A 55,616-nucleotide genomic window follows, 5' to 3' on the forward strand; every position below is an offset into this window, starting at 1 on the left:
AACCGCACGAACACCGGCACCTTTTCGCCCTTGGTCTGGAACAGCGCGGCGCGGGTCAGCTCGGGGATGGCTTCGGTGCATTCGAAATAGCCATGCGCGCCGGTGCCGCGGGCGTGGACGATCCGCTCCGGGATACGTTCATGGTCGAAATGGAAGATCTTTTCGCGCAGCACGAAATCTTCCAGCAGGGTCGGCCCGCGCGCCCCGGCCTTGAGCGAGTTCTGATTGTCGGACACCGGAACGCCGTGATTGGTGGTCAGGGCCGGACCGCCCCGTTGCTGCGTTTCGCCGCCTGATCCCTGCGGCAAGTCATCCGAGGGTTCGTGTGTCTTCTTTGCCATGAGCGCATTCCTCCGTGCTTGCCGGATAAACGCCGCCCGATGGGCTTCGTTCCAAGGCAATCCGGCACTGCGCGGGAAGGCGCTCAATGCAGGGGAGGGTCAGGCGCTATGGCGCGGGGCAGGCCGGTTCAGGCGACCTGCGCGCGCCAGACCTTCCACCATTTCAGCCAGAGGTCGGCCATTTCCTCGGGATCACCCGCGAACAGCCGGGCGCCCAGCGGAAAGGCGGTGGCCTCGATGGCCATCTGCGCGTCGCGGGCGCGGGCGGTGATCATGTCGCGGGCCTCGCTGCGGGCGACGTCCTCCGGCAAGGCGCTGATATGGCTGGACAGCACCCCCAGATCATGGTGGTCGCCCAGGGCTTCGCCCAGCCGGTCGGCTTCGGCGACGATGGGGCGCATGACCTCGGGCCAGACCGGGGTGAACAGACGCGCCTGATACCAGTGGTCCTTGGCGCGTTTGCGCCAGTCGTGCAGCACCTCGTCCTGCGGGTTTTCGCGGGCATCGCGCATGGCGCTACGGGCGCGGGCGCGGGTATCGGCCAGCCCTTCGGCCAGGATGCGGCGGTCAGATCCGGCCAGCCTCCAGCCCTCGATCCGCTGGGCTAGGGCATCGAAAAGGCTGTGCAGATCAGGCGGGGCGGCGGCGGGCATCGCGGCTTCGGCCACAAGATGCGCGCGCAGCGCCAGCAGGGCAGGGGCCGGATCGGCACCGATCAGCCGGTCATAGGTTGCCAGCCGCACGGCGGCATCGCGCCGCCCCGACAACAGCCGCGCCGCGTCGCGCAGGATCACGTTTTCGGCGGGTTGCACATCGGGCATCCCATGCCGCACAAGGCGCAGCAGGGCGCGCAGTTTTTTGACGCTTTTGCGCAGGTCATGCACGGCGTCGGCTTCAAGGGCCGGGTCCGCAAGATGGCGGCGGATGCGGGCGACATCTGCGGCTGCGATACGGTGCAGGGCCTCGGTCAACGAGGCGTCACGCAGATCAAAACGATAGGACATGGTGGCTCCGGGGGTGGGGGGCTTGCCGGGATCAAGCGCCGGGCTACACCCTGAATATAACGGTTCCATGACGGAGATATGACATGCGTATGCTGCCCGTTCTGTTCCTGAGCCTTATCCCGCTTGCCACGCCGCTGGCGGCGCAAGACCCCGGCATCGCCGCCACCATCGAAGGCCAGATGCAGGCCTTCCGGACCGGCGATGTGCCGGGCGCGTTTGCCTTTGCCTCGCCCAATATCAAGGGCATTTTCGGCACGGCTGAAAACTTTGGTCGCATGGTCGAACAGGGTTATCCGATGGTGCGCAACCCCGGCGAGATCCGCCTGCTGGAACTGCGCGAGGTGGCGGGCAATCTGTGGCAGCGGGTGCTGGTCACGGATGCTGCGGGGCGCAGCCATTTGCTCGATTATCAGATGATCGAAACCGACAGCGGCTGGCAGATCAATGCCGTGCAACTGCTGCCGGCGCCGGATGTCAGCGCCTGATGGCGCAGGCCGTTGCGGGCAAGGACCAGCGCGCGCTGCCCTGAGGCCGCGTTAACCGCGCCTTGGTAATCGTCGGTGCTTGCGGGGCAGCACATGCCCTCAGGTGCAACGAGGCGAGGGTCTGACAGATGAACAAGGCGATTACTGATGGTCTGGTGCTGATGCCGCCGCCGTTTTCAGCGGCATTGGGCCAATGGTCGCGCGAGGATGGCACGCCGGGATCGGCCAGCTATGCGGGCCAGCCCAATGCCGCCTTTGTGCCCTCGGATCAGGATTTCAGCGGCTGTCTGGAACTTCAGAAGCTCGAATCCGTGCAGCGGCTACGCTATAAAGGCGAAACGCCGATCGAGCCGGGCCTCTATCTGCGGGTGACGGCGCGGGTGAAGGCGGTGGCGGGCAATCTGCCGAATGTGCGAATTGCGGCCTATGCCGCGCGGGCCAACGGCTCTGCCGTATCCGTGCCGCTGACCGGGCCTGCCATCCCACTGACCAGCTATGGCGAGGTTGTCACCGTTCAGGCGATTGTCGGCTCTGGCAACCGGCAGGGGGTGGATATGGTCTGGGGGGTAGAGCCCGCCTATGGCCATTTCGGGCTGGATCTGACCGGGCCAAGCGGCGGGGTGGTGCGTATTGACGATCTGGTGATCGAGGATGTGACCGATGTGTTCCACCGCAAGATGCTCGATATGGTCGATGTGCGCGACTATGGCGCCATTGGCAATGGCAGCACCGATGACAGCGCGGCCTTCGCCGCCGCCGACAATGCCGCGCAGGGACGGACGGTGCTGGTGTCGACTGGCAGCTACCGCATCGCCTCGAATCTGACGTTTGACAATGCGGTGCGGTTTGAAGGCACGTTGACTATGCCTGCGGGGGCCCGGCTGACCTGCACGCGCAATTACGACCTGAACACCTATGCTGCCGCCTTTGGCAGCGAGTTGGAGGGGTTCCGGCGCGGCTTGCAGACCCTGTTCTATTTCACCGACCATGTGGTGTTTGACCTGTCGGGCCGGAAGGTCGATCTGACCGGGCCGATCAATGTGGCGCAACTGACCGGGTTGACCAGCATGTCGAGTCGCCGCGTGCTGACCAATGGCCTGCTGAACGCGGCGTCGTCGAGTAACTGGGACAGCGATACGGTGACATCGGTGGCCACCTACAGCACCAACACCCCCGACAAGCTGACCAATGTCGGCAATGTCGCCAATATCCCGATTGGCGCGCGGGTCAGCGGCACCGGGGTCGGGCGCGAGGTCTACGTCAAGGAAAAGAACATCGGCGCGGGCACGGTGACGTTGAGCCTGCCGCTGTGGGGGGCAGCGGGCACGCGGACCTATACGTTCGAGCGGTTCAAATACATGCTGGATTTTTCGGGCTTCGACAATCTGGCGCGGTTCGAGATCACCGACATCGATTTCAACTGCGCGGGCCGGTCCAGCGGGATCCTGCTGGCCACCTCGGGGCTGACCTTCCGGGTGGCGGATTGTGTGTTCACCGGGCCGAAGGATCGGGGCATCACCTCGATCGGGTCCGGCTGCCAGGGCATGATCGTCGATCAGTGCCAGTTCCTGTCGAACGAACAGCCGATGCCCGCGCAGAACCGCCGCTCCATCGCATTGAACTCCAATGCCAATGACCTGAAGCTGCGCGACAACCGCATCGTGCGCTTTGCGCATTTTGCGGTGCTGGGAGGCGGCGGCAATCTGGTGATCGGCAATCACTTCTTCCAGGGCGATGATGAAACCGATGGCTTGCGGCAAGCGGGCATCGTGTTCACCAATACCAACTGCCGGTCGATCCTGTCGGACAATTACATCGACAATTGCTGGATCGAATGGTCGAATGAACATGACCCAGAGCCGGGCTTTGACAGCGAGTTTTCGTTTGGCGGGTTGTCGCTGACCTCCAACACCTTCATGTGCACCAATACCGCGCCCTCGTTCCGCTGGATCGTGGTGCGCCCGCGCGGGCCGGGGCATTTCTTCAACGGTCTGTCGGTGACGGGCAATGTGTTCCGTGCGGTGAACGGGGCGGTGGACCGGGTGGAGAAGCTGGATACCACGCAGGCCACGCTGGATCACGCGCGGGCGCGCAATGTGGTGTTCACCGGCAATGTGTTCCACGGGGTGTCGCAAAGCTGCGTCAACCCGCTGACACTCCAGCACGATCAGAACAGCCCGGCGGCCACTTGGACGGTGGACGGGGCCGATTACCTGCCGTTTCGCGGCGAGGCGCTGACGGTGGTTTCCGTGATGCCGGAGGGGCCGCTGCGCGACAATGGCAACGCGATCACCTTTGCCGCGCCCTATGCCGAAGTGCGGCAGGGCAATGATGCCGACCGCATCGCCCTGAAATGGCCCGAGCCGCTGAAGGGCCGGGTGCAGGTGACGCTGCGCTGCGACAGGCCCACCTGACCAAGGCTGGCCGATGAAACGGGGCGCCCTGCCGGGCGCCCCTTTTTTTATGCCAGATCGTCGGGCGCCAGCCGATGCGCCCGGCCAAAGCCGCCATTCAGCAGGGCCGACAGCGGGCGCAACCGCACAAAGCTGAAATCCGGGAAATCGACATAAAGCTGCGCTTTCGGATGTGAGACGAGCCAATGGGCGCGGAGGGCGGCATGGTCGGCATGATCCCGTAGCAGCAACTCTGCCTGCACCCGGATCATCAGACGCGGATGCGTCAGCGGATCGCCCTTGTCGCCCGGATCACCGACCATCACCGCCGCTACCGGATGCGCGCTCAGCGCTGCATGATGCGCCGCCAGCCGCGAGATCAGCGTCAGCGGCAGGCCCTGCGGATCAAGGCCAAAGGCGATGCGGCTGATGCCAGGGGTGCCGGTTTCGGGATCGGTCACTGCCAGCGCTGCATGGCGCGCGGCGTGCAGCAGGCCTTGCGCAAGGGCGCGGGCCTGCGCGTCTGCCGGTTGCACTGGGTCGCGCGCCGGGCCGGGTGGTTCGGGGGAAACGGGCATCGGGGCCTCGCAGCAGTTGACAGGGCAGGGCGGGCGGGCGTTTGCTGGCCAAGCATATCGCTACAGGCGCAGCATGACCGGCACAAGCCACCCTTCCGCCCGCCCCGCCACCCCAGACGGGCCCTATCTGCCCAAGCTGATCACCGTTCTGCGCGAAGGCTATGATCTGGCCGCGTTGCGGGCGGATGCGCTGGCCGGGCTGACCGTGGCCATCGTGGCGCTGCCGCTGTCGATGGCGATTGCGATTGCCAGTGGCATCGGGCCGGAGCGCGGGCTGTTCACCGCGATTGTCGGCGGGTTTCTGGTGTCGGCCTTTGGCGGATCCCGGTTCCAGATCGGCGGCCCGGCTGGGGCCTTCATCGTGCTGGTGGCCGCCTGCGTGGCGCAGACCGGGATCGAAGGGCTGACGCTTGCCACCTTGCTGTCGGGTGTCCTGCTGATTGCGGCCGGTGCGCTGCGTCTGGGCACCTATATCCGCTTCATCCCCTATCCGGTGACGGTAGGATTTACCGCAGGCATCGCGGTGATTATCTTTGCCAGCCAGATCAAGGATCTGTTCGGCCTGTCGCTGCCGATGGCAGAGCCGGGCGCGCTGGTGCCGAAACTGGCGGCGCTCTGGGCCGCGCGCGAGACGATCAGCATGCCTGCGCTGGCGCTTGGGTTGGGCACGGCGGGCGGTATCGTCGCCTGCAAGCGGCTGGTGCCGCGCTGGCCCGGCATGTTGATCGCGGTGGGGGCGGCCAGCCTTGCCGCCGCGCTGCTGCATCTGCCGGTCGAGACGATCGGCAGCCGGTTCGGTGCCCTGCCGCGCCTGCTGCCCGCGCCGCATCTGGCCATTCCGGGCTGGGCCGAGGTGCAGGCGGCGCTGCCCTGGGCCATCAGCTTTACGCTGCTGGGCGCGATTGAATCGCTGCTGTCCGCCGTGGTGGCGGATGGCATGACGGGGCGGCAGCACCGCTCCAATGCCGAGCTGGTGGCGCAGGGTGTGGCCAATATCGGCTCGGGCCTGTTTGGCGGGTTTTGCGTGACCGGCACGATTGCGCGCACCGCCACCAATGTGCGGGCCGGATCGCGCGGGCCGGTGTCGGGCATGCTGCATGCGCTGTTCCTCTTGGGCTTCCTGTGGCTGGCCGCGCCGCTTGCGGCCTATATCCCGCTTGCGGCCCTGGCCGGGCTGCTGGCGGTGGTCGCGTGGAACATGGCTGAAAAGCATGAATTCTGGGGGCTGATCCGTGCCTCGCGCGGCGATGCGCTGGTGGTGGGGGCGACTTTCCTGCTCGTGGTGTTCCGCGACCTGACCGAAGGCATCGTGGTGGGCTTTGCGCTGGGCGGGCTGGTGTTCATCAAGCGCATGTCGGACGCGGCGCAGATGCAGCCGGTGACGGAACATCCCTATGATGCGGCGGGCGGGGATCTGGTGGTCTACCGGCTGTCGGGGCCGTTCTTCTTTGGCGCCGCCGCGCAGCTTGGCGCGGCGCTGGACCGGATCGCCGATTTCCCGCGCGCCTTCGTGGTGGATTTTACCGATGTGCCGATGATCGACAGTTCGGGCGCGCGCAGCTTTGATCTGCTGGCGCAGAAGGTGGCGCGCATGGGCGGGCATCTGTGGTTTACCGGCACAACGCCTGCGCTGCGCCATGTGCTGCTGGCGCAGGGGCTGCGCAGTCCGCGGATCAGCTATCTGCCTGATGTGGCGGCGGTGCAGTCGGCCCTGCGGGGCGAGGCCGACAAGCCCGACTGATTCGCTGTCAGCCGCCCCGCTACCTTGCCGATGTGACGTTGCGGCGGATCGCGCAAAGGTTGTGAGTCAGGCCCCGGATCGGCGGAATGTTGCCACAGATCACTGGTCTGTGAAGGCTTAGCGCATTGAAATTTAATGTCAAAGAACGGCCGTAATTTGCAAGATTTACAGCATTGACCAAAATTCAGTCAACGAATTTACATAAAAAATCAATTAATAAAAAGGGTTACGGTTTTTCTGCGCTTTGGTTTACAGTGTCGTCAGGGATGGAATGGGCCTTGCGATGACGCAGGGCAAGACGTGCCTTACGAGGAGGGGGAGAATCCGATGACCCAGCAAGCCGCCAGTATCGCACCAGAGATGCGTGCAATTCCCGCCGGTTTCGAAAATGCCCATGCCGATGCGGCAAAATACCAGTCGATGTATGCCGAATCGGTGTCAGACCCGGAGGCGTTCTGGGGGCGTGAGGGCCAGCGGCTCGACTGGATCAAACCCTACAGCCGCGTGAAGAATTCCGATTTCACCTTTGGCAAGGTGTCGATCAAATGGTTCGAGGACGGGGTGATCAACGCCTCGGTCAACTGCATCGACCGGCATCTGAAGGACCGGGCGCTGCAAACGGCGATCATCTTTGAACCCGATGATCCGACCACGCCTGCCCTGCACATCACCTACAAGACGCTGTCGGAAAAAGTGAACCGCATGGCCAATGTGCTGCTGTCGCAGGGCGTGATGCGCGGCGACCGTGTGGTGATCTATCTGCCGATGATCCCCGAGGCGGCCTATGCCATGCTGGCCTGCGCGCGGATCGGCGCCATCCATTCCATCGTCTTTGCGGGGTTTTCGCCCGATGCACTGGCCAACCGCATCAATGATTGCGGTGCCAAGCTGGTCATCACCGCCGACACCGCGCCGCGTGGCGGCAAGCGCACGCCGCTGAAATCCAATACCGATGCCGCCTTGCTGCATTGCTCCGACAAGGTGCGCTGCCTTGTGGTGAAGCACACCGGCGATCAGACCTCGTGGATCCAGGGTCGCGACGTGGATGTTCTGGCCATGATGGATATGGTCAGCCCGGAATGTCCGCCGCGCCCGATGAATGCCGAAGACCCGCTGTTCATCCTGTATACCTCGGGCTCTACCGGCAAGCCGAAGGGCGTGGTGCATACCACCGGCGGCTATCTGGTCTATGCGGCGATGACGCATCAATACACCTTCGATTATCAGGATGGCGACATCTTCTGGTGCACCGCAGATGTCGGCTGGGTCACTGGGCACAGCTACATCATCTATGGTCCGCTGGCGAATGGCGCGACGACGATCATGTTTGAAGGCGTGCCTACCTTCCCCGATGCGGGTCGGTTCTGGGCCGTCTGCGAAAAGCATGGCGTAACGCAGTTCTACACCGCGCCGACCGCAATCCGCTCGCTGATGGGCATGGGCGCGGACTGGGTGGAAAAATACGATCTGTCCAAACTGCGGGTGCTGGGGTCGGTGGGCGAGCCGATCAACCCCGAGGCCTGGGTCTGGTATGACAAACACGTCGGCAAGGGCCGCTGCCCGATCGTCGACACCTTCTGGCAAACCGAAACCGGCGGGCACATGATCACGCCGCTGCCGGGGGCCACGGCCACCAAGCCCGGCTCGGCCACCACGCCGTTCTTTGGTGTGAAACCCGTCGTGCTGGATCCGGCCACCGCCAAAGAGCAGGTGGAGACCGAAGCCGAAGGCGTGCTCTGCATCTCGGACAGCTGGCCGGGGCAGATGCGCACGCTCTGGGGCGACCATGACCGCTTCCAGGAGGCTTATTTCAGCCAGTACAAAGGCTATTACTTCACCGGCGATGGCTGCCGCCGCGATGCGGATGGCTATTACTGGATCACGGGCCGCGTGGATGACGTGATCAACGTCTCGGGGCACCGTATGGGCACGGCCGAGGTGGAAAGCGCGCTTGTCGCCCATCCGAAAGTGGCCGAGGCTGCCGTGGTCGGCTATCCGCATGACATCAAGGGGCAGGGCATCTATGCCTATGTCACGCTGATGAACGGCGAAGAGCCCTCGGACGATCTGCGCCGCGATCTGGTGAAATGGGTCCGCACCGAAATCGGCCCGATTGCCAGCCCGGATCTGATCCAATGGGCGCCGGGCCTGCCGAAAACCCGGTCGGGCAAGATCATGCGCCGCATCCTGCGCAAGATTGCCGAGAATGACTTTGGCGCGCTGGGCGACATCTCCACGCTGGCCGACCCCTCGGTGGTCGAAGAGCTGATTGAAAACCGCATGAACCGGGGCTGAATCTGATGTCCGACACGATGACGCTCACCAAACCTGCGGTTCTGATCCTGCTTGGCCCGCCCGGTGCCGGAAAAGGCACACAGGCGCGCATGCTGGAAGAGGATTTCGGTCTGGTCCAGCTGTCGACCGGCGATCTGCTGCGCGCTGCCGTGTCGCAAGGCACCGAGGCGGGCAAACAGGCCAAGGCGGTGATGGAGGCGGGGCAGCTGGTGTCGGATGACATCGTGCTGGCCATCCTGAAAGACCGCATGGCGCAACCGGATGTGTCGCGGGGCATCATTCTGGATGGCTTTCCGCGCACGGCAGGGCAGGCAGCCGCGCTCGACAGCCTGCTCGATGGGGTGGGGCAGAAGGTCACCGCCGCCATCAGCCTTGAAGTGGATGACGAGGCGATGGTGGGCCGCGTGGCGGGCCGCTACACCTGCGGCACCTGCGGCGAAGGCTACCATGACGAATTCAAGCAGCCTGCCCATGCAGGCACTTGTGACAAATGCGGCGGCACGGCGTTCAAGCGCCGCGCTGACGACAATGCCGAAACGGTGCGCGAACGGCTGAAGGCCTATCACGCCCAGACGGCGCCGCTGATCGCCTATTACGATGGCAAGGGCGTGCTGGAGAAAATTGACGCGATGGGTGCCATCGCTGCGATCCGCACCGGCCTTGCCCGTATCGTGACCCGCGTTTCGGCATAGGGGAGACCCACGTCCGGGGGAGAGGCCCGGTCGAGGGAATGAGGGGAGGCGCACCGCTCAGGCGGGACGCACATAATGACAGAAGCGACACCCCGAACAGGGGATCTGGCCCGGTCCTGCCTGGACCGGCACGGCAGACGTACGCTTGCATCATAGACCGGACGCAGTTCCGGACAAACAAGGAGGATGCCCAATGGCAATGAACACAACGGATGTGGCAGCGGTCCGCTCCCGTCCCATGACGGCGGAGGAGAAGAAGGTCATTCTCGCCTCCTCCGCTGGCACGATCTTCGAATGGTATGACTTCTACCTTTACGGCTCGCTGGCGGCGATTATCGGCGCGCAGTTCTTCACCGCCTTCCCCGAAGCCACGCGCAACGTCTTTGCGCTGCTGGCCTTTGCGGCAGGGTTCATCGTGCGCCCGTTCGGCGCGCTGGTGTTCGGTGCCATGGGCGACCTGATCGGCCGCAAATACACCTTCCTTGCGACGATCCTGATCATGGGCGCGTCGACCTTCCTCGTCGGTCTGCTGCCGGGCTACCAGTCCTGGGGTGTTGCGGCACCGATCATCCTGATCGTGCTGCGCATGGCACAGGGTCTTGCCCTGGGCGGTGAATATGGTGGTGCTGCGGTCTATGTGGCCGAACACGCGCCGGCCAACCAGCGCGGCTACTTCACGGCCTTCATCCAGACCACGGCAACGCTCGGCCTTCTGCTGTCGCTGATCGTGATCCTGATGGTGCAGGGCTATGTGAACGGCAATTACCCGGATCAGCCGATCCTGGATGCCGCAGGCCTTGCCACCTCGAACCCCGACGGCACGCCTGCCATGATGAAGGCGTTCAATGCCTGGGGCTGGCGGATCCCGTTCCTCGGCTCGATCTTCCTGCTGCTGATCTCGCTTTATATCCGCCTGCAGATGAATGAATCCCCCGCCTTCAAGAAGATGAAGGAAGAGGGTTCGCAATCCAAGGCACCGCTGCGCGAAGCCTTCGGCCAGTGGAAAAACGCCAAGATCGCCCTGATCGCCCTGCTGGGTCTGACCGCCGGTCAAGCCGTGGTGTGGTACTCGGGCCAGTTCTACGCGCTGTTCTTCATCCAGAACGTCATCAAGGTCGACAGCTTTACCGCCAACGTGCTGGTGGCCTGGTCGCTGATCCTTGGCACCGGCGGCTTCCTATTTTTCGGCGCGCTGTCCGACAAGATCGGCCGCAAGCCGATCATTCTGGCCGGCTGCCTGATTGCGGCAATCACCTACTTCCCGGTGTTTGAACTGCTGACGAAAACCGCCAACCCGATGCTGCATGCGGCACACCAGACCCCGGTGACCGTGACCGTCGATCCGGAAGACTGCTCGTTCCAGTTCAACCCGACCGGCACCTCCAAGTTCACCTCGTCCTGCGACATCGCCAAAGCCTCGCTGTCGCGTCTGTCGGTGAATTCGACCACGGTTGAAGCTGCGGCGGGCACGGTTGCCACGGTCAAGATCGGCGACACCGAGATTGCATCCTATGATGCAACCAAAGTGACCGGCGATGAAGCTGCTGCCGCGAAGAAAGCTTTCGACACCGCCGTGAACGATGCACTGAAAGGTGCGGGCTATCCGATGGTGGCCGCAGACAACACCACCGTGGCCAAGGCCGAAGGGTTCTTTGACATCTTCACCGGCCAGAAACTGACCATCGTGGCCATCCTGACCTATCTGATCATTCTGGTGACGATGGTTTACGGCCCGATTGCCGCCATGCTGGTGGAACTGTTCCCGACCCGGATCCGCTATTCCGGCCTGTCGCTGCCCTACCATATCGGCAACGGCTGGTTCGGGGGTCTGCTGCCTGCAACCGCCTTCGCCATCTCGGCCCAGGCTGGCAATATCTATGCAGGTCTGTGGTATGCCATCGTCGTGGCGCTGATGACGGTGGTGATCGGTGCGATCTTCGTGCCGGGCGGCACCCACAAGAAAGACATCTTCTCTGACGCGAACAACTGATTTCGCCTGATGTGATGGCACGGGCCGGGGCATCGCCCCCGGCCCGTGCCAGCCTCTCTAGCTCTGCTGTTGCGGTGATTGCGCACTCCATGTCAGGATCGGTCTGATGACAGCTCTGCCCCTTTCCTTCGCCAGACATCCCCTGCCTGCCTGCCTGCCGCGGAACAAGAGGGCGCGCGCCGCCCTTTTCTTCAGCCGCAGCCCTGTGCCGCCCCGCGATCCGGGGGGCGCGCCATGACGGTCTCCCCGCGCAGACATCGTGTGCTGGTGATCGAGGACGAGGACAATATCGCCCTCGCGCTGGATTATCTGATGAGCCGGGAAGGCTATGAGCCGGACCGCATCGCCAATGGCGGCGAGGCGCTGGGGCGCATCCGTGCCACCCATCCGGATCTTGTGCTGCTGGATGTGATGCTGCCCGAGGTTTCGGGCTATCAGATCTGCGCCGATGTGCGCCGCGATCCGGGGCTGGCCGATGTGCGGATCCTGATGATGACGGCGCGCGGCTCCGCGATGGAGCGGCAGAAGGGGCTGGAGCTGGGGGCCGACGGTTTCATCTCGAAACCGTTCGAGCTGACCGAGTTGCGGCGCGAGGTGCGCCGCCTGCTCGACCTGCCGCGCTGATCAGCGGCGGGCGCGCTCGATCCCCATCCAGATGCCCAGGCCGATCAGCAGCAGGACGGCATTGGCGGCAACCCCGGTTGCAACCTGCGTCCAGAATGGCGCGGCATTGCTGGTAATCGCCGTCGCCGGAATGATCACCGCCACGAACACGATCCCCGCCAGCAGCGGCACCACCATGCCGGTCGCCGCACGGGTGCGCAGCGCGGTATAGATCAGCGCGATGATCAGGCCGATGCGGAACGGGTCCGTCACCTGGGAGGCAATCAGGTCCATCATGGGGCGCGTGTCCTTTGTTCAGATCGTCTGTATTTTCATAGGCGAGCGGGCGGCTGCGGTCCAGCGCCGCATCGGTTGCCGTCAGTCGGCAAACGGATCCTGCGGATAGCCGACTCCGGTCAGATACAGCCCCTGCGGCGGGCAGACCGGGCCGCAGGCCGCGCGGCTGCGGGCCTCCAGCGCGGTTTTCACATCTTCGGGCTGCCAGCTGCCTGCGCCCACCCGCTCCAGCGTGCCGACGATGGAGCGGACCTGATTGTGCAGAAAACTGCGGGCGCGCAGGTGAAAGCGAATTTCCTGCCCGCCGGGATAGGGCAGGGTTTCAATCCGGATCTCATCCAGCGTCTTGACCGGCGAGGCCGCCTGACAGATCGACGAGCGGAAGGTGGTGAAATCGTGATGCCCCACCAGATGCGCGGCCGCTGCGCGCATCGCCTCGGCATCCAGCGGGTTCAGCACCTGCCAGACCAGCCCCTTGTCATGCGTCACCGGCGCGCGACGCTGCACCAGACGGAAGGTATAGCGCCGCTCCAGTGCGGAAAACCGGGCGTGAAACGCATCGGCCACCCGCACCGCCCGCACGATCGCCACCGGCAATGGCTTGAGGTGAAAGTTCAGCGCCTCAGACAGGCGGAACGGATCCCAGTCGCGCGGCAGATCGCAATGCGCCACCTGCCCGGTGCCATGCACCCCGGCATCGGTGCGGCCTGCGGCGGCAATGGTATGCGGCCCCGGCTCCAGCCGGGCCAGCGCCGCCTCGACCGCGCCCTGCACCGAAGGCTGGTCCTGCGACTGGCGCTGCCAGCCCGCGAACGGGCCGCCGTCATAGTCGATGATCATGGCATATCTTGGCATGGGCTTGGGGTAGCGCAGCGCGGGTCGCCTGTCCATGGCGGCCCGCGCCAAAGCGGTCAGCCCTGCATCAGCCGCGCCACATCCAGCATGCGGTTGGAAAAGCCCCATTCGTTGTCATACCAGCCGAACACCCGCAACATGCCGCCCCTGGTGACACGGGTTTCCGGGCAGGCCATCACGATGCTTTCCGGGCGGGCGCGCAGATCGGTCGACACCAGCGCCTTGTCGGTGGCCCCGATCACACCGCCCGCCGCGCGGAAGGCGGCGTTGACGCTGGCCGCATCGCAGGGGCGTTCGGTCATCACCGACAGATCCACAGCCGAGACCGAGGCGGTGGGCACCCGCACCGCCGATCCTTCCAGCCGCCCGGCCAGATCGGGCAACACCAGATCCAGCAGGCGCTGCGCCGAAGTGGTGGTGGGCACCATGCTGAGCGCTGCGGCGCGCGAGCGCGAAAAATCGGCGGCGGGCGCATCCACCGTGGGCTGACTGCCGGTGTAACAATGGATCGTGGTCATCGAGCCGGTCACGATGCCCCAATGCGCATGGATCAGCCGCGCCAGCGGCGCCAGCGCATTGGTGGTGCAGGAAGCATTGGAAACGATGCGCTGATCGCGCAGCGCCGCCTCATTCGCGCCCAGCACCAGCGTCAGATCGGCCGCAGCCGAGGGGCCCGAGATCAGCACCCGCGACGCCCCCGCGCGCAGGCCGCGTTCAGCCACCTCCTGCGCGTCGGCGCGACCGGTGCATTCCATCACCAGATCGGTGCCCTGCAAGCCGAGGGTGGAAATATCGGGGGTGCGGTGCAGCGGAATGGCGCGGCCATCCACCACCAGCGCCCCTTCAGCCAGCGTCACCGTGCCGGGCCATGGCCCGAACACCGAGTCATATTCAAACAGATAGGCGCACATTTCGGCGGCGGCGATGTCATTGATGCCGGTGATCTGCAGGCCCGGTGCCGCGCCCTTGGCCCAGGCGCGCAGCACCGACCGACCGATGCGGCCAAAACCGTTGATGAACACTCGCATGGCGAACCCTCTTGGCTTGGGGTGATTTTCCGGCAGTCTGATCACGCGGCGGGCGCAGGATCAATGATGATTTGATCAAAAGCTGCGACCGCGCGCAGTGACAGGCCACAGACATTCTACCCTGTCGCCGCGCAGGCCAACCAACCAGTCGTGCAGGTTGATGGTGGGGGCACAATGGCCGGGGATCAGCCGCATCCGGTCGCCCACCTTCAGGCGGTGATCCGGGTCGGCAAATTCGCTGTGTTCATCCGACAGGCCAAGGCAGGTCAACCCTTCGGCCAGCGGCAGCCCGCTTTCCCCGCTGAGCGATTTCAGCCCGGCATCACAGACGGCATGGCCGGGACGGGGCAGGCTCATCACCTGCGTCAAGACCTGCAACGCCGGAGGGAAGCGCGCCGACAGCGGTTGCCCTTCGGCATCGCGGACGGCAGCATAATCGGCATCCATCACCGCATAAGAGCCGCATTGCAGCTCTGTCCACAGGCCGGAGGTGCCTTCAAAGCCAAAACTGCCGCTGCCGCCGCCGGTGACGGTGGCAATCGCAAACCCGGCATCGCGCAGCAGCCCGACGGCGTGGCGTGTCAGGCTTTCGGCGCGGGCGGCCTCGGCCTGCCGGGCAGCGAAATCACGGATATGTTGCATTTTGCCATGGTAGGCCTGCACCCCTGTCAGGTTCAGGCCTGCGGAAACGATGATTTGTGCAAGCGGCACCACGGCGTCCGGCGCGATGCCGCAACGCCCGGCACCGCAGTCAATCTCGATCAGCACATCAATTTGCGTGCCATGGCGGGCACAGGCCTCGGCCAGCGGGGCAATGGCTGCGGCATCATCGACACAGACCGCCACGCGCGCCCCTAGCAGCGGCAACCGCGCCAGCCGGTCCAGCTTGGCCGGATCGCGCAATTCGTTGCTGATCAGCACATCGCGGAGGCCCGCACGCACAAAGGCCTCGGCCTCGCTGACCTTCTGGCAGCACAGACCCACCGCGCCGCCGACCGCCATTTGCAGCCGCGCCAGGTCGGCGCTGCGGTGCATCTTGCCATGGGCGCGCAGGCTGACCCCCATGTCCGCACAGGCCGCGCGCATCGTGGCAAGGTTGCGCTCCAGCGCATCAAGGTCGATCAGCAGCGCCGGGGTATGCACCTGCTGCACCGGCCAGCCGAGCAGGGCGGGAATGTCATAACCCGGCTCATATCCGGTCAGATCGGGCGAAGGATAGGGCGGTTGCATCGGGCACCTGTGCTGCTTCGGGGCAGCTTGCGGCAAGGATCAGGCCAGTGCAATCAAGTGATTGTCCCATGACAATTCGGTGCGGCGCGCCGGCGTCAACCCCTCAGCCGTCACCTGCGAGATCACGCCATTGCCATCGGTCAGCACAAAACCGCCCGGCCCCGCCGCAATGCCGCAGGCGTCCGCCCGGCGCAGGGTGGCACGGGGGCTGCCATCGCGGGCAAACACCTGCACCGCACCGCCGCGTGGCGAGGTGATGGCGATGTCATCGATGACGGGCGTATACGCGATGGATCCGGCATAGCCCTGCATCACGAAGGCATCGGCATCGTCGCGCGGGCAGAGGCGCGGCACGCCGCCCGACCACAGGCCCAACAGCGGCACCGGGTCGGCAGGGTCGCCCTCCCATTGCATCGCAAAGGCCACGGTGCCATCGGGCAACAGTGCCAGATGGCGGATGGAGTTCTGCGCCAGTGCGCCGGGCAATTCGGCCTGATCGGCAATCACGCCCTCGGCGGTCAGGCGGGTCAGGTTCGGGCGCATCGTGTCAAGGTTCAGCTTGCGACGATCCGCCGGGTCGGTGGCAATGCCGCCATTGGCGATGATCAGATCCTCCGACAGCGGCAGACGTTTGATGTCATGCGGCCCGATGCCGCCGCTCGGCCATTCGGCCAGCCGGGTATAGCTGGCACTGTCCCACAGCCCGATCCGCCCTTCAGAGGTCTCTGCCACCACTTCCGAGGTATAGAGCACCGACCCATCAGCCGAAAAACAGCCATGCCCGTTGAACTGGCGGCCTGCGGGGGGCGTCAGCCGGGCCTGTTCGGTGCCGGTGGCGCAATCAATCACCAGCGCGAAGGTGCCGGGGCGGCGGGCAAAGGCGACGGCATGGGGCCGGGTGGGATGGGCGGTGGCAGCATGGCCGCGCGCAGGCAGCGGCAGCGCGAACAGCGTCTCGCCGTCCGCCGACAGCCCTTGCAGCACATAGGCCCCGGCGTGGGTCTTGGCGGCGGCCAGAAAGGCGGGGCTGCCTGCATCGGCCCAGGTCAGGCGCGGGGTCGCGGTGGCGGCGATCAGGCTGGCAAGAAAGGCGCGGCGCTGCATCGGCTCAATCTCCGTCGGCGGCATTGAAGCCGACACCCGCGCCCAGGGCGGGGACGAGTTCGGCCATGGCGGCATCGCGGATGGCCCGGATGTCCTGTGCGAGAATCTCCAGCTTCAGCCGCGCCTGCGGCTCAGTAACACCGGCCAGAACCGGGTCGTGCAGCGCCTCTGCCCGTGCAATGGCGCGGGCGAAGGCGGCCTGGGTTTTCGGCGCCTCGGGCACCAGCGCCTGCGCGAGCCCCTGCAATCCGCGCAGCGATTGGTCGATATTGCGTAGGCTGCGCCCCGAGGCGCGGGCCTCGGCGCGTTCGGGGCGCGGTTTGTCAAAGCTGCCCAAGGGGCGGCCCAGCCGCTGATCGGCGTTGAACTCCAACCCGGTGATCAGCGTGGTCAGCAGGGCCTGCCGCGCCTCGGTTTCGGTCAGATAACGCGCGTCGGGGCCGGGATGGGTCAGCGTGGTGGCAAAGCCATCGGTCCAGCCCGCCGCAACCTCGGCGGCCATGCGCGCCAGATCTGCGGCGGTGGCGCGGGTCAGGGCGCAGGCGGCCTCGGGCGGCAGCGGCTCTGCGGGGTAAAGCAGCCGCTCCAGCCCGAAAAGCCCGCGCAGCGCCACTGATTGCTCGGCAAAGCCTTCCGGCGTCAGCCGGGCCGGATCGGGGTCGCGCAGCAAGGCGGCCTGCGCTTTTGCGCCCAGCCCCTTCGGGTCGGGCCAGAAGGCAATCGCCAGTGCGCGGCCCTGATCCTCGACCGGGCCAAGCCGCAGATGCGCCACGCCCAGCCAGGCGTCGAAGGCGGTGTTGAAGGCCGGGCGCAGCGCCTCGGCGGTGCAATCGGCCTGTGCGGCGGTATTCAGCGCGGCGGTGGTTTCGGCAAAGCGGGCCAGACCGGGCAGCGCGTGATCGGCCACCGCCTCGGCCACATCGGCATGGGCGGGGCTGGCAAGGCAGAGCAGCAGGGCAAGGCGCTTCATCACAGGCTCTCCAGATAGGCGATCAGGGCATCGCGGTCGGGTTTCGGCAAGGCAATCACTGCATCGCGCGCGGCCTGCGCCTCGCCACCATGCCACAACACCGCCTCCAGCAGGTTGCGGGCGCGGCCATCATGCAGGAAATAGCTGTGACCGCTGACCTGCGCCGTCAACCCGATGCCCCAAAGCGGCGGGGTGCGCCATTCAGTGCCGGTGGCGCGGGCCTCGGGGCGGTGATCGGCCAGCCCTTCGCCCATGTCATGCAGCAACAGATCGCTGTGCGGCCAGATCAGCTGAAAGCTCTGCTCCGGCTGGTTCTGCAACCGGTGTGTCACGAATTTCGGCACATGGCAGGCAGCGCATTGCAGATCGTGGAACAGCGCCTTGCCGCGCAGCACCTGCGGATCCTGAACCGCGCGGCGGGCAGGCACGGCGAGGTTGCGGGCATAGAAAGTTACCAGATCAAGGCTTTGCGCATCGACCTCCAGCCCGTCGCGGAGGCCCGGCTCTTGCCCGTGGAGCGCCATGCGGCACACGGTTTCCACCGGGGTGCAATCGCCCCAGGGATCGGGGTGCAGCGGGGTCGACAGGCCCATATCGCCCGCAAAGGCGGCGGCGCTTTGTTCGCGGATGGTGGCGGCGCCCGCCTTCAGGCCAAAGCGGCCCAGCATCGGCACGCCATGGTCGACGCTCATCACGATATTGGCGCGGCCGGAAATGCCATCGCCATCCGCATCCTCGGGGTCGGCATGGGCAAGGATGTCGGCGGCGGGAATGGCCTCCAGCAACCCCAGCCCGATCATCTGCGGCGTGACGCGCGGCGACAGCATGGTGTCGGGGTGCAGCGGGCCATAGCCCGGCGTCTCCACCGCATATTGCGGCTGGCGCAGGGTGACGATGCTGCCATCCGCGAGGGGCACCGGCAGTTCGGTATAGGTGATGGCCATCTGGCCTTCGGCGGCAAGGCCGGGGGCAGCCAGATCCTGCAACTGGCCGCCATAGGTTGGCTCGGGCAGGGTGGCGAGGTAATCGGCAATCTCGGCCGGGGCGTCGCCGCCGGGGATCGACAGCCGCAGGAACATCGACACGCGGCCATCTTCGGCGCTTTCCGGCGGATGGCCACGCCCGTCTTTCAGGTGGCAATCCTGACAGGCGCGGGCATTGTAAAACGGCCCCAACCCGTCCGACGCGCGGGTCGAGGCGGGAGAGGCAACCCAGGTCTTGCGAAACAGCCCGTTGCCCAGCTTGAAATCCATTTCACGGTCAAACGGCATATTGGCCGAACTGAGCGAGAAGGCATCCGCCGTGTCTCGCGCCCGCACGGTCGCAGCGCCGCCGGGTTTATCCTCGAAGGCTTCGGCCTTGGTGAAATCCAGCGGGGCCGCCAGCACCCCGGCAATGCGGGCGGCCTCGGCGGCGGTGCGGGGGACAATGGTCAGATGCCAGTCATCCAGCGTCTGAGCCAAGGAAGGGGTGGCGGCCAGACAGGCGAGCAGAAGGGCAAGGCAGCGGTGCATGGTGATCTCGATGCGTCAGGCGCGGTTCCTGATCGTTTTTATGGGGAATATGCGGCGGGGGCAATGTGACCTTTTGGAGCCACCGCTGCCCAAGCCCGAAAAACCACGCGCTGCGGCGGGATTGCGGCTGGCATGGCCGGGCAAAGCCGTCCACCATGGCCGCAACATCACGCGGAGCGCGCCCGTGCAGCCAGACCCTTTCCATCCCCTGATGCTGGTCTATCTGACCTATCTGGTCGCGGTGGCCAGCCCCGGCCCCAGCACCATGGCGATCATGGGGGTTGCGATGCGGCAGGGGCGGGCCGCTGCAGTGGCGCTGGCGCTGGGGGTGATGACCGGCAGCCTGATCTGGGCCGGTCTGGCCGCTGTGGGCATTTCGGCGCTGCTGGCCCGATTTGCCGGGGCGCTTTATGCGATCAAGATCGCCGGGGGCCTCTATCTGCTGTATTTTGCCTGGAAATCCGCGAAATCGGCGCTGACGGCCGAGGCGCGGCAGATACAGACCGGACCCGCGATGACCCGTGGGGCGCTTTATGTGCGGGGCGTGCTGCTGCATCTGTCCAACCCCAAATCCATTCTGGGCTGGATTGCGATCCTGTCGCTGGGGCTGCGGCCCGATGCGGCGGGCTATACGCTGGCCGCGATTCTGGGTGGATGCGCGGTGCTGGGAGTGGTGGTCTTTGTGGGATATGCGCTGGTGTTTTCGACCGCCGTGATGGGCCGCGCTTACTTGCGTACCCGGCGCTGGGTCGAAGGCACGCTGGCCCTGCTGTTCGGTTATGCCGGGATCCGGTTGCTGTTGACCCGGGTCTAGCGCATGAGGGTGGCAGGCAGGAGATGGTGTCCGCGGCGGGATTCGAACCCACGGCCCCAGGATTCATACCACTTCGGCTTTCGCCGCCGCCAACAGGCGTTCGTGGTCTGGACTGTCCCTTCACCCTAGGTTCGCAAACCCTTAGGCGCTGCCCGTCCAGTCTCTACACCTTCCCGAAAGATCGGGCTTGGCTCGGGATTGGCATGGCGCAAACCGCGCCGCAGCTTTCCCCGACTTTGAGCAGATCCGTTGCGCCGTTTCCCTGCGCAACGCCCAATTTGATCTAGGAATCCTGTGCTCTATCCAGCTGAGCTACGCAGACATCATCTCCTGCGCGCTTTGTAGCGGGGTTCTGGCGCTTGGGCAATAACCTAGCGCCGGGCTTTGGGCCGGGGCAGGCACCCCCCCATGCCGGGCCAAAAAGAAGGGGGCCGCTGGTGCGGCCCCTGTCGATTACTCTGCCTGATCGGCGGGTTTGGCATTGAGCAGGCCATAGCGCTCTTCGCCGAGTTTGTCATAAAGACCCAGCTGGGTTTCGAGGAAGTCGATATGGCCTTCCTCATCCGCCAGCAGCGCATCGAACAGCGACCGGGTGACGTAATCGCCCACCTTGTCGCAATGCTGGCGCGCCTCGATATAGAGCGTCCGCGCGCCGTGTTCGGCGGCCAGATCGGCCTCCAGCGTTTCTTTCAGGTTCTGGCCAATCCGCAGCGGATCGAGCTTTTGCAGATTGGGATGGCCTTCCAGAAAGATGATTCGCGCAATCAGCTTGTCGGCGTGCTGCATCTCTTCGATGCTTTCTGCGCGGGATTTATCGGCCAGACGGCCAAATCCCCAATCTTCCTGCAAGCGGTAATGCAGCCAGTACTGGCTGACCGCAGTCAGTTCAGACCGCAGTGCCGCGTTGAGATACTCGATAACCTTGGCGTCGCCCTTCATGGCTTTTCCCTGTGTCTGTGGCGCGGCGGTTCAGGCCGCGCAGGTGCATGGGTACTTGGAACGTCTCACAACCACGCATGGTTTCAAGGAAAACCGGCATACAGCCACCACAATCGGCGCGTTTTCCCAAGGCGTGATAGATTTTTCCAGGTGTGACAATGGTTTCCGGGTCAGAGGCGCGCATCCAGTCCACAGCGGCCCGGATGTCGTGATCGGTGATGTTCATGCAATGGCAAACGATCATGGCGCTTCTTTCCACAGAGGCTGCGGAGCGCGGGCTGCGCGCTCCGCCATGGGTCATTGAAAAACGGCAGAGGGGTTGTCGAGGCTGTCAGAGCCTTCAAACCCGGTCGGGGTCAGGCCCAGCACCGTCACTGCGCGTTCGATGGAGGCGGTCTGCGTCACCAGGGCGGTGACAGCCCCCATGATCAGCGCCTCACCTTCCTTGTTACCGGCCTCCAGCATCTGGTCATAGGCAAAGCCGCCATCCGCCGCCGCCTTCAGCGCGGCCAGCGCCGCGACAGAGCCTTCCAGCTCGGCCTTCAGCTGCATGTCGAGCGCGCCATCCTTGTCGGCGACAAGTTCCGACAGCGAGGGGCCGGAAATCACCGAGCCATCCGGGCGGGCATAGCGGCCCAGATAGACGTTCTGGATGCCGAGGCCGTCGTAGAAATGGCTGTTGTGGGTATTGTCGGAAAAGCAGTCATGCTCTTCTTCCGGGTCGTTCAGCATCAGGCCCAGCTTCATCCGCTCGCCCGCCTGTTCGCCATAGGACAGGCTACCCATGCCGGTCAGAATGGCCTGCACGCCTTTGGCCGGATCTTCGGTCACAGCCACGCGGGCCGCGCCAGCCACCGCCCAGTTCGCGGCCATTTCTTCCAGATCGGCCACCAGCAGGTCGGTCGCGGCTTTCAGATAGGCGGCGCGGCGGTCACAATTGCCGCCAGTGCAGCCTTCGTCCTGACGGTAATCGGTATAGGGCCGTGCGCCTGCGCCGGGCTTGGTGCCGTTCAGATCCTGCCCCCATAGCATGAATTCAATGGCGTGATAGCCGGAGGCGACATTCGCCTCGATGCCATCGGCCTCTTGCAGCGTGTCCTTGATCAGCGCGGGCGTGATCTCGGTGGCGTCCACTTCGGTGCCCGCGATGGTGAACTTCGGCGTCGCCACCACATTCAGGGTCGAGAGCGCGTTTTCCTCGGACTGGCCATAGGACGGATCCACATAGTCGATCAGGCCTTCATCCAGCGGCCATGCGTTCACCCGGCCCTCCCAGTCATCCACGATGGCATTGCCAAAGCGGTACACCTCGGTCTGCTGATAGGGCACACGCGCCGCCAGCCATGCTGCCTTGGCCGCGTCCAGCGCCTCGGCGGACGGGGCCGCGATCAGCGCATCCACCGCCGTTTGCAGCGCCTGCGCGGTGGCAAGGCTGTCGGCATATTTGGCCTCTGCGATGGCGGCATAGGTTTCCACCACCTCGCCTTGGGTCACGGCAAGGGCGGGCAGGGCGGCAGTGGTAAGAAGGGCGGCAAGCAGGGTGGACTTCATCAGGGCTATTCCGGGGCTGGCACCGGCTGCAACGGGCAGCGGTTACTTGGTGAGGATCAGCTTGCCCGCGCGGGTGATCCGCAGCGAGTAGACCTGACCGTTGAGGATGATGCGGGCAAGGTTGCCACCTTCGGTGAGGTTGGTCGCATCGTGGCACGGGGTGGTGTCGGCCAGCAGGCCAAAGGTTTCGACATGCATGTTCATCGGGTCATCTCCATCCGATCGAGAAGGGCTGTCAGATCCGGGGTGACCGGCATCAGCCCTTCCAGCACCTGACGGAGCATCTCCGGCAGGCTCAGATCGGTGGCAGGTTCGGCCAAAGGGCCGGGCTGGGGCGCTTTCATATTCGGTCCTCGGGGTCTGGCGGCCGGTGCGGCTGCGGCGGTGCGATCCGGGCTGGCCCGAGGAGGGTTGGCTTGGATATGTGGGAAAGGTGACAAAAAGACTTTGATTTGTAAAGTCCGATTCTTTCACTTGGGAATTATCCGCTGCATCCCCCCCTTGCGCGCCTCTCAAGGACTGTTGCATGGCTGCACTATCGCGGCGCTTGGGCTTCGGGTTAGGATCGGCCCACGGCTGGGGGGCCTTTGAACTGGATATGACGATGAAGAAGGCACTCCTTGCTGCGGCCTGTGCTGCACTGATGGTTGTTGGTATGGCGGGCGGCGCAACGGCGCAGGAGCGGGTGACGCTGGGGTTCGCGCGGCTGTTTTCCAACGATGCCCTTGGTGACACGCGCGACCGCTGGCGCACCGGCAGCTATTTCGTCAGCCGCCTGCGCGCGCCGCGCTGGGGGGGCTCTGTCCCGGGGCAATTTGGCGAGTTGCTGGAATTCCGGCTGCGCAGTGAAATCATCGCCCCCGAAAGCCTGACCCGCAAGAATCCGGCGGACCGGCGATATGCCGGGGTCATCGCGGCGGGCATGGCCACACATTTTGCGCTGGGGCAGGCCGAGGCAACGCTGGGGGCCGAGCTGGTGTTCACCGGGCCGCAGACCGGGGTCGGTGCTTTTCAGCGCGAGATCCATGATCTTGTCGGGCTGGACACACCAACGGTTCTGGGCACGCAGATCACCAATGGCGTGCATCCCACCTTGCGCGGCGAGTTGGGCCAGACCTTTGTTGTGTCCGACCGCCTGACCCTGCGCCCCTTCGTTGAAGCGCAGGCCGGGGTGGAAAGTTATGTGCGGGTCGGCGGCGATCTGGTGCTGGGCCAATTCGGGCGCGGCGGCCTTCTGGTGCGCGACACCGTGACGGGCCAGCGCGTCGAAGGCGTTGCCGGGGCGGATCTGCCGGGCACCAGCCTGACGGTAGGCGGCGATGTGGCGCGGGTGTTGGACAGCGTCTATCTGCCCAGCGGCGGTCAGGCCGAGTTGAAAGACACCCGCGCGCGCCTGCGGGCCGGGTTCAACTGGCAGGGCGAAAAGTCCGAGGTCTTCTATGGTGTGACCTGGCTCGGCGAGGAATACGTCGATCAGCCCGACAGCCAGGTTGTCGGCTCGTTGCGGCTGCGGGTGCGGTTCTGAACATGAAGAACGGCGCGTAACTGCATCTTTGCGCTGATAATTCTGCCGAATTGCGCGGATTGTTGCCGAAAAATCATAGCCAAGCCTGATATGGCCTGTTAACTTTTTAGTAATAAAAAACAAAACGAGCAGGCAGTCAGGCATGAAAACGGGCTCTCAAGGCACGTTTGTCATATCTTGGTCGCAGACAGAAACTGATGGAGTACGGTCGGCCGCTGTCGATGCCCTTACAGTTGGGGCATCCTGGCGCTGGACGGGTGTGCCGGTCCGGGTGGACGGGCCGCAATCTCTGTTGATTCTGGATGCGGCCGAGGGGGCAGCGGATTTACGCAAACGCGCGGCGCGCATGGTGCGCCGTCTGGTTGGGGCATCGCTCGGGCAGGGCGATGCGGCAGCGATGACCGATCCCGAACCGGGGATGGACGAGGCCGAACAGGGCTTTGTCATCACCGACGGGCACCATACCTATTCCGTCACCCTGATCGACGTGCCCGATACCGGCGCGCGGCTGGTGATGTTCGTGGGTGATCTGCCACCGCATGATGTGGATATGTGGGTGGTGCGCATCGCCATCGACCGCACCCACAAGGGGGCGGGGGCGCGTCAGGCGGGCGGGGTGATCTGTTTTACCCCCGATACCCGGATTGCCACGGCCGAGGGGCCGCGCCTGATCCAACATCTGCGCCCCGGCGACCGCATCCTGACCAAGGACAATGGCCCGCAGGAAATCCTGTGGACCGGCCACCGCCGCATGACCGGCGCGCGCCTATATGCCATGCCGCACCTGCGCCCGATCCGCTTTCGCGCCGGTGCGCTGGGGCTGGGTCGGCCCGAGGATGATCTGCTGGTGTCACCGCAGCACCGGATGCTGGTGCGCGGCGCGGCGGCGCAATCGCTGTTCAACAGCCCCGAAGTGCTGGTGGCCGCCGAGGATCTGCTGAACGATCACAGTGTCACGGTGGATCACGCGCTGCGCGAAGTGACCTATATTCATGTCCTGCTGGAATGGCACAATATCGTCTTTGCCAATGGGCTGGAAACCGAAAGCTTCCACCCGTCGAACACCGCACTGGACACGATCGACCCGGCGCAGCGCGCGGTGTTGATGGGCCATCTGCCCGGCATCGCCACCGATCCGCACAGCTATGGCGATTACGCGCGGCGCAATCTGTCGGCCTCGGAAGCGGCCATCCTGCGGCATGACATGGCGGCCTGAGCGGATAATTGGCACCTGCGGCAAAGGGCCGTTGACTCGGCCCGGCGCGCCTGTATAAGCCCCGCCACGGTCCCGGAAGAAATTCCGGGGCTTTTCATTGGTGTTGGTGGACCCCGCAAGGGGATGCCTGTCGCCCGAACCCCGCAAGGGCAGAGGGAAAGGACAACGCCCTTCGCGAACTGAGAAGGAGATCAGCGATGACCAAACGGACCGCTGCCAAATACAAAATTGACCGCCGCATGGGCGAAAACATCTGGGGCCGCGCCAAATCCCCGGTGAACAAGCGGGAATACGGCCCGGGCCAGCACGGCCAGCGCCGCAAGAACAAACTGTCCGACTTCGGCACCCAGCTGCGCGCCAAGCAAAAGCTGAAGGGTTACTATGGTGACCTGACCGAAAAGCAGTTCCGCAAAATCTATAACGAAGCAGAACGCGTCAAGGGCGACACCGGCGAGATGCTGGTTGGCCTGCTGGAGCGCCGTCTGGACGCCGTGGTTTACCGCGCGAAACTGGTGCCGACTGTGTTCGCTGCCCGTCAGTTCGTGAACCATGGCCACGTCACCGTGAACGGTAACCGCGTGAACATCGCGTCCTACCGCGTCAAGGAAGGCGACCTGATCGAAGTGCGCCAGAAGTCCAAGCAACTGGCCATCGTGCTGGAATCCGTGGCGCTGACCGAGCGTGACGTGCCGGACTATCTGGAAGTCGACCACTCCAAGATGACCGTGAAGTTCATCCGCACCCCGGCTCTGGGCGATGTGCCCTATCCGGTCGTGATGGAACCGAACCTGGTCGTCGAATACTACGCGAAAAACTGATCCCGGCCGCAAGGCTTGGGCGGTTATCGACCTTGGGGCCCGCCAAATTGGCGGGCCTTTTCCATTGCAGCCAAGAGATGTCATCATGTCGTCGCACAAACCGAATATCGAAACCCGCTTTGAACAGGGGCTGTTCGCCTCGCGCTGGTTGATGGCGCCGATGTATCTGGGGCTGGTGGTCAGCCTTGCGATGCTGACGGTGATCTTCCTGAAGGAACTGGCCTATTACGCGCCCAAGACCTTCACCCTGACCGCCGATCAGGGGATCCTTGCGATCCTGACGCTGATCGACCTGTCGCTGGCGGCGAACCTGCTGCTGATCGTGGTGTTTTCGGGCTATGAGAACTTCGTCTCCAAGCTCGATCTGGAAGACAATCGCGACCGTCCGTCGTGGATGGGCAAGGTGGATTTCTCGGGGCTGAAGATGAAGCTCATCGCCTCCATCGTGGCGATTTCGGGGATCCATCTGCTGAAAGTCTTTATGGAGATCGGTAAGAAGGGCAGTGAGGTGCCGCTGAACCAGACGCAGCTGTTCTGGATGGTGGCGATCCATCTGACCTTCGTTGCCTCGGGTGTTTTGCTGGCGCTGATGGATTGGCTGGCCGGAAAAACCACCAAACACTGACATTTTGGCCGCCCACGACGGTTTGGGCGGCCTTTCTTTCCGGGGCAGGGCAACATGCCACTGGCAAAGACGCCGCCCCGACGCTACACCCGGCGCGTTATGCAATGGAGACAGCGATGACCGATACCATCCGCCCGCAACCTGGCATCATGGATATTGCCCTTTACGAAGGTGGCAAAGCCCATGTGGCGGGGGTGAGCAATGTGGTCAAGCTCTCGTCCAATGAAAACCCGTTCGGCCCGTCCGACAAGGCGAAAGATGCCTTCGCCCGGTCGGTGCATCAGCTGCACCGCTACCCCAATACCGATCACGCCAGCCTGCGTCAGGCCATTGCCGATGTGCATCGTCTGGATGCCGCGCGGATCATCTGTGGCGTGGGCTCGGACGAGATCATCACCTTCCTGTGCCAAGCCTATGCCGGGCCGGGGGATGAGGTGCTGTTCACCGAACACGGCTTTCTGATGTATCGTATTTCGGCCATGGCGGTCGGCGCGACCCCGGTCGAGGTGGCCGAGCGGGAGCGGGTGACCGATGTGGATGCGCTGCTGGCTGCTTGCACGCCGCGCACCCGGCTGGTGTTCATCGCCAATCCCAACAACCCGACCGGCACGATGATTTCGGCGGGCGAGGTGGCGCGGCTGGCGCGGGGCCTGCCGCCGCAGGCCATTCTGGTGCTGGACGGGGCCTATGCCGAATATGTCGAAGGTTTCGATGGCGGGCTGAGCCTGGTCGAGGCTAGCAGCAATGTGGTGATGACCCGCACCTTCTCGAAGATCTATGGTCTGGGCGGGCTGCGGATCGGCTGGGGCTATGGGCCCAAAGCCATCATTGACGTGCTGAACCGGATCCGGGGGCCGTTCAACCTGTCGAACACCCAGCTGGAGACCGCCGAGGCCGCCGTGCGCGATCAGGATTTCGTCAACCGCTGCCGCGCCGACAATGCGCGGATGCGGATCTGGCTGGCCGAGGCGCTGGCCGAGGTGGGTGTGCCCTCTGATGTGTCGATGGCGAATTTCGTGCTGGCGCGTCTGGCCAGCGCCGATGAGGCCGAAGCCTGTGATCTGTTCCTGCAATCGCAGGGGCTGCTGGTGCGGCGTGTGTCCAGCTACAAGCTGCCGCATTGCCTGCGCATCACTGTCGGCGACGAGGCAAGCTGTCGCCGCGTGGCCCATGCCATCGCCCAGTTCAAAGGTGTGAAGTGACGGGATCTGTTGCACCCGCCGCGCCGATCTATGGTCGCGTCGCGCTGATCGGGCTGGGGCTGATCGCCTCGTCCATGGCCCATGCCATGCGGGCAGGCGGGCTTGCCGGCGAGATTGTGGGTTATGCCAAATCCGAGGAAAGCCGCGCTGTGGCGCTGGAGATCGGTTTCATCGACCGCGCCGCCGCCACGGCGGCAGAGGCGGTGGTCGGTGCCGATCTGGTGGTGCTGGCGGTGCCGGTCGGGGCGATGGGGGCAATTGCCACCGAAATCGGCCCGCATCTGATGCCCGGTGCCACCGTGACCGATGTGGGATCGGTCAAGCAGGCGGTGATTGATGCTGTCGCCCCGCATATCCCCGAAGGCGTGCATTTCGTGGCGGGCCATCCGATTGCGGGCACCGAACATTCGGGGCCGCGTTCGGGCTTTGCCACGCTGTTCCAGAACCGCTGGTGGCTGCTGACCCCGGCCGAAGGCACCGATCCGGCGGCCACCGCCCGGCTGCGCCATCTGTGCGAATCCATGGGGGCCAAGGTCGACGAGATGGATGCGGCGCATCATGATCTGGTGCTCGCCGTCACCTCGCACACCCCGCATTTGATCGCCTACACCATGGTTGGCGTCGCGGATGACCTGCGCCGGGTCACGGATAGCGAAGTTATCCAGTATTCAGCGGCGGGTTTCCGCGACTTTACGCGGATTGCCGCCAGTGACCCTACCATGTGGCGCGATGTGTTCTTGACGAACCGGGACGCGACACTGGATATTCTCGGACGGTTCACCGAAGAGCTTTTTGCGCTGCAACGGGCGATCCGGCTGGGAGACGGCGATCATCTGCACGCCTATTTCACCCGGACCCGCGCCATTCGTCGGGGAATCATCGAAGCCGGGCAAGATACCTCGGCACCGGATTTCGGGCGGGCCCAGCCGCCTTCAGGGGGACGTTGACGATGAAGAAAGCGGCTGCGCTGGCATTCGGGCTGGCTGTTGTGGCGAATATGGGTCTGGCCGAAGGGCTGACCTCCTCGCCCCTGCCGAAAGCCCGCCCCGCAACCGCGCCGCTGGTCGCCACTGTCTCCACCGCCAATACCGTGCCTGCGGCAGTTGCCGTCGAGGTCGCGCCGATGCTGCGGCCCCGCCCGCGCCCCGAAGGGCTGATGACGGCCTTCGCCGCCCTGACCCCGGCAGAGCCGCAGATCGACGAAGGCTCTGTGGTGGAACTGGCGGGCACCATCGCGCCCTCGGTGCTGCGCCCGCGCGCGCGCCCCGATGATCTGGAAACCGCTGTGGTGCGGGTGGAGCCGGGCAAGCCCAAACGCAAACAGTGGAGCCTGTTCAAGGCTGCCGCCGTGCGGACCCAGCCGGGCAATGAAAGCATCCTGCCGAAAAAAGGCTCTGTCTGCGGGGATCCGGCGATCCGGGGCGAGGTGATGGCCCCCGTCGTGTCCAAGGTTAAAGGCTGCGGCATTGCCGAGCCGGTGCGGGTGACGGCGATTGCGGGCGTGAAGCTGAGCCAGGCCGCCACGGTCGATTGCGCCACGGCGCAGGCGGCAAAACAATGGATCGAAGGCGGGATGCAGGACGCGTTCGGCAAGAATCCGGTGGTGCAGTTGCAGATTGCGGGCAGCTATACCTGCCGCCCGCGCAACAACATCCGTGGCAACAAGATCAGCGAACATGGCCGGGGCCGGGCGCTGGATATTGCGGGCTTCGTGCTGGCCGATGGCAGCACACTGTCGATTGCGGGCGATTACCGCAAATCCAAGGCGATCAAAGCCTCGCACAAGGCCGCCTGCGGTGTCTTTGGCACCACGCTGGGGCCGGGATCGGACGGCCACCACGAAGATCACCTGCATTTCGACGTGGCCGCCCATCGCAACGGCGCTTACTGCCGCTGATCAGCGTTCCGTTAGCTTCAGCTCGATCCGCCGGTTCTGCGCCCGCGCGGTGGCATTGCTGCCCGGCGCCACTGGCTGCCATTCGCCAAAGCCGGTTGCCGCCATGCGATTGGGCGGAAAGCCCAGGCTCTGCTGCATGTAACGCACCACCGACAGCGCGCGCGCCTGGCTCAGCTCCCAGTTATCCTTGAATTCGCCTTCGCCCGACAGCGGCTGGTCATCGGTATGGCCATCGACGCGGATGATCCAGTCGATCCCGCTGGGAATCTGGCCCGCCACTTCGGTCAGCGTGGCCGCCACACCGGCAATCTGCGAGCGGCCTTCGGGGGCAAGATCCGCCGAGCCGGGGTTGAACAGCACTTCGGAGGAAAACACGAAACGGTCCCCGACGATGCGCACGCCTTCGCGGCCCGCCAGAACCTCACGCAGTTGGCCAAAGAATTCCGAGCGGAATTTTTGCAGCGTCTTGGCTTCTTCTTCCAGCCGTTGCCGTTCGGCCTGTTCCAGCTCTGCCCGCCGCTTTTGCTCCGAGGCCACCTGCGCCAGCGCGGAATTGAGCTGCCCGCCCAGATTTTCCAGCTGCACCTTGGCCGCGACATCGCGCATCTCTGCTGCATCGAGCAGGGCCTGAAGGCCGCCCAATTGCCCGCGCAGCGCCGCGATCTGTTCATTCAGCAGCGCCACGCGCCGCGCCGCCTCGGTCGATTGTGTCTCTTGTTCGGCCAGAAGCGCCTTGGCCGTGGCCAGAAGATCGGCGGGCTGGCCTTCGACGCCCTGCGCCGCGGCCAGCAGGGTCAGGGTTTCTTCGGCACGCTTGCGTTGTTCCTCCAGTGCCAGCGTCATCGCGGTCAGCTCGGTATCCGAGGCTTCCAGTTTGCCGCGCAGATCGGCGAGGGCGGCCTGATCCACCAGTTTGCCTGCCTCGGCCTCCGACAGCTCTGTCGTTGCCCGGGCGTTTTCGGCGCGCAGCTTGGCGGTCAGCTCCTCCACCGCCTCGGCCCGCGCAGCGGCGAGACGGGCGGCTTCGCTCTGGGCATCGACTTCCTCGCGGGCCTTGGCCAGCGCCAGTTGCAGCGCCTCCTGTTCCGAGATCAGCTTGGTCTGCGCCTGTTCCAGCGCGCTGGCCTCGCCGCGCGCCGCATCGCGTTCGGCCAGCAGGCTCGCCACCTGCGCCTCAAAGCCGCTGATCCGCGCATCCGCCTGTGACAGGGCGGTTTCCTTCGCGGTCAACTGCTGCCCCAGCGCGGCAATTTCGGCAGCCTGCGCCGTGCCCTTGGCCTGTGCGCTGGCAAGGCTGCTGCGCAGGGTGCCGATTTCCAGCTGCAAGCCTTCGGCACGGCTGCGTTCCAGCCCAAGCGCATCGGCCAGGCTGGAGACCTGCGCCGTCAGCGCATCCAGTTCACTGCCCTGCGTGGTGATGGTCTGCCGCAAAACCGATTGCATGACGGTAAAGATGGTCAGCACGAACATCAGCACCATCAGCAGCGTGGTGACGGCATCCACGAAGCCGGGCCAGATCATCCCGTCGCCCGACCGCCCTGATCCGCGCCGCGACAATCCCATGGCGTCAGCCCCGCGCGCGCAGCAATTGCCGCACCGCTTGCGTCAAAGACCCCAGATCGGCGCGCAGATCCGCGATGCTTTCCTGCCGTCCGGCCGAAATCTCTTCAAGGATGCGCAGCAATTGCACGTCGATCGAGCGCAGCCGCATCCGGCTTTCGGCATCGACATGCGGGCCTGCATCCTCCTGCGTCAGGGCGGCGGCAAGCCGGTCCTGCCCTTCGGCAATACGCAGCAGGACTGCGGTTTGCCCCGCCTCGGCCTCCATCCGTGCGGCAAGGCGGCTGATGGCGGCGGCCAGATCGCCGATCTGTTCATCGGTAAGGCTGCGGCTGATATCGGATTGGGTGAACAGGGTTTGCAGGCTTTCGATCTGCCCACCGAGATTGTCCAGCACCTGCGCCAGTGCGGCCATATCGCCGCTTTCGCCTTCGCCTCCGGTCAGGCCGATGCGGGTGATCGAGGACAACCACTCTTCCAACTCGCGGTAAAAGCGGTTCTGGCCATGGCCTGCGAACAGATCCAGCAGACCCACCACCAGCGAGCCTGCAAGCCCCAGCAAGGACGATGAAAACGCCGTGCCCATGCCGCCAAGCTGCGATTCCAGCCCGCCCATCAGCTTTTCAAACACATCAAGGCTGCTTTCACCCTGTTGTGGTGCAAGGCTGCGGATGGTTTCCACAATGGCCGGAACCGTGGTGGCCAGCCCGTAAAACGTGCCCAGAAGTCCGAGGAAAATCAGCAGATTGCCCAGATAGCGGGTGATGTCACGCGCCTCGTCGATCCGGGTGGCGACGGAATCGAGGATTGACCGCGACGAACTGGAGGAAATCTGCATCCGCGCGGTGCGCGGCCCCAGCAGGGCGGCCAGCGGGGCCAGAATGCGCGGTGCGGCCTCGGTTTCCGATCCGGGGCGATCCTGCACAAAGGCCACGATCCAGCTGACCGATTGCACCAATTGCCAGACCTGCCAGAAACAGGCCACCACCCCCAGCAGGAACACCGCGCCGATAAAGCCGTTGAGCATCGGGTTCGAGGCGAAGATCCCGCGCAGCATCGGCATGGCGACCCATGCCCCGGCGATCACAAGGAACAGCACGATCAGCATCAGCACGACCTGACGGATCGGCTGCGCAAACACCGGCGCTGTGGCGGCTGAAGATCTTGTCATCGCATGGGTCCTGTTCCCGCCGCCCGTTCTGCCCGGTTCGTTAGGGGCAGAATAGGGGCAGGGGGCCGCCCTGCCAAGCGCGAAGCTTACCCGGCCAGTTCACGAACGCGGGCGGAGAGCCATTCCAGATCGGCATCGGCAATGCCCAGATCGGCCAGATGTGCCGCGGTATTGAACAGATAGTCACGGTTCGGCCCACGCCCGCCCACGGCGGCGGCAATGATCCACGCCTGTTCTTCCAGGGGCAGCCCGCCGCAATACTGATCGTGATCCGGGTCGATCACATAGGCCAGACACTCCAGCGTCTCTGCCCCGGTGGTGACGTTCAGATGCGTTTCAAGATAGGCCGAGGAAACCAGCTCGCGCTCGCGCAATTCGGCCAGGGTCTGCGCCTCGGCGCCCGGGTCCACGCGGAAGGCCACGCCGTCACAGACCGCGCCCTCCGCCCGGTCCAGCGCCAGAACGAGGCCGGGATCGGCCACCGTGCCGCGATGATGGATCGAGCGCATGCAGAAACTGCGATGCCAGCCGTGCAGGCGCGCCACGCGCGTTTCGGCCACCGGAAAGCCCGGATGCCAGATCAAGGAACCGTAACCGAATACCCACATGCGCTGGCCCTCCTGCACGGCTCCCTGTAAACTGCCGGTCTGACAAAGCAAAGGGGCAGAGATGCGGGCGCTTCTGGTGGTGGTTCTGGTGTTGGGCGGCCTCTATGGCGGCTATTGGTTCATCGGGGCCCGTGCGGCGGAACAGGGGGCCGAACGGGTGTTCACCGAACTGGCCGCGCGTGGCTATGTGGCCGAACGCGAGGCGCTGTCGGTGGTGGGCTTTCCCAGCCGGTTTGACGTGACCGTGACGGCACCGCGCCTGTCGGATCCGGTGCGCGGCATTGGCTGGCAAGCCCCGTTCGTGCAGGTGTTTAGCCTCAGCTATAAACCCTGGCATCTGATCGCGGCGCTGCCGAATGAGCAGAAGCTGACGCTGCCGGGGCAAGAGATCACCATCGGCTCCACCCGGATGCAGGGCTCTGTCGAGGTCAGCCCGACCCCCAGCCTGCCGTTGAAACGGCTGGATGGCGTGGCCGAAGGCGTCAGCCTGCGGTCGACGGCGGGATGGGCGCTTGCGGCGGCCTCGGCCAATATCGCCGTTCACGCGCAGGAGGCCAATGTGCAGCAGGTTGCACTGCGCCTGCTGGACCTGTTGCCGGATCAGCGGCTGACCGCGCTGCTCTCGGCGCAGACCGCCTTGCCAGAGCGGATCAGCCGCATGGATGTTCTGGCCGATGTCACATTGGCGGGGCCGGTCGCGCTCAGCGGCTCGGTGCTGCCGGGGATGGAGGCGATTGCGCTGCGCGAGGCGCATCTGATCTGGGGGCCGATGACCCTGCGGGCAAGCGGAACCCTTCGGCCCGACGATCTGGGACAGGCCGAAGGCAAGATCGACCTGCGGATCGAGGGCTGGCGCGAAGGTTTTTTGGCGGCGCAGGCGCTGGGGCTGATTCCGCAGCAATTTGCGGTGGCGGCCGAAAACGTGCTGGCGGGGCTTGCCGCGCAATCGGGGGATGCCGCGGTGCTGGAACTGCCGCTGCTGATGCAGAACGGGCGGATGATGCTGGGTCCGGTGCCGCTGGGGGCAGCGCCGTTGCTACGGTAGGGTCATGCGCAGGGTGCCGCGATCCATCTCGCGGTCCTCGCGGCGCAGGATCACCTCGCCCGTATACTCCCCGGCAGGCCAGCGCGCCTGCCGCAACCGCTTGCCCACCGATCTGAACAGTTGCGCCTGCGTGCGTTCCAGCACGATATCCTCGGCAAGCACGGCCCCCTGCGGCCCATGGATCGTCAGCCGCAGCACATCGCCCGCAACCCCGCCATAGAGATAGGCCCAGAGCACAAGGGCCGGCGCATCGGCGGGCAGGGGCGCATCCGGCGGCCCGGCCTTGATCGTGGCGAAATCCGGCAGGTCCGGGCTGAACCCCAGCGCGATCAGCCCACCGGGCTGATAGGGGATACCCTCCTGCCAGAGGCTGTCGCCCACCTGGCCACATGCCGTTCGGCCTTCGGGGGCAAAGGGATCGACGGTTTTTCCATCGCGCCGCAGCGTCACATGCAGATGCGGAAATTCGGTGCGCCCCGACAGGCCCACCTGGCCCAGCACGGTGCCGGGCAGCACGGTCTGACCATTCTGCACGGCAACAGAGCCTTGTTTCAGATGGCAATATTGGGTTTCCCAGCCATCGGCGTGCCGGATCGCCACGCCATTGCCGCAGTCGCGCCCCTCCAGCGGCGGGGCGGCTGGGTCGCTTATCAGAATGTCGGGCATCCCGTCGCGGATGCCGCGCACCTGCCCTGCGGCGGCGGCCAGAACATTGACCCCGGCCTGCATCGCGGCATGCGAGGGCAGGGCGAAATCGGTGCCTTCATGGGTATCGTAGCTGAGCGTGCCGCAGGTGAAATCCTGCGCCCCGGTGCCGGGATCATGGTCCATATATTGCTGGATGAAACAGGTCTCGCCCAAGCGGCAATCAATCGGCAGCGCCAAGTCAAAGGCCCCCGCCGAAGCGGGGGCCAGAAGGCAAACGGTCAGCGCGCGGATCATTCTGCCGTGAGCAGGGGCGGTTTCGAGCCGGTGAGGCGCGGTTTCGCCGGTTCTTCGATGATCAGTTCGATCTGTTCATCCTTCACCACCACGCGCACCACGCCGCCTTTGGTCAGCCGCCCGAACAGCAGTTCTTCGGCCAGCGGCTTCTTGATGTTTTCCTGAATCACGCGGCCCAGCGGACGCGCGCCCATCTTGTCATCATAACCCTTGTCACCCAGCCATTGCGCGGCTTCCGGGCTCAGCTCGATATGGACATTGCGGTCCATCAGCTGCGCTTCCAGTTGCAGCACGAACTTTTCGACCACTTGCAGGATGACCTCTTTGCCCAGCGGCGCGAAAGAGATCACCGCATCCAGCCGGTTGCGGAATTCCGGCGTGAAGGTGCGTTCGATCGCCGCCGTGTCCTCGCCCGTCCGCCGTTCGCGGCCAAAACCGATGGCCGATTTCGACATTTCCGACGCGCCGGCATTCGAGGTCATGATCAGGATCACATTGCGGAAATCAACCTGACGGCCGTTGTGATCGGTCAGCTTGCCATGGTCCATCACCTGCAACAGGATGTTGTAGACATCCGGGTGCGCCTTCTCCATCTCGTCCAGCAGCAGCACGCAATGCGGATGCTGGTCGACGCCATCCGTCAACATGCCGCCCTGATCGAAGCCGACATAGCCCGGAGGCGCACCGATCAGCCGAGAGACGGCGTGTTTCTCCATGTATTCCGACATGTCGAAGCGCAGAAGTTCCACGCCCAAGGTGGAGGCAAGCTGTTTGGCCACTTCGGTTTTGCCGACGCCGGTCGGACCTGCGAACAGATAGTTGCCAATCGGCTTTTCCGGCTCGCGCAGGCCGGCTCGTGCCAGCTTGATCGCGGAAGACAGCGCAACAATCGCCTTGTCCTGACCAAACACCACGCGTTTGAGCGTTTTTTCCAGATCGCGCAGCACTTCGGCATCGTCTTTAGACACTGTTTTCGGCGGGATACGGGCAATCTTGGCGACGACTGCCTCGATTTCCTTGGTGCCCAGCGTCTTGCGGCGTTTGCCTTCGCTGACCAGATGCTGTGCGGCCCCGGCCTCGTCGATCACGTCAATCGCACTATCGGGCAGCTTGCGGTCATGGATATAACGCGCGGCCAGTTCCACGGCGGATTTGATCGCATCCGAGGTATAGCGCAGGTCGTGATGTTCCTCGAAATGCGGCTTGAGGCCCATCAGGATCTTGATGGCATCCGGCACCGAGGGTTCGTTCACGTCGATCTTCTGGAACCGGCGGCTGAGCGCGCGGTCCTTTTCAAAGTGCTGACGGAACTCCTTGTAGGTGGTCGACCCCATGCAGCGCAGTTTGCCGCCCTGAAGCGCGGGCTTCAGCAGGTTGGAGGCATCCATCGCCCCGCCCGAGGTGGCCCCGGCGCCGATCACGGTGTGGATCTCGTCAATGAACAGGATGGCGTCGGGGTGATCTTCCATTTCCTTGACGACGGCTTTTAGCCGCTCTTCAAAGTCGCCGCGATAGCGGGTGCCCGCCAGAAGCGCGCCCATATCCAGCGAATAGATCGTGGCCCCGGCCAGAATCTCGGGTGTCTCGCCCCGGGTGATCTTGAGCGCAAGCCCTTCGGCAATCGCCGTCTTGCCCACGCCCGGATCGCCCACCAGCAGCGGATTGTTCTTGCGGCGGCGGCACAGCACCTGAATGCAGCGCTCCACTTCGGATTCGCGCCCGATCAGCGGATCGACATCGCCCTTGATCGCCTTCACGTTCAGGTCGACGCAATATTTGGACAGCGCGGATTCCTTGGCCTCACCCGCCTCGCCCTTCGGCGTTTCGTGATGTTCCTCGGCCCCCGAAACCGGGCGCGCCTCGCCATAGGACGGATCTTTCGCCACGCCATGCGCAATGAAATTCACCGCGTCATAGCGGGTCATGTCCTGCTCTTGCAGGAAATAGGCGGCATTGCTTTCGCGTTCGGCAAAGATCGCAACCAGTACATTGGCGCCGGTCACTTCGGTCCGGCCAGAGCTTTGCACATGGATCGCCGCGCGCTGGATCACCCGCTGGAAGGCGGCGGTGGGCACGGCTTCGGAGCCTTCGACATCGGTGACGAGCGTGGAAAGATCATCATCGATGAAATCCACCAGCGTCTTGCGCAGGTCATCGAGATCAACCGAGCAGGCCTTCATCACGCGGGCTGCATCGGGTTCGTCGATCAGCGCCAGCAGCAGATGCTCCAGCGTTGCGAGTTCGTGGCGGCGCGCATTGGCAAGGGCCAGAGCGCCATGGATGGCCTGTTCAAGGGTGGTCGAAAATGATGGCACGTTGTGGTGCTCCTGTCCTACAGGTCGGCGGGTGGATGACCCTCTCCAACCTTGGCCTCATAAGATTAAAGTTCGGTTTTATTCGCGCCTCTTCAAGTCCTATTTGCCGCTTTTCGTGCATTGCGACGGGTCCGTTGCAAATTGTGAACAGTCGGGCGCGGTTTGAGGTCAGAAATTGTCCTTTCTTGCGCGAAGTTCGGCAAAAACCGCAGCATCTTGTGCATCGGCCATGCCGATTGCGGCTTTCAGCGCGGGCGTTCCCGCACGCAGAAAGGGGTTGGTAGCCAGTTCTTCGCCCAGCAGCGAGGGCACGGTCGGCAGACCTGCATCGCGGGCACGGGCAATCGCATCAAGCCTCAAGATAAGGGCGGGCGTCATCTCTTCAAGGCTTTGCGCAAAACGTGCGTTGGAGGTGGTGTATTCATGTCCCGAACAGACCTGGGTTTCGGGCGGCAGGGCGGCCAGTTTGCACAGGCTTTGCCACATCTGATCAGGTGTGCCTTCAAACAGGCGGCCACAGCCCATCGCCATCAGGCTGTCGCCGGTGAACACCAGCGCGCTTTGCGGAAAGTAAAAGGCAATGTGGCCGACGGTATGGCCCGGCACGTCGATCACCTGACCCTCCGCTCCGCCGACCCAGAAGCTGTCGCCCTCTGTCAGCGCCAGATCCAGCGGCGGCAGGCGGTGGGCATCGGCGGCGGCGCCGATCACCTTGGCCTCGGTGCCGTCGATCAGATCCGCCACGCCGTCGATGTGATCCCAGTGGTGATGGGTCAGCAGCACATGGGTCAGGGTCCAGTTGCGGGCCTTCAGCGCCGCGCGGATCGGAGCGGCCTCGGGCACATCGACCACGGCAGTCGCCCGGCTGCCAGGATCGTGGATCAGGAAGGCGTAATTGTCCTTCAGGCAGGGCACGGTCACAAGTTCAAGCGGCATGGCGTTTCCTGTCAGCTTCGGTATGGTGTCAATTGCTGGTCTGCCCGCCAGCTTGGCCGCAACCGGACCCGCCTGCAATGCACCTTGATGTTCTGGATCTGCGTAACTTCTATTATCGCACGCAGCTTGGCCGCGTGGCGCAACGTGCCATCCGCGATCAGGTGGTGTCGATGTGGGCACCGCAACCGGGGCAGACGGTGGCTGGCTTCGGCTTTGCCGTGCCCTTGCTGCGCCCCTATCTGCCCGAGGCGCGCCGGGTGATCGGGCTGATGCCCGGCCCGCAGGGCGTGATGCCCTGGCCCGCCGGGCAAGAGAATGTCAGCGTTCTGTGCGAGGAAACCGACTGGCCACTGTCGACCGGCTTTGTCGACCGTCTGGTCCTGATGCACGGGCTGGAAACGTCAGAGCAACCCAGCGCGGTTCTGGCGGAATGTCACCGGGTGCTGGGCCCGGGCGGCAAGGCCCTGTTCATCGTGCCGAACCGTTCCGGCCTCTGGGCGCGGGGCGATGGCACGCCGTTCGGCTTTGGCAGGCCCTATTCGCTGCGGCAGCTGGAGGCGCAGCTCAAGCGCCACGGCTTCACGCCGGAACGTCATGTGGCCGCGCTTTATGCGCCGCCCTCGTCGCAGCGGTTCTGGCTGCGCACCGCGCAATTGTGGGAACGCACCGGCCGCCGCTTTGCTCCCTGGATCGCCGGAGGGGTGCTGATGGTCGAGGCGAGCAAGCAGGTCTATGCGCCGACGCGCGGTGGGCTGGGGGCGGTGGTGCGCCGCCCGCTCCGGGTGTTGGAGGGCGTGGGGCAGGGCGTGCCGGAACCGGCGCTGGGGCGCAGCGGGCCTGCCATCCGTGCGGGGCAGGGCGAGGCGGTGCCGGGGGCCGGTTTTTCCGGCACAGGTGTTGCTGTAACCGTGGTATGACAGCGCGGAGGCAAGGCCGCGCAACGGCCCGGCCTGCCTGAAAACCACTGCGATTCCCGCGCCACGGCCATTGTGGTGATACAAAGTCGCACCAGTCCGACATCTGCGCCTATGTTTGCGCCAAACATGCGGTTTTCGGCCTCTGTTCACGGTTGCGGCATAGGGAAGCGTCTGCTAGAGACGCCTCGAATTTGAGACGCATACACACGTATGCGCCACAGGAAGCCTCTGGCCTGCGCACACCGTGCGGGAGGGGGGCAAAGCCAGCGGAAGGGTTGACGTGTCCGAACCAGCTTCGATCTCCTCCGGCATTGCCGCACGCTACGCAACCGCCCTGTTCGACCTTGCAAAGGAAGATGCGGGCCTCAAGGCGTTGGAGGGGGATGTCGATGCACTTGACGCAGCCCTTACCACCAGCGCCGATCTGCGGGACGTGATTTCTTCGCCGATTTATTCGCGTGAAGATCAGGCCAATGCCATCGCCGCCATCGTCGCCAAGATGGGTCTTTCGGGCCTTGTCGCCAATACTCTGGCGCTGATGGCCTCAAAACGCCGCCTGTTCGTGCTGCCGCAACTGGTGGCCGATCTGCGGGCGCGCATCGCTGCCGAAAAAGGCGAGGTGACTGCGGAAGTGACCGCCGCCACGGCGCTGAGCGCTGCGCAGGCCGACAAACTCGCCGCCGTCATGTCGGCGCGTGTCGGCAAGGACGTGAAAGTGAAAATTGCCGTCGATGAAACGCTCATCGGTGGCCTTGTCGTCAAGCTGGGCTCGACCATGATCGACACCTCGATCAAGTCGAAGCTCGCAGCCCTTCAGAATGCAATGAAAGAGGTCGGATAATGGGTATCCAAGCTGCTGAGATCTCTGCGATCCTCAAAGAGCAGATCAAGAACTTCGGCAAAGACGCTGCCGTGGCCGAAGTTGGCCGCGTGCTGTCGGTTGGTGACGGGATTGCGCGCGTTCACGGGCTGGACAATGTCCAGGCCGGTGAAATGGTGGAATTCCCCGGTGGCATCCGCGGCATGGCGCTGAACCTCGAAGTCGACAACGTCGGTATCGTGATCTTCGGCTCGGACCAGGACATCAAGGAAGGTGACGTTGTCAAACGCACCAAGTCCATCGTGGACGTGCCCGCCGGCGACGCCCTGCTGGGCCGCGTTGTGGACGGTCTGGGCAACCCGATCGACGGCAAGGGCCCGATCGCCTCGACCGAGCGCCGCATCGCCGACGTGAAAGCCCCCGGCATCATCCCTCGCAAATCGGTGCATGAGCCGATGGCAACTGGCCTCAAGGCTGTGGACGCCATGATCCCGGTTGGTCGTGGCCAGCGCGAACTGATCATCGGTGACCGTCAGACCGGCAAGACCGCCGTGGCGCTGGACACCATTCTGAACCAGAAGTCCTACAACGAGGCTGCCGGTTCGGACGAAAGCAAGAAGCTTTACTGCATCTATGTCGCCATCGGGCAGAAGCGCTCGACCGTGGCACAGCTGGTGAAGAAGCTGGAAGAGACCGGCGCGATTGACTACACGATCGTGGTGGCTGCAACCGCATCCGACCCGGCCCCCATGCAGTTCCTGGCCCCCTATGCCGCGACCGCCATGGCAGAATTCTTCCGCGACAACGGCCGTCACGCCCTGATCATCTATGATGACCTGTCGAAACAGGCTGTGGCTTACCGTCAGATGTCGCTGCTGTTGCGCCGTCCGCCGGGGCGTGAAGCCTATCCGGGCGACGTGTTCTACCTCCACTCCCGCCTGCTGGAGCGTTCGGCCAAGCTGAACGAAGATTTCGGCGCCGGTTCGCTGACCGCGCTGCCGATCATCGAAACCCAGGGTGGCGACGTGTCGGCGTTTATTCCGACCAACGTGATCTCGATCACCGATGGCCAGATCTTCCTGGAAACCGAACTGTTCTACCAGGGCATCCGCCCGGCTGTGAACACCGGTCTGTCGGTGTCGCGCGTGGGCTCCTCGGCCCAGACCAACTCGATGAAGACCGTGGCTGGCCCGGTGAAACTGTCGCTCGCGCAATACCGCGAGATGGCCGCTTTCGCCCAGTTCGGTTCGGACCTCGATGCTTCGACCCAGGCGCTGCTGAACCGTGGCGCGCGCCTGACCGAGCTGATGAAGCAACCGCAGTATTCGCCGCTGACCAACGCAGAAATCGTCTGCGTGATCTATGCGGGCACCGCCGGTTTCCTCGACAAGATCGCCGTGAAGGATGTGGGCCGCTTTGAAGCCGGTCTGCTGTCCTTCCTGCGCGGTCCGCGCAAGGACATCCTCGAGTGGCTGACTTCGACCGACCCGAAAATCAAGGGTGCCGACGAGCAGAAGTTGAAAGACGCGATCGCCGATTTCGCCAAGACCTTCGCTTGAGCGGCCTGAAAGGACAGGGATATGCCCAGCCTTAAGGACCTTAAAAACCGGATCGGAAGCGTCAAGAACACGCGGAAGATCACGAAGGCCATGCAAATGGTGGCGGCGGCAAAATTGCGCCGCGCGCAAGAGGCTGCCGAGGCTGCCCGCCCTTACGCGGATCGCATGAATGCGGTCATCGCGGGGCTGGCGGCGTCGGTCGGCGGTTCGGATGGCGCGCCCCGGCTTCTGGCCGGGACGGGTGCCGACAAGGTGCATCTGCTGGTCGTCATGACCTCGGAGCGGGGCCTGTGCGGCGGCTTCAACACGACCATCGTGCGGCTTGCCCGCGCGAAGGCCAACGAGTTGCTGGCCGCTGGCAAGACCGTCAAGATCCTGACGGTCGGCAAGAAGGGCCGAGAACAGCTGCGCCGTGACCTTGGCGATTATTTCGTCGGTCACGTCGACATGGCGGAAGTGAAGCGTGTGGGCTATGCCAACGCGCAGGAAGTCGCCCGCGAAATTTTCAACCGCTACGATGCGGGTGAATTTGACGTGGCAACGATCTTCTTCAACCGCTTCCAGTCGGTCATCAGCCAGATCCCGACCGCGCAGCAGATCATTCCGGCCCAGCCTGTGAAGGTTGGCGCAGGGGAAGCTGCCGGGGCGTCCATGCTTTATGACTACGAGCCCAGCGAAGAGGCCATTCTGGCCGACCTGCTGCCGCGTGGTGTGGCGACGCAGATCTTTACGGCATTGCTGGAAAACGGGGCGTCTGAACAGGGTGCCCGGATGAGCGCGATGGACAACGCGACCCGTAACGCGGGTGACATGATCAACAAGCTGACGATCAAGTACAACCGGAGCCGTCAGGCCGCGATCACCAAAGAGCTTATCGAAATCATCTCGGGCGCCGAGGCGCTCTGACGACCCGAACGGAGAAACGACATGGCACAAGCAAAAGGCAAAGTGACGCAAGTCATCGGCGCCGTTGTTGACGTCCAGTTCGACGGCGCTCTGCCGGCGATCCTGAACGCCATCATCACCGACAACAATGGCAAGCCGCTGGTTCTGGAAGTGGCACAGCATCTTGGCGAAAGCACCGTGCGTGCGGTCGCCATGGACGCAACCGAAGGTCTGGTGCGCGGCGCACCCGTGACCGACACCGGGGCTCCGATCTCGGTTCCGGTCGGCACCGCGACCCTGGGCCGCATCCTGAACGTCATCGGCGAGCCGGTGGACGAAAAAGGCCCGGTCAACGCGACCACCACCCGCTCCATCCACCAGCCCGCTCCGGCCTTCTCGGAACAGGCTACCGAAAGCCAGATCCTGGTGACCGGCATCAAGGTCATCGACCTGCTGGCCCCCTATACCAAGGGCGGCAAGATCGGCCTGTTCGGCGGCGCCGGCGTGGGCAAGACGGTTCTCATCATGGAACTGATCAACAACATCGCCAAAGTGCACTCGGGCGTGTCGGTGTTCGCCGGCGTGGGCGAGCGGACCCGTGAGGGCAACGACCTCTATCACGAGATGATCGAGTCGGGCGTTATCGACCTGGAAGACCTGTCCAAGTCGAAAATCGCACTGGTCTACGGTCAGATGAACGAGCCTCCGGGGGCACGTATGCGGATCGCTCTGTCGGGTCTGACCCTGGCAGAACAGTTCCGTGACGAGACCGGCGCAGACGTGCTGTTCTTCGTGGACAACATCTTCCGCTTTACCCAGGCCGGTTCGGAAGTGTCGGCTCTGCTGGGCCGTATTCCTTCTGCCGTGGGCTACCAGCCGACGCTGGCGACCGACATGGGCGCGATGCAGGAACGCATCACCTCGACCAAGAACGGCTCGATCACCTCGGTGCAAGCGGTCTACGTTCCGGCCGACGACCTTACCGACCCGGCACCTGCAACCTCGTTTGCCCACCTTGACGCCACGACCGTTCTGGACCGTGCCATCTCGGAAAAAGGCATCTACCCGGCTGTGGACCCGCTCGGCTCGACCTCGCGCCTGCTCGATCCGCTGATCATCGGCGAAGAGCATTACAAGGTCGCAACCGACGTGCAGAAAGTGCTGCAACGCTACAAGTCGCTGCAAGACATCATCGCCATCCTCGGGATGGACGAACTGTCGGAAGACGACAAACTGGCCGTGGCCCGCGCCCGCAAGATCGAGCGTTTCCTGTCGCAGCCCTTCGACGTGGCAAAAGTGTTCACCGGCTCGGACGGTGTGCAGGTTCCGCTGGAAAAAACCATTGCCTCGTTCAAGGCCGTGGTTGCCGGTGAATATGACCACCTGCCGGAAGCCGCCTTCTACATGGTTGGCGACATCGACGAAGTGAAAGCCAAGGCTGCCAAACTCGCTGCGGCTGCGGCGTAAGGGGGCATAGATGGCCAACACCCTGCAATTCGACCTCGTGTCGCCCGAGCGGAAGCTTGCTTCCGTTCAGGCCACCGAGGTGCAGATTCCGGGGGCTGACGGCGACCTGACGGCGATGGAGGGGCATGCCCCCACCATCACCACTCTGCGTCCCGGCATCCTCAAGGCGGTGTCTGCGGCCGGAACCAAGGCCTATGCCGTGACCGGCGGCTTTGCGGAAATCACCGCGTCGAGCGTGTCGGTCCTGGCCGAGCGCGCGATCCCGGTTGAAGAGCTGACGCCTGCCATTCTGGATGAGCTGGTGGCCGATGCCCGCGCTCAGGCCGCAGCGGCCCCGGCAGATCAGCGCGATGCGGCGGAAAAGATGGTGAATGACTATATCGCCATCCGTGGTGCCACCGCGCGCTGAATTCGGTTCACGCCGATGATTTGGAAAGGCCCCGAAGCTTTCGGGGCCTTTTTCATTGTGTTACCAAACTTTAGCCCGGATTCGGTGCGATCCCCACTTCGGGGGAGGAGACAGACGCCATGAAACGCATCAGCACCAGTTCCTTCGGTGTCCTGCAAGGCAGCCGTGTGCTGTTTTCGGATTTTGCCGATGGCGGCGTGATGTGGACAGGGCAGGGGCCGCGCGAAAGCCGCCATATCGTCCACTTCAAGGAAGCGTTTCTGGAAGTGCCTGCGGTGATGGTGGGGATTTCCATGTGGGACATGGACCAGAAAACCAATTCCCGCGCCGATATCAGCGCCGAGAATGTGACGACCGAGGGATTTCATCTGGTGTTCCGCACCTGGGGCGATACGCGCGTGGCGCGCGTCCGGGCGGATTGGACGGCGATTGGCCCGGTCAAAAGCGAGGATGACTGGGATCTGTACTGACCGCAGGCGGGCAGGCCCCGCCCACGGCCAAAGGCAGGTCAGTCGAGCTTGTACATGCCTTCATAGATCGGTACGAGAGTTTCCGTTTCAAACAGCGACGAGACCGAGGTGCCGTGCCAGATGTTCAGGATGGCTTGTGCGAACATGGGCGCGGTCGGCACGATACGGATATTCGGGCAGGCCTTCACCGCTTCGGTCGGTTCGATGGAATCGGTGATCACCAGCGATTTCATCACCGATTTCGACACACGCTCCACCGCCGGGCCGGACAGCACGCCATGGGTGATATAGCTGTGCACTTCGGTTGCGCCATTTTCCATCAGCACTTCGGCGGCTTTGCACAGGGTGCCTGCGGTATCGCAGATGTCATCGACGATGATGCATCGTTTGCCTTCGACATTGCCGATCACCGTCATTTCGGCCACTTCCCCGGCCTTTTCGCGGCGTTTGTCGACGATGGCCAAAGGTGCGTTGATGCGCTTGGCAAGCTCGCGCGCGCGGGCCACGCCGCCCACGTCGGGCGAGACGACCATCAGGTCTTCCATCTTGCCCTTGAAGTGATGTTCGATATCCAGCGCAAACACCGGGCTGGCATAGAGGTTGTCCACCGGAATGTCGAAGAAGCCCTGGATCTGTGCGGCGTGCAGATCGAGCGTCAGCACGCGGTCGATGCCGGCCTCGGTGATCAGGTTCGCCACCAGCTTGGCACTGATCGGCGTGCGGGCCTTGGCGCGGCGGTCCTGGCGGGCATAGCCGAAATAGGGGATCACGGCGGTGATACGGTCGGCGCTGGAGCGGCGCAGCGCATCGGCAATGATCAAGAGTTCCATCAGGTTGTCATTGGCCGGGTTCGAAGTGGGTTGGATGATATACATATCCTCGCCCCGGACGTTTTCGTAGACTTCGACGAAGATCTCCTGATCATTGAATCGCTCCACCCGGGCATCGACCAATCCGACCGACATGCCCCGGTGCATCGACATGCGTCGCGCGATGGTTTTTGCGAGGCTGAGGTTCGCATTGCCGGAGATCAGCTTCGGCTCTGTCATGGCTGCCATGGGTCTGGTCCTGTAACTGGGGGCCGGCCAAGGGATTCGCAGCCGGTCGGGGGCGTTGACACCGCTTATCACCGGGCTAGGGTCTGCGCAAACCGCGTGCAGCACAGGAATGTCAAATGGCCCATATCGACTACTTTTTCGCCACGGTCTCGCCCTTCGTTTATCTGGCGGGGCAGCGGCTGGAGGCGGTGGCCGCCAAACACGGGGCCTCGATCCATTACAAGCCGCTGGATCCGGCGGCGCTGTTTGCCCGCACCGGCGGCGTGACGCTGGCGCAGCGCCATGACAGCCGCAAGGCCTATCGCCTGCAGGAATTGCGGCGGCAATCTGCGAAACTGGGCCTGCCGATCAACCTGCAACCGCAGTTCTGGCCGGTGAACCCCGCGCCTTCGGGTTATGCGATCATCGCGGCACAGGCGGCGGGCGGCGGTGATGTTGGGGCGCTGGCACATGGTCTGGCGCGGGCCTGCTGGGCCGAGAACCGCAATATCGCCGAGGATGAGGTGATCCGCGAAGAACTGGTCAAGGCGGGATTTGCCGCCAATGTCGCGGATCGCGGCATGTTGAGCGCGGCCGAAACCTATGCGGTCAATCTGGAAGAGGCGGTGTCGCGCGGGGCCTTTGGCGTGCCGTTCTACATGGTGGGCGACGAATGTTTTTGGGGGCAGGATCACATCGAGGATCTTGATCTCTATCTGGCAGGGCGCGCCTGATGGCCGAGGCGGTGCTGGGAGGCCATCGCAGCAGCTATCGCCATTGGGGGCAGGGGCCAAGGCAGATGCTGGCGCTGCATTGCTCGCTGGCCCATGCGGGGGCCTGGGCGGGGCTCGCGGCGCAGTTGCCGGGTGGCATCAGCCTGACCGCGCCGGATCTGCCTGGGCATGGGCGCAGCGAACCTTGGCTGGGCACCGAAGATCTGCACAGCGTGGCCACGCGCATGGCAACCGCGCTGGCCGATCAGATCGGCGGCCCGCTGGATCTGCTCGGCCACAGTTTCGGCGCCACCATTGCGCTGCGGCTGGCGCTGGAGCGCCCCGATCTGGTGCAGCGGTTGATCCTGATCGAACCTGTGCTGTTTGCCGCGGCACAGGCGGTCAACGCGCCCGAATTTCTGGCCTTTGCTGCCGAATATCAGGCAGTTGATGCGGCGATGGAAGATCACCCCGAACAGGCCGCAGCGCTGTTTCATGGGCGCTGGGGTGTCGGGGCCTTTGCCGCGCTACCCGAGGCGCAGCGGGCCTATATGACCGCGCGGATGCCGCTGGTGCGGGCGCAGAATCCGGTGCTGTTGCAGGATGTGGCGCAGATGCTGGCCCCGGGGCGGCTGGAGGCGCTGACCCGGCCCACGCTGCTGATCGAAGGGGGAGACAGCCCGCCGGTCATCGCGGCGATCCATCGCGCCTTGGCGGATCGTTTGCCGATGGCGCGGCGGCATGTTGTGGCAGGGGCGGGGCATATGCTGCCGATCACCCATCCGGCAGAGGTGGCGCGGGTGATCCTCAGCCTGTGAACAGGGACAGAAAGGCATCAACCTCGGCAGGGCTGGTGCACCAGCTGGTGACCAGCCGCGCGCCTTCTTGGCCCTCGGGCGCAGGCATGTCATAAAACATCGCCCCCGCCGCGCGCAGCCGTGTCGAGGTGCCGAGGTGCCATTGCGGGAACAGGATATTGCCCTGCACGGGATGCGCCATGGTCACACCAGCGGCCTGCAACCCCTGTGCCAGCCGGGCCGCCATGGCATTGGCCTGCGAGGCCCAGTGCAGCCACCGCTCATCCGTCAGCATGGCCGCCATCTGTGCGGCAAGGTAGCGTGATTTCGATACCAGATGCCCGGCGCGTTTGCGGCGTAGTTCGAACTCCCATGCCTTTTCGGGGTGAAAGAACACCACCGCCTCGACCCCCAGCAGGCCGTTCTTGGTGCCACCAAAGGACAGCACGTCAATGCCCGCGCGCCACGTCAGATCGGCAGGAGCCGCTCCGGTCGCGATCAGGGCATTGGCAAAGCGCGCGCCATCCAGATGGCAGGGCAGCCCCTGCGCACGGGCCAGCGCGGTCAGCGCCGCCGTTTCGGTAGCAGTATAGACGGTGCCCGCCTCGGTCACATTGGTCAGGGACAACATGCCGCGCTGCACGCCATGCACGCCGCCCGTGCCGGTTCTGGCCAGCGCCTGCGCCAGCGCGTCGGGCTGCATCTTGCCGTGCGCCCCCGGCACCAGAACCAGTTTGGCGCCATGGCTGAAAAACTCGGGCGCGCCACATTCGTCTTCAGCGATATGGGCATGGGTGTGGCAGAACACCGCCGACCATGGCGCGCAAAAGCTGGCGAGAGCCAGCGCATTGGCCGCCGTGCCGGTGGGCACCAGATGCACGATGGCCTCTGGGGCGGCAAAGATCCTGCGGATGCGGTCTTGCACCTCGGCCGTCAGATCATCCGCACCATAAGAACGCGCATAACCCGCATTGGCCCGCAGCAGGGCCTCCATGACTTCGGGCGGGGCGGGGGCGGCGTTGTCAGAGGTGAAGATCATGGCGTCTCGTCGATGATGTAATCTTCCCAATCCTCTTCGTTCACCTCGAATTCCGGCACGGTCCAGCCGCGCACCGAAGCGCCTGCCTCATGCACGGAATTGGGGTCGCCCGTGCGCAGCGGGTGCCAGTCGGGAATGGGTTTGCCTTCATAAAGCAGCCGGTAGGCGCAGGTGCGCGGCATCCAATAGGCGATTTTCGGCAGGGTGGCCGGGGTCAGCTGCACACAATCCGGCACGAATTGCTTGCGGATCGGATATTGTGTGCACCGGCAGGTTTCACCATCGAGCAAGCGGCAAGCCACCTTGGTAAAGGCCACTTCGCCGGTATCCTCGAACTCGATCTTGTTGAGGCAGCATTTGCCGCAGCCGTCGCACAGCGCCTCCCATTCTTCGGGAGTCATCTTCTTCAGCGGCACGGTTTCCCAGAAACGCGCCCGCATCACGCCGCCGCCAGAACGGCGCGGGCGCGGCTGCAATCACTGTCCATCTGCGCAATCAACGCAGGCAGGCCATCAAACTTCAGTTCGGGGCGCAGATAATCGACCAGCGCGACCGATAGGTGCTGGCCGTAAAGATCGCCCTTGAAATCAAAGAGATAGGTTTCAAGGTTGGGGGTGTTTTCGCCAAACATCGGCCGCACGCCCAGACTGGCCGCGCCGCCATAGCTGCCGGTATCTGGCCCGGTCAGCACATCGACCTTGACGGCGTAGACACCAAGCCGGGGCAGATGCAGCCCGGCCACTGACATATTTGCAGTGGGAAAGCCCAACTCGCGCCCGCGTTTTTCGCCATGGATCACCTCACCCTCGATCCGGTGCAAATGGCCCAGCATGGTCGCGGCATCGCGCGGGCGGCCTTCGGACAGCGCATTGCGGATGGCGGTGGACGAAATCTCCTTGCCGCCCGCCCGCATCAGCGGCGCAATGGTCACGCCAAAGCCGTAGCGGGTGCCAAGCTGTTGCAGATCGTCAATCGTGCCCTTGCGGCCCTTGCCGAAACAGAAATCCGACCCGACGGTGACATGCGCGATGCCAAGCCCCTCGGCCAGAACCTGCTGCGCGAATTCATCCGGCGACAGCGAGGCCATCTCAACGCCGAAAGGCAGCTCGAACAGGGTCTGCACCCCCAGCTTGGCCAGCCGGTTGGCGCGGGCTTCGGCATTCATCAACCGGAAGGGCGGGGCATCGGGGGCAAAAAACTCGCGGGGATGCGGCTCAAAGGTCAGAACACCCAGCGGGCCCTGAGCCGCCGCCACCTCGATCACCGAGCGGTGGCCCAGATGCACACCGTCAAAATTGCCCATGGCAACCGATGCACCGCGGTCTTTGGGATCAAGTCCTTGCCAGTGCTTGATAATCTTCATAAGGCCCCGTGGTGAGGGCATCGGCCCTCAGTCGAACTTGCGGCTTGGCGCCAGAACCAGCGCCTCCCCCTTCAGAACAACGGTATTACCCACTGCGCAATGGGTTTCAAGGGTGACACGGCGTTTGGCATGGTCGATCGCGGTCACTTTGACCTCGGCATACACGGTATCGCCGGGGCGCACGGGGGCCATGAATTTCAGGCTCTGGCCCAGATAAACCGTGCCATGGCCGGGAAGCTGTTCGCCGATCACCGCCGAAATCAGGCCCGCCGTCAGCATCCCATGGGCGATGCGGCCCTGAAAGATCGTGTCCTGCGCATAGGCCTCATCCAGATGCACCGGGTTCCGATCCGTCGAGACCTCGGCAAACAGCTCGATATCCCGGTCGGTGACGGTTTTGCGCAAATGGCGGATCATGCCGATTTCGATGTCTTCGATACAGATCGTGCCTCGGGGCATATTGTCGAGCATCCTGCGAATCCTCCGGGTTACTGCGCTGCAACGTAGCAGATGCTGCGATGCAGCGCAATCGGTCGGGTAATTTTTGGACGCCTGTGTGACGAAGGTCGCAATAAAGTTGCGGAGAGGATCAGCGCAGATGGCCCATCGCATAGCTGGGTGACAGCTGTTCCTGCGCCAGCCAACGGTCCAGCAAGGCCGGATCGGGGGCGGCGGCATCCGGGCCGAACTGCTTGGCCTCGATGCCGCCGGTGATGAACAGCGTGTCGATGCCTTCGCTGATGCCGCCCATCACATCGGTGCGCGGGCCATCGCCGATGCACAGGATCTCGTCATTGGGGATCGAGCCGACGGTTTCGGCCAGCTTGCGGCGGGCCAGATCATAGATCGGCGGGTGGGGCTTGCCGAAATACAGGCTTTCCCCGCCCATGGCATCATAGGCCTGCGCCAGCGCGCCTGCGCAATAGATGCGCTTTTCGCCCATATCGACCACAATATCCGGGTTGGCACAGAGCAGTTTCAGGCCCTTGGTCTTGGCATAAAGAAGGGTCGCGCGGTAATCCTCGGGCGTGTCGATGGCATCATCGAAGGGGCCGGTGCAGACGATGCCCTCGGCCTGATCCAGCGGCACCCGCTCCACCGGCGGATGCTGTTTGGCAAGCGCCAGCAAATCGGGCGGCAGATCGGTAAAGAAGGCCAGATCCTTTTCGGGGCCGATGTGATGCACCTTGAAGCCCACGGCACCGGTGACCAGCGCATATTGCGCCGCATCGCCGGACGAGACGATCATGTCATAACAGTCGCGCGGCGCGCCGATCAGCTCCAGCTGTGCGGCCACGCTGCCAAAGGGGCGGGGTGCGTTGGTCATCAGCACAACGGTGCCACCCGCGGCGCGAAACTGCTGCAAGGCGGTCACTGCTGTGGGGAAGGGGGTCTGGCCATTGTGCAGGCAGCCCCAGAGATCACAGAACACTGCGCGGTAATTGCGCGAAATCTCGGACAGGGCAGGGATCAGCGTGGTCATGGGCGGGCCTTTCAGAAGCGCGGCATCTTGGGGTCTTGTGCTGCTGTGCATATGGCATCCGCCCCGGTGCAAAGCAAATGCCGGATGGCGCGAACGGGTTCCGCCGACACGTCTGTGACGCCCGCGCGCCCGATGCAGCGCATGTCAGGCGACCTGCCGGAATGGGCCGCGCGCATGTCCTGCACAGCCGACGATTCCCCCAAGCCCCCCGAATCACAAGGGGCGCCCCGGTCGGAGCGCCCCCTGCCAGCCTGTCAGCCCCCGGTCAGAGGCCGAGCTTCTGGGCCACCATCGCATTGACCACCGCTGGGTCGGCCTTGCCACCAGTGGCTTTCAACACCTGCCCGGTGAACCAGCCCGCCAGCTTGGCATTGACCTTGGCCTTTTCAACCTGCGCCGGATTGTCGGCAATCAGCGCATCCAGCGCCGCTTCGATCGCGCCGGTATCGGTCACGGCTTTCATGCCGCGCGCCGCTGCCACTTCGGCCGGATCGCCGCCTTCGGACCACAGGATTTCGAACAGCTCCTTGGCCATTTTTCCGGTGATCTCGCCCTTGCCCAGCAGATCCAGCATACCGCCCAGTTGCGCCACCGAAACCGGACTGTCGGTGATCGACTTGCCCTCTTTGTTCAGCCGCCCGAACAGTTCGTTGATCACCCAGTTCGCGGCAATCTTGCCATCGCGGCCCTGCGCCACCGCCTCGAAAAACGCAGCACTTTCCAGATCGGCGGTCAGCACATTGGCATCATAATCGGTCAGGCCGAAATCGCCCATGAAGCGGGCTTTCTTGGCATCCGGCAGTTCCGGCATCGCGGCGGCGATGTCATCCACCCAGGCCTGATCCAGCTCCAGCGGCAGCAGGTCGGGGCAGGGGAAATAGCGGTAGTCATGCGCCTCTTCCTTGCTGCGCATCGACCGGGTTTCGTTGCGGTCCGGGTCATAGAGGCGGGTTTCCTGCACCACCTCGCCGCCATCCTCCAGAATGGCGATCTGGCGGCGGGCCTCGTAATCAATTGCCATCTGGATGAAGCGCATGGAGTTCATGTTCTTCAGTTCGCACCGCGTGCCAAGATGGCTAAAGTCCTGCGTTTCCTGATATTTTTCATACTGACCGGGGCGGCAGACCGACACGTTCACATCGGCGCGCAGGTTGCCGTTCTGCATGTTGCCATCACAGGTGCCCAGATACCGCAGGATCTGGCGCAGCTTGACGACATAGGCCGCAGCCTCTTCCGGGCCGCGAATGTCGGGGCGGCTGACGATCTCCATCAGGGCCACGCCGGTGCGGTTGAAATCGACGAAGCTCATCGTCGGATCCATGTCATGGATCGACTTGCCCGCGTCCTGTTCCAGGTGGATCCGCTCGATCCGCACCAGACGGCCCACGCCCGGCGCCAGTTCCACCATCACCTCGCCTTCGCCCACGATGGGGTGATAAAGCTGGCTGATCTGATAGCCCTGCGGCAGGTCGGGATAGAAGTAGTTCTTGCGGTCGAAGGCCGAGAACAGATTGATCTGCGCCTTGAGCCCGAGGCCGGTGCGCACCGCCTGTTCCACGCAGTAGTCATTGATGACCGGCAGCATGCCCGGCATGGCGCAATCGACGAAACTGACATTGCTGTTCGGCTCTGCGCCGACCTGGGTCGAGGCCCCGGAAAACAGCTTGGCATTGGACGAGACCTGCGCATGGATTTCCATGCCGATCACCAGTTCCCAATCATGTTTGGCCCCGGCGATCACCTTGGGTTTCGGGGCGGTGTAAGTCAGGTCGAGCATCGGTTTCCCCCGGTAAAATTGGGCGTATTCTGCGCCCCTTCATAGGCAGAGCCGCCCCGCCCGGCAAGCCGCGACGGGCGGATTTTCGCGCATCCGGAATCGTGACGCTTGCCTCAAACGCCTGTGGCAAGGCACAAACCGGGCGTCGCGCATTGGACGCGTCGCTGCTACAGGGTCGCAGATGCGGGTAAAAGCCGGGATGATCGGGGTTGCATTGGCCCTCGCCGTGGCGGGGTGCACAACCGAAACAACCGATCTTGTCGGACGTGCCACGCCACCCTCGATGCGCTGGGACACCCGGCCCGAAGCCGCCGAATGGACCGTGAAAACCCTGATGGCCGTGGCCGAGGAAGATCAGGCGCTGGCCACCCGTGTGCCCGCCGACATCGCCCAATGGTGCCCCGGTTACGAAGAGGCGAGCCTGATGGAGCGCCGGGCCTTCTGGGTCGCGCTGATCTCGGCGGTCGGCAAGTATGAAAGCAGCTATAATCCCCGCGCGGCGGGCGGGGGCGGCAAATATATCGGCATCATGCAGATCTCGCCGCGCTCGGCTGCAAATTACGGCTGTGACGCGACCTCGCCCTCGGCGCTGAAGGATGGCACTGCCAATCTGGCCTGCGCGGTGGAGATGGTGGCGCATCATGTGGAGCGGGATGGCGTGGCGGTGGGCAATGGCCGTCAGGGCATCGGGCGCGACTGGATGCCGTTCCGCAAGGGCGAGAAACGGGCCGAGATGGCCAACTGGGTCAGCAAGCAGACCTATTGCCAGCCGGGCTGAACCAAGCCCCACGGGTGGTCAACGCCTGACATCATCAAAGCCATAGCCAAAACGCGCGATATCCTCGGCAAAGAGGCTGGCCACCATTGCGGCATCGGCATCGCTGTAATAGCCGCGCCAGTCGCGCAGGCGATCCGAGGCATTGACCTTCGCGAGCGGACCGGGGCGAAAGCCCAGATGGGCCGCGAAGGGGGCGATATCCTGGTCCAGATGTTCCAGCCGCAGATAGGCGCTGGCGCGCTCCACCCCATGACGGTCGCGCATATAGGCGGCGGCGGGCCAGAGGCTCAGCGCCGTTTGCGTTTCCGGATGATGCAGGAAGCTGTGGAAGTCCAGCGCCTGTGACAGGCCCACGGCGGGATGGCCAAACCGCTTGCCGCGCAGCCAGTGATAATAGCTGACCAGCCGGTCCCAAGGATTGCGCACCAGGGTGACGGTGAAAAAGCCCGCGATCTCGTCATCGCTGGCAAGACCGGCGATATCCGCCAGGGTGGAATGTTTCCACAGCCGCCCTGCCGCTTGCATCCCTGCCAGCCGCCCCTTGCGCGCCCGCGCCTTCGGGGTATCGCCGATCAGGATATCGTCCTTCATCGCCCGCGCCTCCAGCGCCAGAGTGAGGGACGTGCCGCCGGTCTTGGGGATATGGACAAAGATGTAGCGGCGGCCGCGCGACAGGATCATGGCCGGAGCGGGGCGGCGGCGCCGCCCTCGGGGCCATCGAGGCCCCTCGGGCGGCATTGCCATGCGCGGCGGCGCGCGGTCTCGGTCATCTTGGACGGGGCCGCTGCGGCGATGGGGGAGGTGAGTATTTGGGCAAAATGCAAGCCCATGGTCAGGGCACGGCATTTGGCAGGGGTTTGCCCTCGGCATAAGCCAGCAGATTGTCAAGCGCCATCAGGCCCATGGCCGTGCGCACCTCCAGTGCGGCGGTGCCCAGATGCGGCAGCAGCGTGACGTTTTCCAGGTCGGTCAGCGCTTTTGGTACGCGCGGTTCGAATTCATAGACATCGAGCCCGGCCCCGGCGAGCCTGCCCTGTTGCAGGGCGGCGATCAGCGCGGCTTCGTCCACCACATCGCCGCGCGCGATATTGATCAGGATGGCATGGGGCTGCATCAGGGCCAGCGCCTCGGTATTGATCAGATGGCGGGTTGCCGGGCCACCCGGCACGGCGACGACCACCACATCTGCCGCCATGGCCTGTGCCAGCGGCACTTGGGTGGCGGGCAGGCCCGGATCAAGGGCAGAGCGGTTGTGAAACACCACCTCCATTCCGAAGCCGTAATGGCAGCGCCGCGCGATGGCCTGACCGATCCGACCCATGCCGATCAGCCCCAGCCGCTTGCCGCTGACATGCAGGCCGAGCATCTGCGCCGGGTGCCAGCCCTGCCAGCCGCCTGAACGCACCAGCCGTTCGCCTTCGCCCGCGCGGCGCGCGGTCATCAGTATCAGCGTCAGCGCGATATCTGCCGTCGCATCGGTGACGGCCCCCGGCGTATTGGTCACGGCGATGCCGGCGGCACGGGCGGCGGTGGCGTCGATATGGTTGTAGCCCACGCCGAAATTCGCCAGCAGGCGCGCGCGCGGCGCGGGCACATCGGCAAAGACTGCCGCCGTATAGAGATCGCCCAGCGTCGGCAGCACCAGATCGAAATCGCGCAGCGAGGCGCGCAGTTCGGCCTCGGTCAGCGGGGCGGTGCTGTCGCGCAGCACCACATCGAACCGGGCCCTGGCCGCCTGCACCACGGCATCGGGCAGGGGCCGGGTGATCAGCAGCCGCATCAGAACAGCCTCCCGCCCTCGGGCACCGCATGGCCCGG

General features: G+C 64.4%; 57 protein-coding genes (2 of these 57 only partly in view). 26 read left to right on the forward strand and 31 right to left on the reverse strand.

Going from position 1 to position 55,616, the window contains the following annotated elements:
- Positions 1–341: the beginning of a catalase gene (locus KM031_RS14055; protein ID WP_215506853.1), read on the reverse strand. 1,738 nt of this gene lie to the left of the window's left edge; the window shows 341 of its 2,079 coding nt (coding positions 1–341); it begins with the start codon at positions 339–341; its stop codon lies off the left edge, out of view.
- 128 nt (positions 342–469) lie between these two features.
- A complete protein-coding gene (locus KM031_RS14060) occupies positions 470–1,345 on the reverse strand; it encodes a CHAD domain-containing protein (protein WP_215506851.1) in 876 nt (291 codons plus the stop codon).
- An 83-nt stretch (positions 1,346–1,428) separates the two neighbouring features.
- On the opposite strand from KM031_RS14060, the gene KM031_RS14065 reads away from it, so the two are divergent.
- Positions 1,429–1,830 (forward strand): DUF4864 domain-containing protein, encoded by a 402-nt coding sequence (locus KM031_RS14065; RefSeq protein WP_215506850.1) that lies wholly within the window; start codon positions 1,429–1,431, stop codon positions 1,828–1,830.
- Between the two features lie 128 nt (positions 1,831–1,958).
- Complete coding sequence (locus KM031_RS14070; protein ID WP_215506848.1) at positions 1,959–4,244, forward strand: glycosyl hydrolase family 28-related protein; 2,286 nt, start codon at positions 1,959–1,961, stop codon at positions 4,242–4,244.
- Between the two features lie 47 nt (positions 4,245–4,291).
- On the opposite strand, the gene KM031_RS14075 is transcribed toward KM031_RS14070, so the two are convergent.
- Positions 4,292–4,801 (reverse strand): pyridoxamine 5'-phosphate oxidase family protein, encoded by a 510-nt coding sequence (locus KM031_RS14075; protein WP_215506846.1) that lies wholly within the window; start codon positions 4,799–4,801, stop codon positions 4,292–4,294.
- A 73-nt stretch (positions 4,802–4,874) separates the two neighbouring features.
- Here KM031_RS14075 and KM031_RS14080 point away from each other — a divergent pair, with 73 nt between their 5' ends.
- The 5 genes from KM031_RS14080 (at position 4,875) to KM031_RS14100 (ending at position 12,143) form a co-directional block, all read left to right on the forward strand.
- Entirely contained in the window at positions 4,875–6,542 is a 1,668-nt protein-coding gene (locus KM031_RS14080; RefSeq protein ID WP_215506844.1) for a SulP family inorganic anion transporter, read from the forward strand.
- A 360-nt stretch (positions 6,543–6,902) separates the two neighbouring features.
- Positions 6,903–8,837: an acetate--CoA ligase gene (gene acs / locus KM031_RS14085; protein WP_215506973.1), complete on the forward strand. Its 1,935-nt coding sequence runs from the start codon at positions 6,903–6,905 to the stop codon at positions 8,835–8,837.
- Positions 8,838–8,842: 5 nt separating this feature from the next.
- Positions 8,843–9,529, forward strand: a complete 687-nt coding sequence (locus KM031_RS14090) for an adenylate kinase (RefSeq protein ID WP_215506842.1) — start codon at positions 8,843–8,845, stop codon at positions 9,527–9,529.
- A gap of 193 nt (positions 9,530–9,722) precedes the next feature.
- Complete coding sequence (locus tag KM031_RS14095) at positions 9,723–11,519, forward strand: MFS transporter (protein WP_215506840.1); 1,797 nt, start codon at positions 9,723–9,725, stop codon at positions 11,517–11,519.
- Positions 11,520–11,753: 234 nt separating this feature from the next.
- A complete protein-coding gene (locus KM031_RS14100) occupies positions 11,754–12,143 on the forward strand; it encodes a response regulator transcription factor (protein ID WP_215506838.1) in 390 nt (129 codons plus the stop codon).
- On the opposite strand, the gene KM031_RS14105 is transcribed toward KM031_RS14100, so the two are convergent.
- The 7 genes from KM031_RS14105 to KM031_RS14135 all read right to left on the reverse strand — a co-directional run bounded on the left by KM031_RS14105 (position 12,144) and on the right by KM031_RS14135 (position 19,120).
- Positions 12,144–12,419 (reverse strand): hypothetical protein, encoded by a 276-nt coding sequence (locus tag KM031_RS14105; protein ID WP_215506836.1) that lies wholly within the window; start codon positions 12,417–12,419, stop codon positions 12,144–12,146.
- A gap of 81 nt (positions 12,420–12,500) precedes the next feature.
- On the reverse strand, positions 12,501–13,274 hold the full coding sequence (gene truA, locus KM031_RS14110) for a tRNA pseudouridine(38-40) synthase TruA (RefSeq protein WP_215506971.1): 774 nt from the start codon (positions 13,272–13,274) through the stop codon (positions 12,501–12,503).
- Between the two features lie 56 nt (positions 13,275–13,330).
- A complete protein-coding gene (locus KM031_RS14115; RefSeq protein ID WP_215506834.1) occupies positions 13,331–14,302 on the reverse strand; it encodes a type I glyceraldehyde-3-phosphate dehydrogenase in 972 nt (323 codons plus the stop codon).
- A 75-nt stretch (positions 14,303–14,377) separates the two neighbouring features.
- Positions 14,378–15,532 (reverse strand): DSD1 family PLP-dependent enzyme, encoded by a 1,155-nt coding sequence (locus tag KM031_RS14120; protein ID WP_215506832.1) that lies wholly within the window; start codon positions 15,530–15,532, stop codon positions 14,378–14,380.
- A gap of 39 nt (positions 15,533–15,571) precedes the next feature.
- Positions 15,572–16,636 carry a DUF1513 domain-containing protein gene (locus tag KM031_RS14125; protein ID WP_215506830.1) on the reverse strand — a complete coding sequence of 355 codons (1,065 nt, stop codon included), beginning with the start codon at positions 16,634–16,636 and terminating at the stop codon, positions 15,572–15,574.
- A 4-nt stretch (positions 16,637–16,640) separates the two neighbouring features.
- A complete protein-coding gene (locus KM031_RS14130) occupies positions 16,641–17,606 on the reverse strand; it encodes an imelysin family protein (RefSeq protein WP_215506828.1) in 966 nt (321 codons plus the stop codon).
- A complete protein-coding gene (locus tag KM031_RS14135) occupies positions 17,606–19,120 on the reverse strand; it encodes a di-heme oxidoreductase family protein (RefSeq protein ID WP_215506826.1) in 1,515 nt (504 codons plus the stop codon). The genes KM031_RS14130 and KM031_RS14135 overlap by 1 nt, the downstream gene beginning before the upstream one ends.
- 184 nt (positions 19,121–19,304) lie before the next feature.
- On the opposite strand from KM031_RS14135, the gene KM031_RS14140 reads away from it, so the two are divergent.
- Positions 19,305–19,934 carry a LysE family translocator gene (locus KM031_RS14140; protein WP_215506824.1) on the forward strand — a complete coding sequence of 210 codons (630 nt, stop codon included), beginning with the start codon at positions 19,305–19,307 and terminating at the stop codon, positions 19,932–19,934.
- Positions 19,935–20,387: 453 nt separating this feature from the next.
- Here KM031_RS14140 and bfr read toward each other — a convergent pair whose 3' ends face one another.
- The 5 genes from bfr to KM031_RS14165 are packed head-to-tail and all read right to left on the reverse strand — an operon-like array spanning position 20,388 to position 22,768.
- Complete coding sequence (bfr, locus tag KM031_RS14145; RefSeq protein ID WP_215506822.1) at positions 20,388–20,873, reverse strand: bacterioferritin; 486 nt, start codon at positions 20,871–20,873, stop codon at positions 20,388–20,390.
- Positions 20,821–21,117, reverse strand: a complete 297-nt coding sequence (locus tag KM031_RS14150) for a (2Fe-2S)-binding protein (protein ID WP_215506820.1) — start codon at positions 21,115–21,117, stop codon at positions 20,821–20,823. Before KM031_RS14150 ends, bfr begins: the two co-directional genes overlap by 53 nt.
- 53 nt (positions 21,118–21,170) lie before the next feature.
- Positions 21,171–22,424 carry an imelysin family protein gene (locus KM031_RS14155; RefSeq protein ID WP_215506819.1) on the reverse strand — a complete coding sequence of 418 codons (1,254 nt, stop codon included), beginning with the start codon at positions 22,422–22,424 and terminating at the stop codon, positions 21,171–21,173.
- Between the two features lie 42 nt (positions 22,425–22,466).
- Complete coding sequence (hemP, locus tag KM031_RS14160; protein ID WP_215506817.1) at positions 22,467–22,628, reverse strand: hemin uptake protein HemP; 162 nt, start codon at positions 22,626–22,628, stop codon at positions 22,467–22,469.
- The gene (locus KM031_RS14165; RefSeq protein WP_215506814.1) at positions 22,625–22,768 is read right to left on the reverse strand and encodes a hypothetical protein; all 144 of its coding nucleotides are present in this window, start codon (positions 22,766–22,768) and stop codon (positions 22,625–22,627) included. The genes hemP and KM031_RS14165 overlap by 4 nt, the downstream gene beginning before the upstream one ends.
- 182 nt (positions 22,769–22,950) lie before the next feature.
- Here KM031_RS14165 and KM031_RS14170 point away from each other — a divergent pair, with 182 nt between their 5' ends.
- The 7 genes from KM031_RS14170 to KM031_RS14200 all read left to right on the forward strand — a co-directional run bounded on the left by KM031_RS14170 (position 22,951) and on the right by KM031_RS14200 (position 29,707).
- On the forward strand, positions 22,951–23,949 hold the full coding sequence (locus KM031_RS14170) for a lipid A-modifier LpxR family protein (RefSeq protein WP_215506812.1): 999 nt from the start codon (positions 22,951–22,953) through the stop codon (positions 23,947–23,949).
- Positions 23,950–24,241: 292 nt separating this feature from the next.
- On the forward strand, positions 24,242–25,165 hold the full coding sequence (locus KM031_RS14175) for a Hint domain-containing protein (RefSeq protein WP_306585061.1): 924 nt from the start codon (positions 24,242–24,244) through the stop codon (positions 25,163–25,165).
- A 197-nt stretch (positions 25,166–25,362) separates the two neighbouring features.
- The gene (gene rpsD / locus KM031_RS14180) at positions 25,363–25,983 is read left to right on the forward strand and encodes a 30S ribosomal protein S4 (protein ID WP_215506808.1); all 621 of its coding nucleotides are present in this window, start codon (positions 25,363–25,365) and stop codon (positions 25,981–25,983) included.
- Positions 25,984–26,068: 85 nt separating this feature from the next.
- On the forward strand, positions 26,069–26,608 hold the full coding sequence (locus tag KM031_RS14185; RefSeq protein WP_215506806.1) for a TIGR00645 family protein: 540 nt from the start codon (positions 26,069–26,071) through the stop codon (positions 26,606–26,608).
- 116 nt (positions 26,609–26,724) lie between these two features.
- The gene (hisC, locus tag KM031_RS14190) at positions 26,725–27,810 is read left to right on the forward strand and encodes a histidinol-phosphate transaminase (RefSeq protein ID WP_215506804.1); all 1,086 of its coding nucleotides are present in this window, start codon (positions 26,725–26,727) and stop codon (positions 27,808–27,810) included.
- Complete coding sequence (locus tag KM031_RS14195; protein ID WP_260691980.1) at positions 27,807–28,757, forward strand: prephenate/arogenate dehydrogenase family protein; 951 nt, start codon at positions 27,807–27,809, stop codon at positions 28,755–28,757. The genes hisC and KM031_RS14195 overlap by 4 nt, the downstream gene beginning before the upstream one ends.
- 2 nt (positions 28,758–28,759) lie before the next feature.
- Complete coding sequence (locus KM031_RS14200) at positions 28,760–29,707, forward strand: extensin-like domain-containing protein (RefSeq protein WP_246567273.1); 948 nt, start codon at positions 28,760–28,762, stop codon at positions 29,705–29,707.
- On the opposite strand, the gene KM031_RS14205 is transcribed toward KM031_RS14200, so the two are convergent.
- The 3 genes from KM031_RS14205 to KM031_RS14215 all read right to left on the reverse strand — a co-directional run bounded on the left by KM031_RS14205 (position 29,708) and on the right by KM031_RS14215 (position 33,046).
- On the reverse strand, positions 29,708–31,270 hold the full coding sequence (locus tag KM031_RS14205; RefSeq protein ID WP_215506802.1) for a peptidoglycan -binding protein: 1,563 nt from the start codon (positions 31,268–31,270) through the stop codon (positions 29,708–29,710). It abuts the gene before it with no gap.
- Between the two features lie 4 nt (positions 31,271–31,274).
- A complete protein-coding gene (locus KM031_RS14210; protein WP_215506800.1) occupies positions 31,275–32,438 on the reverse strand; it encodes a biopolymer transporter ExbB in 1,164 nt (387 codons plus the stop codon).
- Positions 32,439–32,524: 86 nt separating this feature from the next.
- Positions 32,525–33,046 carry a gamma-glutamylcyclotransferase gene (locus tag KM031_RS14215; protein ID WP_215506798.1) on the reverse strand — a complete coding sequence of 174 codons (522 nt, stop codon included), beginning with the start codon at positions 33,044–33,046 and terminating at the stop codon, positions 32,525–32,527.
- Between the two features lie 61 nt (positions 33,047–33,107).
- Between KM031_RS14215 and KM031_RS14220 the strand changes: the two genes are divergently transcribed.
- The gene (locus KM031_RS14220) at positions 33,108–34,091 is read left to right on the forward strand and encodes a DUF2125 domain-containing protein (protein WP_215506797.1); all 984 of its coding nucleotides are present in this window, start codon (positions 33,108–33,110) and stop codon (positions 34,089–34,091) included.
- On the opposite strand, the gene KM031_RS14225 is transcribed toward KM031_RS14220, so the two are convergent.
- The 3 genes from KM031_RS14225 to gloB all read right to left on the reverse strand — a co-directional run bounded on the left by KM031_RS14225 (position 34,083) and on the right by gloB (position 38,284).
- Positions 34,083–35,033 carry a M23 family metallopeptidase gene (locus tag KM031_RS14225; RefSeq protein ID WP_215506795.1) on the reverse strand — a complete coding sequence of 317 codons (951 nt, stop codon included), beginning with the start codon at positions 35,031–35,033 and terminating at the stop codon, positions 34,083–34,085. The two genes, KM031_RS14220 and KM031_RS14225, sit on opposite strands and share 9 nt — an antisense overlap.
- Positions 35,030–37,348 (reverse strand): ATP-dependent Clp protease ATP-binding subunit ClpA, encoded by a 2,319-nt coding sequence (gene clpA, locus KM031_RS14230; RefSeq protein ID WP_215506793.1) that lies wholly within the window; start codon positions 37,346–37,348, stop codon positions 35,030–35,032. The genes KM031_RS14225 and clpA overlap by 4 nt, the downstream gene beginning before the upstream one ends.
- A 168-nt stretch (positions 37,349–37,516) precedes the next feature.
- Entirely contained in the window at positions 37,517–38,284 is a 768-nt protein-coding gene (gene gloB, locus KM031_RS14235; protein ID WP_215506791.1) for a hydroxyacylglutathione hydrolase, read from the reverse strand.
- Between the two features lie 77 nt (positions 38,285–38,361).
- Here gloB and KM031_RS14240 point away from each other — a divergent pair, with 77 nt between their 5' ends.
- The 7 genes from KM031_RS14240 to KM031_RS14270 all read left to right on the forward strand — a co-directional run bounded on the left by KM031_RS14240 (position 38,362) and on the right by KM031_RS14270 (position 44,811).
- Positions 38,362–39,201: a class I SAM-dependent methyltransferase gene (locus KM031_RS14240; protein WP_215506789.1), complete on the forward strand. Its 840-nt coding sequence runs from the start codon at positions 38,362–38,364 to the stop codon at positions 39,199–39,201.
- A 280-nt stretch (positions 39,202–39,481) separates the two neighbouring features.
- Positions 39,482–40,042, forward strand: coding sequence for a F0F1 ATP synthase subunit delta (locus KM031_RS14245; protein ID WP_215506787.1), 561 nt, complete (start codon positions 39,482–39,484; stop codon positions 40,040–40,042).
- Positions 40,042–41,580: a F0F1 ATP synthase subunit alpha gene (gene atpA, locus KM031_RS14250; protein ID WP_215506785.1), complete on the forward strand. Its 1,539-nt coding sequence runs from the start codon at positions 40,042–40,044 to the stop codon at positions 41,578–41,580. Before KM031_RS14245 ends, atpA begins: the two co-directional genes overlap by 1 nt.
- Before the next feature lie 21 nt (positions 41,581–41,601).
- Positions 41,602–42,486 carry a F0F1 ATP synthase subunit gamma gene (locus tag KM031_RS14255; protein ID WP_215506783.1) on the forward strand — a complete coding sequence of 295 codons (885 nt, stop codon included), beginning with the start codon at positions 41,602–41,604 and terminating at the stop codon, positions 42,484–42,486.
- 21 nt (positions 42,487–42,507) lie between these two features.
- A complete protein-coding gene (gene atpD / locus KM031_RS14260) occupies positions 42,508–43,932 on the forward strand; it encodes a F0F1 ATP synthase subunit beta (protein ID WP_215506781.1) in 1,425 nt (474 codons plus the stop codon).
- A gap of 10 nt (positions 43,933–43,942) precedes the next feature.
- Complete coding sequence (locus tag KM031_RS14265; RefSeq protein ID WP_215506779.1) at positions 43,943–44,341, forward strand: F0F1 ATP synthase subunit epsilon; 399 nt, start codon at positions 43,943–43,945, stop codon at positions 44,339–44,341.
- 119 nt (positions 44,342–44,460) lie between these two features.
- Entirely contained in the window at positions 44,461–44,811 is a 351-nt protein-coding gene (locus tag KM031_RS14270; protein ID WP_215506777.1) for an H-type lectin domain-containing protein, read from the forward strand.
- Between the two features lie 38 nt (positions 44,812–44,849).
- On the opposite strand, the gene KM031_RS14275 is transcribed toward KM031_RS14270, so the two are convergent.
- Positions 44,850–45,869: a ribose-phosphate pyrophosphokinase gene (locus KM031_RS14275; protein ID WP_215506775.1), complete on the reverse strand. Its 1,020-nt coding sequence runs from the start codon at positions 45,867–45,869 to the stop codon at positions 44,850–44,852.
- A gap of 116 nt (positions 45,870–45,985) precedes the next feature.
- On the opposite strand from KM031_RS14275, the gene KM031_RS14280 reads away from it, so the two are divergent.
- Together KM031_RS14280 and KM031_RS14285 are read left to right on the forward strand one after the other, a co-directional pair.
- Entirely contained in the window at positions 45,986–46,582 is a 597-nt protein-coding gene (locus KM031_RS14280) for a 2-hydroxychromene-2-carboxylate isomerase (protein WP_215506773.1), read from the forward strand.
- Positions 46,582–47,379: an alpha/beta fold hydrolase gene (locus KM031_RS14285; protein WP_215506772.1), complete on the forward strand. Its 798-nt coding sequence runs from the start codon at positions 46,582–46,584 to the stop codon at positions 47,377–47,379. Before KM031_RS14280 ends, KM031_RS14285 begins: the two co-directional genes overlap by 1 nt.
- Here the strand turns inward: KM031_RS14285 and KM031_RS14290 are convergent.
- The 6 genes from KM031_RS14290 to gatB form a co-directional block, all read right to left on the reverse strand.
- Positions 47,369–48,397, reverse strand: coding sequence for a threonine aldolase family protein (locus KM031_RS14290; protein ID WP_215506770.1), 1,029 nt, complete (start codon positions 48,395–48,397; stop codon positions 47,369–47,371). The genes KM031_RS14285 and KM031_RS14290 overlap by 11 nt on opposite strands.
- Entirely contained in the window at positions 48,394–48,837 is a 444-nt protein-coding gene (locus KM031_RS14295; protein WP_215506768.1) for a YcgN family cysteine cluster protein, read from the reverse strand. The genes KM031_RS14290 and KM031_RS14295 overlap by 4 nt, the downstream gene beginning before the upstream one ends.
- On the reverse strand, positions 48,837–49,760 hold the full coding sequence (locus KM031_RS14300) for a bifunctional riboflavin kinase/FAD synthetase (RefSeq protein WP_215506766.1): 924 nt from the start codon (positions 49,758–49,760) through the stop codon (positions 48,837–48,839). Before KM031_RS14300 ends, KM031_RS14295 begins: the two co-directional genes overlap by 1 nt.
- A gap of 27 nt (positions 49,761–49,787) precedes the next feature.
- Positions 49,788–50,231, reverse strand: a complete 444-nt coding sequence (locus KM031_RS14305) for a MaoC family dehydratase (protein ID WP_215506765.1) — start codon at positions 50,229–50,231, stop codon at positions 49,788–49,790.
- 118 nt (positions 50,232–50,349) lie between these two features.
- A complete protein-coding gene (locus KM031_RS14310; RefSeq protein WP_215506763.1) occupies positions 50,350–51,243 on the reverse strand; it encodes a TIGR01459 family HAD-type hydrolase in 894 nt (297 codons plus the stop codon).
- A gap of 265 nt (positions 51,244–51,508) precedes the next feature.
- A complete protein-coding gene (gene gatB, locus KM031_RS14315) occupies positions 51,509–53,020 on the reverse strand; it encodes an Asp-tRNA(Asn)/Glu-tRNA(Gln) amidotransferase subunit GatB (protein WP_215506761.1) in 1,512 nt (503 codons plus the stop codon).
- 181 nt (positions 53,021–53,201) lie between these two features.
- Between gatB and KM031_RS14320 the strand changes: the two genes are divergently transcribed.
- Complete coding sequence (locus KM031_RS14320; RefSeq protein ID WP_215506760.1) at positions 53,202–53,798, forward strand: transglycosylase SLT domain-containing protein; 597 nt, start codon at positions 53,202–53,204, stop codon at positions 53,796–53,798.
- An 18-nt stretch (positions 53,799–53,816) separates the two neighbouring features.
- Here KM031_RS14320 and KM031_RS14325 read toward each other — a convergent pair whose 3' ends face one another.
- From KM031_RS14325 to KM031_RS14335, 3 genes are all read right to left on the reverse strand, one after another.
- The gene (locus KM031_RS14325; protein WP_215506758.1) at positions 53,817–54,479 is read right to left on the reverse strand and encodes a sulfotransferase family 2 domain-containing protein; all 663 of its coding nucleotides are present in this window, start codon (positions 54,477–54,479) and stop codon (positions 53,817–53,819) included.
- A 151-nt stretch (positions 54,480–54,630) separates the two neighbouring features.
- Positions 54,631–55,578, reverse strand: a complete 948-nt coding sequence (locus tag KM031_RS14330) for a 2-hydroxyacid dehydrogenase (protein WP_215506757.1) — start codon at positions 55,576–55,578, stop codon at positions 54,631–54,633.
- Positions 55,578–55,616 carry the 3' portion of a tRNA-binding protein gene (locus KM031_RS14335; RefSeq protein ID WP_215506756.1) on the reverse strand. Its footprint extends 297 nt past the window's final position, so 39 of the gene's 336 nt are visible here — the last part of the coding sequence; its start codon lies beyond the right edge, outside the window — the gene reads right to left on this strand; its stop codon occupies positions 55,578–55,580. The genes KM031_RS14330 and KM031_RS14335 overlap by 1 nt, the downstream gene beginning before the upstream one ends.

This window comes from Gemmobacter fulvus (assembly GCF_018798885.1).
Classification (GTDB): Bacteria; Pseudomonadota; Alphaproteobacteria; order Rhodobacterales; family Rhodobacteraceae; genus Gemmobacter; species Gemmobacter fulvus.

Bases quoted from the DNA above. Each gene is read 5' to 3' on its own strand.
- KM031_RS14330 (WP_215506757.1), bottom strand. From the start codon at position 55,578: ATGCGGCTGCTGATCACCCGGCCCCTGCCCGATGCCGTGGTGCAGGCG.
- KM031_RS14240 (WP_215506789.1), top strand. From the start codon at position 38,362: ATGCACCTTGATGTTCTGGATCTGCGTAACTTCTATTATCGCACGCAG.
- KM031_RS14305 (WP_215506765.1), bottom strand. From the start codon at position 50,231: ATGCTCGACAATATGCCCCGAGGCACGATCTGTATCGAAGACATCGAA.
- KM031_RS14285 (WP_215506772.1), top strand. From the start codon at position 46,582: ATGGCCGAGGCGGTGCTGGGAGGCCATCGCAGCAGCTATCGCCATTGG.
- KM031_RS14125 (WP_215506830.1), bottom strand. From the start codon at position 16,636: ATGCAGCGCCGCGCCTTTCTTGCCAGCCTGATCGCCGCCACCGCGACC.
- truA (WP_215506971.1), bottom strand. From the start codon at position 13,274: ATGCCAAGATATGCCATGATCATCGACTATGACGGCGGCCCGTTCGCG.
- KM031_RS14295 (WP_215506768.1), bottom strand. From the start codon at position 48,837: ATGCGGGCGCGTTTCTGGGAAACCGTGCCGCTGAAGAAGATGACTCCC.
- KM031_RS14205 (WP_215506802.1), bottom strand. From the start codon at position 31,270: ATGGGATTGTCGCGGCGCGGATCAGGGCGGTCGGGCGACGGGATGATC.
- KM031_RS14100 (WP_215506838.1), top strand. From the start codon at position 11,754: ATGACGGTCTCCCCGCGCAGACATCGTGTGCTGGTGATCGAGGACGAG.
- KM031_RS14255 (WP_215506783.1), top strand. From the start codon at position 41,602: ATGCCCAGCCTTAAGGACCTTAAAAACCGGATCGGAAGCGTCAAGAAC.
- KM031_RS14320 (WP_215506760.1), top strand. From the start codon at position 53,202: ATGCGGGTAAAAGCCGGGATGATCGGGGTTGCATTGGCCCTCGCCGTG.
- atpA (WP_215506785.1), top strand. From the start codon at position 40,042: ATGGGTATCCAAGCTGCTGAGATCTCTGCGATCCTCAAAGAGCAGATC.
- KM031_RS14210 (WP_215506800.1), bottom strand. From the start codon at position 32,438: ATGACAAGATCTTCAGCCGCCACAGCGCCGGTGTTTGCGCAGCCGATC.
- KM031_RS14135 (WP_215506826.1), bottom strand. From the start codon at position 19,120: ATGCACCGCTGCCTTGCCCTTCTGCTCGCCTGTCTGGCCGCCACCCCT.
- KM031_RS14120 (WP_215506832.1), bottom strand. From the start codon at position 15,532: ATGCAACCGCCCTATCCTTCGCCCGATCTGACCGGATATGAGCCGGGT.
- KM031_RS14130 (WP_215506828.1), bottom strand. From the start codon at position 17,606: ATGAAGCGCCTTGCCCTGCTGCTCTGCCTTGCCAGCCCCGCCCATGCC.
- KM031_RS14275 (WP_215506775.1), bottom strand. From the start codon at position 45,869: ATGGCAGCCATGACAGAGCCGAAGCTGATCTCCGGCAATGCGAACCTC.
- KM031_RS14280 (WP_215506773.1), top strand. From the start codon at position 45,986: ATGGCCCATATCGACTACTTTTTCGCCACGGTCTCGCCCTTCGTTTAT.
- KM031_RS14270 (WP_215506777.1), top strand. From the start codon at position 44,461: ATGAAACGCATCAGCACCAGTTCCTTCGGTGTCCTGCAAGGCAGCCGT.
- KM031_RS14150 (WP_215506820.1), bottom strand. From the start codon at position 21,117: ATGATCGTTTGCCATTGCATGAACATCACCGATCACGACATCCGGGCC.
- hemP (WP_215506817.1), bottom strand. From the start codon at position 22,628: ATGAACATGCATGTCGAAACCTTTGGCCTGCTGGCCGACACCACCCCG.
- KM031_RS14200 (WP_246567273.1), top strand. From the start codon at position 28,760: ATGAAGAAAGCGGCTGCGCTGGCATTCGGGCTGGCTGTTGTGGCGAAT.
- acs (WP_215506973.1), top strand. From the start codon at position 6,903: ATGCGTGCAATTCCCGCCGGTTTCGAAAATGCCCATGCCGATGCGGCA.
- hisC (WP_215506804.1), top strand. From the start codon at position 26,725: ATGACCGATACCATCCGCCCGCAACCTGGCATCATGGATATTGCCCTT.
- KM031_RS14155 (WP_215506819.1), bottom strand. From the start codon at position 22,424: ATGAAGTCCACCCTGCTTGCCGCCCTTCTTACCACTGCCGCCCTGCCC.
- KM031_RS14325 (WP_215506758.1), bottom strand. From the start codon at position 54,479: ATGATCCTGTCGCGCGGCCGCCGCTACATCTTTGTCCATATCCCCAAG.
- KM031_RS14070 (WP_215506848.1), top strand. From the start codon at position 1,959: ATGAACAAGGCGATTACTGATGGTCTGGTGCTGATGCCGCCGCCGTTT.
- KM031_RS14310 (WP_215506763.1), bottom strand. From the start codon at position 51,243: ATGACCACGCTGATCCCTGCCCTGTCCGAGATTTCGCGCAATTACCGC.
- KM031_RS14220 (WP_215506797.1), top strand. From the start codon at position 33,108: ATGCGGGCGCTTCTGGTGGTGGTTCTGGTGTTGGGCGGCCTCTATGGC.
- bfr (WP_215506822.1), bottom strand. From the start codon at position 20,873: ATGAAGGGCGACGCCAAGGTTATCGAGTATCTCAACGCGGCACTGCGG.
- KM031_RS14115 (WP_215506834.1), bottom strand. From the start codon at position 14,302: ATGCGAGTGTTCATCAACGGTTTTGGCCGCATCGGTCGGTCGGTGCTG.
- KM031_RS14265 (WP_215506779.1), top strand. From the start codon at position 43,943: ATGGCCAACACCCTGCAATTCGACCTCGTGTCGCCCGAGCGGAAGCTT.
- KM031_RS14105 (WP_215506836.1), bottom strand. From the start codon at position 12,419: ATGATGGACCTGATTGCCTCCCAGGTGACGGACCCGTTCCGCATCGGC.
- atpD (WP_215506781.1), top strand. From the start codon at position 42,508: ATGGCACAAGCAAAAGGCAAAGTGACGCAAGTCATCGGCGCCGTTGTT.
- gloB (WP_215506791.1), bottom strand. From the start codon at position 38,284: ATGCCGCTTGAACTTGTGACCGTGCCCTGCCTGAAGGACAATTACGCC.
- KM031_RS14065 (WP_215506850.1), top strand. From the start codon at position 1,429: ATGCGTATGCTGCCCGTTCTGTTCCTGAGCCTTATCCCGCTTGCCACG.
- KM031_RS14170 (WP_215506812.1), top strand. From the start codon at position 22,951: ATGGCTGCACTATCGCGGCGCTTGGGCTTCGGGTTAGGATCGGCCCAC.
- KM031_RS14095 (WP_215506840.1), top strand. From the start codon at position 9,723: ATGGCAATGAACACAACGGATGTGGCAGCGGTCCGCTCCCGTCCCATG.
- gatB (WP_215506761.1), bottom strand. From the start codon at position 53,020: ATGCTCGACCTGACTTACACCGCCCCGAAACCCAAGGTGATCGCCGGG.
- KM031_RS14090 (WP_215506842.1), top strand. From the start codon at position 8,843: ATGTCCGACACGATGACGCTCACCAAACCTGCGGTTCTGATCCTGCTT.
- KM031_RS14080 (WP_215506844.1), top strand. From the start codon at position 4,875: ATGACCGGCACAAGCCACCCTTCCGCCCGCCCCGCCACCCCAGACGGG.
- KM031_RS14300 (WP_215506766.1), bottom strand. From the start codon at position 49,760: ATGAAGATTATCAAGCACTGGCAAGGACTTGATCCCAAAGACCGCGGT.
- KM031_RS14215 (WP_215506798.1), bottom strand. From the start codon at position 33,046: ATGTGGGTATTCGGTTACGGTTCCTTGATCTGGCATCCGGGCTTTCCG.
- KM031_RS14060 (WP_215506851.1), bottom strand. From the start codon at position 1,345: ATGTCCTATCGTTTTGATCTGCGTGACGCCTCGTTGACCGAGGCCCTG.
- rpsD (WP_215506808.1), top strand. From the start codon at position 25,363: ATGACCAAACGGACCGCTGCCAAATACAAAATTGACCGCCGCATGGGC.
- KM031_RS14165 (WP_215506814.1), bottom strand. From the start codon at position 22,768: ATGAAAGCGCCCCAGCCCGGCCCTTTGGCCGAACCTGCCACCGATCTG.
- KM031_RS14075 (WP_215506846.1), bottom strand. From the start codon at position 4,801: ATGCCCGTTTCCCCCGAACCACCCGGCCCGGCGCGCGACCCAGTGCAA.
- KM031_RS14225 (WP_215506795.1), bottom strand. From the start codon at position 35,033: ATGATCCGCGCGCTGACCGTTTGCCTTCTGGCCCCCGCTTCGGCGGGG.
- KM031_RS14185 (WP_215506806.1), top strand. From the start codon at position 26,069: ATGTCGTCGCACAAACCGAATATCGAAACCCGCTTTGAACAGGGGCTG.
- KM031_RS14290 (WP_215506770.1), bottom strand. From the start codon at position 48,397: ATGATCTTCACCTCTGACAACGCCGCCCCCGCCCCGCCCGAAGTCATG.